53 protein-coding genes are annotated in these 57,009 nt (G+C 41.6%); 41 read left to right on the top strand and 12 right to left on the bottom strand.

The genetic code is table 11. The features are described from left to right. Positions 1-33: 33 nt before the first annotated feature. Positions 34-1,221 (bottom strand): 3-demethoxyubiquinol 3-hydroxylase, encoded by a 1,188-nt coding sequence (gene ubiF, locus PR809_RS18085; protein WP_102138310.1) that lies wholly within the window; start codon positions 1,219-1,221, stop codon positions 34-36. 478 nt (positions 1,222-1,699) lie between these two features. Between ubiF and miaB the strand changes: the two genes are divergently transcribed. The 5 genes from miaB to lnt all read left to right on the top strand — a co-directional run bounded on the left by miaB (position 1,700) and on the right by lnt (position 7,476). Further along, positions 1,700-3,130 (top strand): tRNA (N6-isopentenyl adenosine(37)-C2)-methylthiotransferase MiaB, encoded by a 1,431-nt coding sequence (gene miaB, locus PR809_RS18080; protein WP_094961811.1) that lies wholly within the window; start codon positions 1,700-1,702, stop codon positions 3,128-3,130. A gap of 39 nt (positions 3,131-3,169) precedes the next feature. Next, positions 3,170-4,222: a PhoH family protein gene (locus PR809_RS18075; RefSeq protein WP_166266537.1), complete on the top strand. Its 1,053-nt coding sequence runs from the start codon at positions 3,170-3,172 to the stop codon at positions 4,220-4,222. Beyond that, positions 4,223-4,696 (top strand): rRNA maturation RNase YbeY, encoded by a 474-nt coding sequence (gene ybeY, locus PR809_RS18070; protein ID WP_094961810.1) that lies wholly within the window; start codon positions 4,223-4,225, stop codon positions 4,694-4,696. Positions 4,697-5,062: 366 nt separating this feature from the next. Further along, positions 5,063-5,947, top strand: a complete 885-nt coding sequence (corC, locus tag PR809_RS18065; RefSeq protein ID WP_206276534.1) for a CNNM family magnesium/cobalt transport protein CorC — start codon at positions 5,063-5,065, stop codon at positions 5,945-5,947. Beyond that, positions 5,947-7,476 (top strand): apolipoprotein N-acyltransferase, encoded by a 1,530-nt coding sequence (lnt, locus tag PR809_RS18060; protein WP_206276531.1) that lies wholly within the window; start codon positions 5,947-5,949, stop codon positions 7,474-7,476. The genes corC and lnt overlap by 1 nt, the downstream gene beginning before the upstream one ends. Positions 7,477-7,523: 47 nt before the next feature. On the opposite strand, the gene PR809_RS18055 is transcribed toward lnt, so the two are convergent. Next, positions 7,524-8,447, bottom strand: a complete 924-nt coding sequence (locus tag PR809_RS18055) for a sugar kinase (RefSeq protein WP_102138307.1) — start codon at positions 8,445-8,447, stop codon at positions 7,524-7,526. After that, on the bottom strand, positions 8,447-9,466 hold the full coding sequence (locus tag PR809_RS18050) for an SPFH domain-containing protein (RefSeq protein WP_166266301.1): 1,020 nt from the start codon (positions 9,464-9,466) through the stop codon (positions 8,447-8,449). The genes PR809_RS18055 and PR809_RS18050 overlap by 1 nt, the downstream gene beginning before the upstream one ends. Before the next feature lie 150 nt (positions 9,467-9,616). Here PR809_RS18050 and PR809_RS18045 point away from each other — a divergent pair, with 150 nt between their 5' ends. Next, positions 9,617-10,330 carry an NUDIX hydrolase gene (locus tag PR809_RS18045; RefSeq protein ID WP_166266298.1) on the top strand — a complete coding sequence of 238 codons (714 nt, stop codon included), beginning with the start codon at positions 9,617-9,619 and terminating at the stop codon, positions 10,328-10,330. A 48-nt stretch (positions 10,331-10,378) separates the two neighbouring features. Here the strand turns inward: PR809_RS18045 and PR809_RS18040 are convergent, their stop codons facing one another. The 5 genes from PR809_RS18040 to PR809_RS18020 form a co-directional block, all read right to left on the bottom strand. Continuing rightward, a complete protein-coding gene (locus PR809_RS18040; RefSeq protein ID WP_094961806.1) occupies positions 10,379-10,906 on the bottom strand; it encodes a hypothetical protein in 528 nt (175 codons plus the stop codon). A gap of 110 nt (positions 10,907-11,016) precedes the next feature. Further along, entirely contained in the window at positions 11,017-11,517 is a 501-nt protein-coding gene (locus tag PR809_RS18035; RefSeq protein WP_166266292.1) for a protein disulfide oxidoreductase, read from the bottom strand. A 416-nt stretch (positions 11,518-11,933) separates the two neighbouring features. Further along, positions 11,934-12,665: a DsbA family protein gene (locus tag PR809_RS18030; protein WP_272524599.1), complete on the bottom strand. Its 732-nt coding sequence runs from the start codon at positions 12,663-12,665 to the stop codon at positions 11,934-11,936. Continuing rightward, entirely contained in the window at positions 12,662-14,734 is a 2,073-nt protein-coding gene (locus tag PR809_RS18025) for a protein-disulfide reductase DsbD family protein (protein ID WP_181489884.1), read from the bottom strand. Before PR809_RS18025 ends, PR809_RS18030 begins: the two co-directional genes overlap by 4 nt. Before the next feature lie 48 nt (positions 14,735-14,782). Further along, positions 14,783-15,193 carry a metal resistance protein gene (locus PR809_RS18020; protein WP_195698756.1) on the bottom strand — a complete coding sequence of 137 codons (411 nt, stop codon included), beginning with the start codon at positions 15,191-15,193 and terminating at the stop codon, positions 14,783-14,785. A gap of 580 nt (positions 15,194-15,773) precedes the next feature. Here PR809_RS18020 and PR809_RS18015 point away from each other — a divergent pair. The 8 genes from PR809_RS18015 to nadD all read left to right on the top strand — a co-directional run bounded on the left by PR809_RS18015 (position 15,774) and on the right by nadD (position 24,084). Beyond that, positions 15,774-16,667 (top strand): amino acid ABC transporter substrate-binding protein, encoded by an 894-nt coding sequence (locus PR809_RS18015; RefSeq protein ID WP_102138301.1) that lies wholly within the window; start codon positions 15,774-15,776, stop codon positions 16,665-16,667. Between the two features lie 115 nt (positions 16,668-16,782). Next, complete coding sequence (locus tag PR809_RS18010) at positions 16,783-17,523, top strand: amino acid ABC transporter permease (RefSeq protein ID WP_102138300.1); 741 nt, start codon at positions 16,783-16,785, stop codon at positions 17,521-17,523. Between the two features lie 4 nt (positions 17,524-17,527). Further along, positions 17,528-18,205 (top strand): glutamate/aspartate ABC transporter permease GltK, encoded by a 678-nt coding sequence (gltK, locus tag PR809_RS18005; RefSeq protein WP_036958176.1) that lies wholly within the window; start codon positions 17,528-17,530, stop codon positions 18,203-18,205. After that, the gene (locus PR809_RS18000; RefSeq protein ID WP_004257041.1) at positions 18,202-18,927 is read left to right on the top strand and encodes an amino acid ABC transporter ATP-binding protein; all 726 of its coding nucleotides are present in this window, start codon (positions 18,202-18,204) and stop codon (positions 18,925-18,927) included. Before gltK ends, PR809_RS18000 begins: the two co-directional genes overlap by 4 nt. A gap of 315 nt (positions 18,928-19,242) precedes the next feature. Beyond that, complete coding sequence (leuS, locus tag PR809_RS17995) at positions 19,243-21,825, top strand: leucine--tRNA ligase (protein WP_206276535.1); 2,583 nt, start codon at positions 19,243-19,245, stop codon at positions 21,823-21,825. 30 nt (positions 21,826-21,855) lie between these two features. Beyond that, positions 21,856-22,395, top strand: a complete 540-nt coding sequence (lptE, locus tag PR809_RS17990) for an LPS assembly lipoprotein LptE (RefSeq protein ID WP_102138298.1) — start codon at positions 21,856-21,858, stop codon at positions 22,393-22,395. Then, positions 22,395-23,426: a DNA polymerase III subunit delta gene (holA, locus tag PR809_RS17985; RefSeq protein WP_102138297.1), complete on the top strand. Its 1,032-nt coding sequence runs from the start codon at positions 22,395-22,397 to the stop codon at positions 23,424-23,426. The genes lptE and holA overlap by 1 nt, the downstream gene beginning before the upstream one ends. Then, a complete protein-coding gene (gene nadD / locus PR809_RS17980) occupies positions 23,419-24,084 on the top strand; it encodes a nicotinate-nucleotide adenylyltransferase (protein ID WP_206276532.1) in 666 nt (221 codons plus the stop codon). The genes holA and nadD overlap by 8 nt, the downstream gene beginning before the upstream one ends. Here the strand turns inward: nadD and PR809_RS17975 are convergent. After that, complete coding sequence (locus PR809_RS17975; protein WP_241098712.1) at positions 24,072-24,716, bottom strand: YbgA family protein; 645 nt, start codon at positions 24,714-24,716, stop codon at positions 24,072-24,074. The two genes, nadD and PR809_RS17975, sit on opposite strands and share 13 nt — an antisense overlap. Before the next feature lie 344 nt (positions 24,717-25,060). Here PR809_RS17975 and rsfS point away from each other — a divergent pair, with 344 nt between their 5' ends. From rsfS to lipA, 9 genes are all read left to right on the top strand, one after another. Continuing rightward, complete coding sequence (rsfS, locus tag PR809_RS17970) at positions 25,061-25,387, top strand: ribosome silencing factor (RefSeq protein WP_080750930.1); 327 nt, start codon at positions 25,061-25,063, stop codon at positions 25,385-25,387. A 2-nt stretch (positions 25,388-25,389) separates the two neighbouring features. After that, positions 25,390-25,860, top strand: a complete 471-nt coding sequence (gene rlmH, locus PR809_RS17965; RefSeq protein ID WP_004908925.1) for a 23S rRNA (pseudouridine(1915)-N(3))-methyltransferase RlmH — start codon at positions 25,390-25,392, stop codon at positions 25,858-25,860. A 32-nt stretch (positions 25,861-25,892) separates the two neighbouring features. After that, positions 25,893-27,782 (top strand): peptidoglycan DD-transpeptidase MrdA, encoded by a 1,890-nt coding sequence (mrdA, locus tag PR809_RS17960; protein WP_102138294.1) that lies wholly within the window; start codon positions 25,893-25,895, stop codon positions 27,780-27,782. Between the two features lie 37 nt (positions 27,783-27,819). Further along, positions 27,820-28,932, top strand: coding sequence for a peptidoglycan glycosyltransferase MrdB (gene mrdB, locus PR809_RS17955; protein ID WP_102138293.1), 1,113 nt, complete (start codon positions 27,820-27,822; stop codon positions 28,930-28,932). Between the two features lie 13 nt (positions 28,933-28,945). After that, complete coding sequence (gene rlpA, locus PR809_RS17950) at positions 28,946-29,920, top strand: endolytic peptidoglycan transglycosylase RlpA (protein WP_102138292.1); 975 nt, start codon at positions 28,946-28,948, stop codon at positions 29,918-29,920. A gap of 172 nt (positions 29,921-30,092) precedes the next feature. Further along, positions 30,093-31,304, top strand: a complete 1,212-nt coding sequence (gene dacA, locus PR809_RS17945) for a D-alanyl-D-alanine carboxypeptidase DacA (RefSeq protein WP_102138291.1) — start codon at positions 30,093-30,095, stop codon at positions 31,302-31,304. A 166-nt stretch (positions 31,305-31,470) separates the two neighbouring features. After that, complete coding sequence (gene ybeD / locus PR809_RS17940; RefSeq protein WP_004257083.1) at positions 31,471-31,734, top strand: DUF493 family protein YbeD; 264 nt, start codon at positions 31,471-31,473, stop codon at positions 31,732-31,734. Between the two features lie 243 nt (positions 31,735-31,977). Beyond that, positions 31,978-32,592, top strand: a complete 615-nt coding sequence (lipB, locus tag PR809_RS17935) for a lipoyl(octanoyl) transferase LipB (RefSeq protein ID WP_375373116.1) — start codon at positions 31,978-31,980, stop codon at positions 32,590-32,592. Between the two features lie 122 nt (positions 32,593-32,714). Further along, on the top strand, positions 32,715-33,680 hold the full coding sequence (gene lipA / locus PR809_RS17930; protein WP_102138289.1) for a lipoyl synthase: 966 nt from the start codon (positions 32,715-32,717) through the stop codon (positions 33,678-33,680). A gap of 133 nt (positions 33,681-33,813) precedes the next feature. Here lipA and cspE read toward each other — a convergent pair whose 3' ends face one another. Together cspE and PR809_RS17920 are read right to left on the bottom strand one after the other, a co-directional pair. Next, positions 33,814-34,023 (bottom strand): transcription antiterminator/RNA stability regulator CspE, encoded by a 210-nt coding sequence (gene cspE / locus PR809_RS17925; RefSeq protein WP_004257099.1) that lies wholly within the window; start codon positions 34,021-34,023, stop codon positions 33,814-33,816. A gap of 216 nt (positions 34,024-34,239) precedes the next feature. After that, positions 34,240-34,698, bottom strand: a complete 459-nt coding sequence (locus PR809_RS17920) for a methylated-DNA--[protein]-cysteine S-methyltransferase (RefSeq protein ID WP_102138288.1) — start codon at positions 34,696-34,698, stop codon at positions 34,240-34,242. Positions 34,699-34,986: 288 nt separating this feature from the next. Here PR809_RS17920 and nrdH point away from each other — a divergent pair, with 288 nt between their 5' ends. The 11 genes from nrdH to emrB all read left to right on the top strand — a co-directional run bounded on the left by nrdH (position 34,987) and on the right by emrB (position 48,418). Beyond that, entirely contained in the window at positions 34,987-35,214 is a 228-nt protein-coding gene (nrdH, locus tag PR809_RS17915) for a glutaredoxin-like protein NrdH (protein WP_102138287.1), read from the top strand. An 8-nt stretch (positions 35,215-35,222) separates the two neighbouring features. Further along, positions 35,223-35,636: a class Ib ribonucleoside-diphosphate reductase assembly flavoprotein NrdI gene (gene nrdI / locus PR809_RS17910; RefSeq protein ID WP_166266274.1), complete on the top strand. Its 414-nt coding sequence runs from the start codon at positions 35,223-35,225 to the stop codon at positions 35,634-35,636. Between the two features lie 11 nt (positions 35,637-35,647). Then, on the top strand, positions 35,648-37,780 hold the full coding sequence (gene nrdE, locus PR809_RS17905) for a class 1b ribonucleoside-diphosphate reductase subunit alpha (RefSeq protein WP_102138285.1): 2,133 nt from the start codon (positions 35,648-35,650) through the stop codon (positions 37,778-37,780). 13 nt (positions 37,781-37,793) lie between these two features. Further along, a complete protein-coding gene (gene nrdF / locus PR809_RS17900) occupies positions 37,794-38,765 on the top strand; it encodes a class 1b ribonucleoside-diphosphate reductase subunit beta (RefSeq protein WP_102138284.1) in 972 nt (323 codons plus the stop codon). A gap of 741 nt (positions 38,766-39,506) precedes the next feature. After that, complete coding sequence (gene proV / locus PR809_RS17895) at positions 39,507-40,706, top strand: glycine betaine/L-proline ABC transporter ATP-binding protein ProV (RefSeq protein WP_004257111.1); 1,200 nt, start codon at positions 39,507-39,509, stop codon at positions 40,704-40,706. Beyond that, positions 40,699-41,874, top strand: coding sequence for a glycine betaine/L-proline ABC transporter permease ProW (proW, locus tag PR809_RS17890; protein WP_241098782.1), 1,176 nt, complete (start codon positions 40,699-40,701; stop codon positions 41,872-41,874). The genes proV and proW overlap by 8 nt, the downstream gene beginning before the upstream one ends. A 102-nt stretch (positions 41,875-41,976) precedes the next feature. Beyond that, the gene (gene proX, locus PR809_RS17885; RefSeq protein WP_102138282.1) at positions 41,977-42,972 is read left to right on the top strand and encodes a glycine betaine/L-proline ABC transporter substrate-binding protein ProX; all 996 of its coding nucleotides are present in this window, start codon (positions 41,977-41,979) and stop codon (positions 42,970-42,972) included. 129 nt (positions 42,973-43,101) lie between these two features. After that, positions 43,102-44,301 carry an MFS transporter gene (locus PR809_RS17880; RefSeq protein WP_195698316.1) on the top strand — a complete coding sequence of 400 codons (1,200 nt, stop codon included), beginning with the start codon at positions 43,102-43,104 and terminating at the stop codon, positions 44,299-44,301. A gap of 653 nt (positions 44,302-44,954) precedes the next feature. Then, positions 44,955-45,470 (top strand): transcriptional repressor MprA, encoded by a 516-nt coding sequence (mprA, locus tag PR809_RS17875; protein ID WP_272524596.1) that lies wholly within the window; start codon positions 44,955-44,957, stop codon positions 45,468-45,470. A gap of 216 nt (positions 45,471-45,686) precedes the next feature. Continuing rightward, positions 45,687-46,868 (top strand): multidrug efflux MFS transporter periplasmic adaptor subunit EmrA, encoded by a 1,182-nt coding sequence (gene emrA, locus PR809_RS17870; RefSeq protein ID WP_102138279.1) that lies wholly within the window; start codon positions 45,687-45,689, stop codon positions 46,866-46,868. 14 nt (positions 46,869-46,882) lie between these two features. Continuing rightward, complete coding sequence (gene emrB, locus PR809_RS17865; RefSeq protein ID WP_272524595.1) at positions 46,883-48,418, top strand: multidrug efflux MFS transporter permease subunit EmrB; 1,536 nt, start codon at positions 46,883-46,885, stop codon at positions 48,416-48,418. 107 nt (positions 48,419-48,525) lie between these two features. On the opposite strand, the gene PR809_RS17860 is transcribed toward emrB, so the two are convergent. Continuing rightward, positions 48,526-49,620, bottom strand: coding sequence for a tRNA/rRNA methyltransferase (locus PR809_RS17860; protein WP_102138277.1), 1,095 nt, complete (start codon positions 49,618-49,620; stop codon positions 48,526-48,528). 168 nt (positions 49,621-49,788) lie between these two features. Here PR809_RS17860 and PR809_RS17855 point away from each other — a divergent pair, with 168 nt between their 5' ends. From PR809_RS17855 to PR809_RS17825, 7 genes are all read left to right on the top strand, one after another. After that, positions 49,789-50,490, top strand: coding sequence for a tRNA-uridine aminocarboxypropyltransferase (locus tag PR809_RS17855; protein ID WP_206276880.1), 702 nt, complete (start codon positions 49,789-49,791; stop codon positions 50,488-50,490). A gap of 228 nt (positions 50,491-50,718) precedes the next feature. Further along, complete coding sequence (locus PR809_RS17850) at positions 50,719-53,364, top strand: bifunctional acetate--CoA ligase family protein/GNAT family N-acetyltransferase (RefSeq protein ID WP_206276881.1); 2,646 nt, start codon at positions 50,719-50,721, stop codon at positions 53,362-53,364. Between the two features lie 159 nt (positions 53,365-53,523). After that, positions 53,524-54,879 carry a CDP-diacylglycerol--serine O-phosphatidyltransferase gene (gene pssA / locus PR809_RS17845; RefSeq protein WP_102138274.1) on the top strand — a complete coding sequence of 452 codons (1,356 nt, stop codon included), beginning with the start codon at positions 53,524-53,526 and terminating at the stop codon, positions 54,877-54,879. 73 nt (positions 54,880-54,952) lie between these two features. After that, positions 54,953-55,285 (top strand): YfiM family lipoprotein, encoded by a 333-nt coding sequence (locus PR809_RS17840; RefSeq protein ID WP_195698313.1) that lies wholly within the window; start codon positions 54,953-54,955, stop codon positions 55,283-55,285. A gap of 112 nt (positions 55,286-55,397) precedes the next feature. After that, a complete protein-coding gene (locus tag PR809_RS17835; RefSeq protein WP_166266245.1) occupies positions 55,398-55,721 on the top strand; it encodes an antibiotic biosynthesis monooxygenase family protein in 324 nt (107 codons plus the stop codon). After that, complete coding sequence (locus tag PR809_RS17830) at positions 55,714-56,103, top strand: amino acid-binding protein (protein ID WP_102138271.1); 390 nt, start codon at positions 55,714-55,716, stop codon at positions 56,101-56,103. The genes PR809_RS17835 and PR809_RS17830 overlap by 8 nt, the downstream gene beginning before the upstream one ends. After that, on the top strand, positions 56,085-56,810 hold the full coding sequence (locus tag PR809_RS17825; RefSeq protein ID WP_229597548.1) for an ArsR/SmtB family transcription factor: 726 nt from the start codon (positions 56,085-56,087) through the stop codon (positions 56,808-56,810). The genes PR809_RS17830 and PR809_RS17825 overlap by 19 nt, the downstream gene beginning before the upstream one ends. Positions 56,811-57,009 lie beyond the last annotated feature (199 nt).

Raw genomic sequence — 57,009 nt, 5'->3', positions numbered from 1 at the left:
ATTTGCGGCCTATTTATATATCTAAGATAAGTTCTATAACCCTAACGCATACTTCAGCGCCAGTTTTTTTGCTTCTCCGGCGCGCTGTGCCGCCATCAACCCAAGATTCCTAACTATTTTCAATCCCGGTAACTTTTCACTAAATGCCATATAAAACACATCCATTCCAGCTTGCATAATTAAATTATCAGGCAAACGACGGCGTTGATAACGTTTTAATACATCAAGGGAATGCCAAGGCTGTATGTATTCACGCGCGTAAACCACTTCTTTCAGCAGAGCATCAACATCTCGGTAGCCTAAATTCACCCCCTGCCCCGCTAATGGGTTGATGGTATGGGCTGCATCGCCAATCAGTGCTAATCCGTCCATCACATATCGACTTGCATGGTGGCGGGTCAGTGGAAATGCCCCGGAAGCTATCGCCGTAATCGGCCCTAAACGTTCAGGAAAGGCTTCAGAAACCGCTCCAGTTAACTGTTCCATTGACATACCTTGTAAACGCCTAATCTTTGCGGGACTGTCATACCAGACTAATGAAGCCCAATTATCATACAGAGGTAAAAATGCCCTAGGCCCTGAAGGGAAAAACTGCTGCCATGTTTTATCTTGCTGAGGCTGCTGTGTTTGAATGCTAATTAACATGCATGATTGGCGATACTGCCAGCCTCGGCTGCCAATCCCTGCCATTTTGCGGACTTGCGAGTTCGCACCATCGGCGCCGACGACAAGCTTAGCCTGCAAAGTTCGGCCATCATCTAATGCTAACATCCACTCTTTTTGCTGCTTAGATTGATATAAATTGATAAGTCTCGCAGGACAGACAAGGTCTAGATTGCTGTATTTTTCACATTCTTGCCACAATGCAAGTTGTAACACACGGTTTTCTACCATAAAACCGAGTTCAGGCAACCCAAGGCTCTGAGCATCGAAAACCACATTGCTATCGGGCTCTTCCCATGTTTCTAACTGGCGATATGGCGCACTCCGCATTGCTTTCACATGTTGCCAAGCACCTAATTGTTCCAACAATTCAACAGAAGCGCGGCTAATCGCAGAAATACGAACATCAGGAGCACTTTGTGAGTCAAAGGCCGCAGGTTGTGCTTTTTCAAGCAAAGCGACTCGCATGCCTTCTTGAGCAAAGCCCAATGCTGCTGCCGCGCCAGTCATACCTGCGCCAACGACGACAACATCATAAGATTCGATTAATTTATTCATACGTTCGCTACTATTTACTGTTTAATAAAGGTCTCTGTTTAATAAAGATTATTATTTGATAACAGTGACCACGTTGATAAAGGTATTGTACCGAAAAATGATGATTCTCACAGGAAATATAGGCATTGAAGACTTAGAGGTCATTGGTTTCCCTCTTCTTTATAACCTTACAAATAGTGTATTTTACTGAAAACACTTTAATTTGCACAAAAAACAACCACAATTTTGCAACATCCTCTGGTCACTGATGCCGCAAATGAATACAATACGTGCTAATTTTAAAACAATAGGCAAATTGCCTGCCCTTAGATTTCGTGTAGTGATATTATTTTAAATATCTTTGCATTTATCCCATCATACAATGATGTCCTTAATCAAAATGCATGCGACTTCCCAAATATAAAGGGTAGGACTTTGGATTTACAACGCGTTTCGGAGTCCATTACACTAGCCGCTTCGAAAACACCGGATATACGACATGTCGACGAATAAAAAGCTATACATTAAAACTTGGGGTTGCCAGATGAATGAGTATGACTCATCCAAAATGGTTTCTTTATTAGAAAATACCCATGGTTATCAACTCACTGAAGTTGCAGAAGAAGCAGATTTATTACTGCTTAATACCTGTTCAATTCGTGAAAAAGCACAAGAAAAAGTCTTCCATCAACTTGGTCGTTGGAAATTCTTTAAAGACAAAAACCCTGACATTATTATTGGTGTAGGCGGCTGTGTCGCTTCACAAGAAGGGGATTTTATTCGCCAACGTGCGCCAAGCGTTGACATCGTTTTCGGCCCGCAAACGTTGCACCGTTTGCCTGAGATGATTAACCAAGTTCAAGGTACGCGCAGCCCAGTTATCGATATCAGCTTCCCTGAAATTGAAAAATTTGATCGGTTGCCAGAACCTCGTGCTGAAGGCCCAACCGCATTCGTTTCGATTATGGAAGGCTGTAACAAGTATTGTACTTTCTGCGTAGTGCCTTACACCCGTGGTGAAGAAGTTAGCCGCCCTTGTGATGATATTCTATTTGAAATCGCGCAGTTAGCTGCACAAGGTGTACGTGAAGTTAACTTGCTAGGTCAAAACGTGAATGCCTACCGCGGTGAAACCTTTGATGGTGAAATTTGCTCATTTGCAGAATTACTGCGTTTAGTCGCGGCTATCGATGGTATCGACCGTGTGCGCTTTACCACTAGCCACCCAATTGAATTTACTGACGATATCATCGAAGTCTACCGCGATACCCCTGAATTAGTCAGCTTCTTGCACCTCCCAGTGCAAAGTGGCTCAGACCGCGTCCTGACCATGATGAAACGTGCACACACCGCACTCGAATATAAAGCCATTATTCGCAAACTGCGTGAAGCACGCCCTGGTATTCTAATCAGTTCAGACTTTATCGTGGGCTTCCCCGGTGAAACAACCGATGACTTCGAAAAAACCATGAAACTGATTGCAGACGTGAATTTTGATATGAGCTACAGCTTTGTCTATTCCGCACGTCCTGGCACGCCAGCAGCAGATTTACCTGACGATGTAACTGAAGATGAGAAAAAACAGCGTCTATACTTACTGCAACAGCGTATTAATCAGCAGGCGTTAAGCTTCAGCCGACAAATGGTGGGAACCGTTCAACGTATCTTAGTTGAAGGAACATCACGTAAAAACGTCATGGAGCTGTCTGGACGTACTGAAAATAACCGTGTGGTAAACTTTGAAGGCACACCGGATATGATCGGTAAATTTGTGGATGTCGAAATTGTGGATGTCTATACCAACTCATTACGCGGTAAAGTCATTCGTACAGAAGACCAAATGGGTCTTCGCGTTCATGAATCGCCAGAGTCTGTTATTGCACGTACCCGTAAAGAAGATGAGCTAGGTGTTGGTAGCTTTCAACCCTAAGCCGCAACCATAGGATATTCAGTGACCGAGACAAAAAATTTGCAAATCGCAACACAAGAGATCTTTCTAGAACCCGCAGATAACCAGCGTTTAATGAGCCTCTGCGGGCCATTTGACGATAATATCAAGCAGCTAGAACGCCGTCTTGCTATCGAAATTAATCGCCGTGATAACCGTTTTAAGTTATCGGGTAAGCCACTGAATGTTCAAGCGGCAAGCAAAATTTTGCGTCAACTGTATGTCGATACCGCGCCCGTGCGCGGTGTGATCCCTGATATCGACCCTGAAAACATTCACTTAGCCATTATGGATAGCCGCGTTTTAGAGCAATCTGCCGATAGCGTTCCTGACTACGGTAAAGCGGTGAATATTAAAACTAAACGTGGTGTGATCAAACCACGCACCCCAAATCAAGCGCAATATATCGCCAATATTTTAGACCATGATATAACGTTTGGCATTGGCCCTGCGGGTACAGGGAAAACCTACTTAGCGGTCGCAGCGGCTGTAGATGCGTTAGAGCGCCAAGAGGTTCGTCGTATTTTGCTCACCCGTCCAGCGGTTGAAGCAGGCGAGAAACTGGGTTTTTTACCGGGAGATCTCAGCCAAAAAGTCGACCCTTACCTACGTCCACTTTATGATGCGCTATTTGAAATGTTAGGCTTTGAAAAAGTTGAAAAACTGATTGAGCGTAATGTTATTGAAGTCGCGCCGCTGGCCTATATGCGTGGCCGTACGTTGAATGATGCTTTTATTATTTTAGATGAGAGCCAAAACACCACCATCGAACAGATGAAAATGTTTTTAACACGTATTGGCTTTAATTCCAAAGCGGTTGTGACGGGTGATATTACTCAGGTTGACTTACCTCGCGGTAGTAAATCAGGGTTACGTCATGCCATTGAAGTGCTTTCTGAAGTGGATGATTTAAGCTTTAATTTCTTCCACAGCGAAGACGTGGTTCGCCATCCCGTCGTTGCAAAAGTCGTCATGGCTTATGAAGCATGGGAAGAACAAGACAATAAACGTCGCCAACAATTACGTGAAGAAAAAGAACAACAAAAGCAATTTGAAAAGCAGGAAAACCTATAAATGAGTGGCATTGACATCATTCTCGATTTACAAATTGCGTGTGAAAACCCTGATGGTTTACCTTCGGAAGCCGAGTTTCAGCGTTGGTTAACCGCTGTTTTACCTAAATTCCAAGCGCAAAGTGAAGTCACTATTCGGGTAGTTGATGAGCCTGAAAGCCATCACTTGAACTTAACCTATCGTGGCAAAGACAAACCGACTAACGTGTTGTCATTCCCCTTTGAAGCTCCGCCAGAAATTGAGCTGCCTTTGCTCGGTGATTTAATTATTTGTCGCCAAGTCGTTGAACAAGAAGCTATTGAGCAACAAAAAACGGCAGAAGAACACTGGGCGCACATGGTTGTTCATGGTTGCCTTCATCTTTTAGGCTATGATCATATTGAAGATGATGAAGCTGAAGAAATGGAAGGTTTAGAAACCGAAATTCTCGCTGAATTGGGCTATGAAGACCCATACCTTGCAGAAAAAGAGTGACCTAACTATAATTTTTTGAGATGTCTTTCTTATAGAAAGCATTACTTTACAAAAAATTGACGGTTATTTTGCAGATAAACCGTCAATTTTATGCTAAAAAAGAATCCAGTAAGCTGTTTTTATTAACTAACCTAAGCTCCAAATACTTTAACTTGGGCTACTTTTGCACCAAGTGCAGCCAACAACGCTGCAGTTCGAGATACGACGAGTGAATACTCTAAATAATTCGAATTGCAGCTAGGCGGCCAGCGAGGCTTATCCCTAGAAGCATACACAAGTATGTGACTAGGGTAAGTGGGTGCAGCCAACAACGCTGCGGTTCGAAGTATGACGAGTATTTTTTTGAGGAATATTAAATTAACCGCCATGAGCGACGATAACTCTTCGAGTAGCGATAACCCTGGTCCTAAGAAAGGGTTCTTTGCACTGTTAAATCACCTATTCCATGGTGAACCTAAAAATCGTGATGATTTAGTCGAATTAATCCGCGACTCTGAACAGAACGATTTGATCGATCCTGATACCCGCGAAATGCTTGAAGGGGTAATGGATATCGCGGATCAGCGCGTACGCGACATTATGATCCCGCGTTCCCAAATTGTTACCTTAAAACGTAATCAAACGCTTGATGAGTGCCTTGATGTCATTATTGACTCTGCTCACTCACGCTTCCCTGTTATTAGTGAAGACAAAGACCATATCGAAGGGTTATTGATGGCAAAAGATTTACTGCCATTTATGCGTACCGACGCAGAGCCTTTTAGCATCGATAAGGTATTACGCCAAGCGGTTGTTGTCCCTGAAAGTAAGCGAGTAGACAGACTACTCAAAGAATTCCGCTCTCAACGCTATCATATGGCTATCGTGATCGATGAGTTTGGTGGCGTTTCTGGTCTAGTGACCATTGAAGATATTTTAGAGCTCATCGTAGGCGAAATTGAAGACGAATATGACGACCAAGACGATGTTGATATTCGTCAACTCAGCCGTCATTCATATTCTGTCCGAGCCCTTACACAGATTGAAGATTTCAATGAAGCCTTTGGGACTCATTTTAGTGACGATGAAGTCGATACCGTCGGTGGCCTCGTTATGCAAGCCTTTGGACACCTGCCTTCCCGTGGTGAAGTCATCACGATAGATAACTACCAATTTAAAGTTGCTATGGCTGACAGCCGCAGGATCCTTCTGCTTCACGTAAAAATCCCAGACGACGCGCCAGTTCCAACTTTGGAAGAAGAAAAGACTTAATGAACTCAACGTCTATTTATCAAAGTCAGCGGTTGCGGTTACTACTGGCTTTAATTTTCGGAGCCAGTGGAACACTGGCTTTTTCGCCTTTCGACATCTGGCCTGCCGCACTGCTTTCTATCCTTTTCCTCCAACTACTGACCTTGCAGCGTACAGCCAAACAATCTTTTGCTATTGGCTTCGCTTGGGGATTTGGCTTATTCGGTAGTGGTGTTAACTGGGTTTACGTAAGTATTGCCGATTTTGGTGGCATGCCGGGCCCTGTAAACGTATTTATTGTTATTTTATTAGCCGCTTACCTTGCGCTTTATACTGGCCTATTTGGTGGTTTACTGGCTAAGCTTGCTCCTAAAGCCAATATTTGGCGTTTCGTTTTTATGGCGCCAGCTCTCTGGCAAGTCACTGAATTTCTGCGTGGTTGGGTATTAACTGGCTTCCCATGGCTACAATTTGGTTATAGCCAGATTGATGGGCCGATGAAAGCACTCGCCCCTATATTTGGGGTAGAAATGATCACATTGCTTTTATTTAGCATTAGTGGTCTGTTAGTACTCGCTATCCTACGTCGCAGCTTTATCTCGCTCGCTGTTGCTGCTGCCTTAATTTTTGCCCCATTAATCGCCAAAAATGTACAGTGGTTTACCCCCCTTGAAGGCAAGAAAATGGAAGTGGCATTGGTTCAAGGCAACATTCCCCAATCAATGAAGTGGGAAGCCAGCTTCTTACAAAAAACCAAAGACACCTATATGGAGCTCTCTCGCCCTTATATCGGAAAAGCGTCTTTGATTATTTGGCCTGAATCAGCGGTGCCTTCTGTTGAGCTCGATAACCAAACGTGGCTTAAATCTCTCGACCAATTATTGGCAGAGTCAAACACCCAGTTAATTACTGGAATTGTGGATGCACGCCCGATAGACGGTGAATATACTTTTTATAATACAATCATTGTATTAGGAGATAAAAACCCGTATTTATATCCATCTAAAAACCGCTATAACAAACACCATTTAGTGCCATTTGGTGAATATGTACCTTTAGAAGATTTGCTGCGCCCTATCGCACCATTCTTTAATTTGCCGATGTCAGGTTTTAGCCGTGGCGATTATGAGCAAGCGCAATTAGCGGTTGGTAATATTCATCTAACTGCCGCTATTTGCTATGAAATTATTTTAGGTACACAGGTCAGGGATAACTTTAAACCTGATAGCGATTACTTACTTACCGTCTCCAATGATGCATGGTTTGGTCAGTCTATCGGCCCATGGCAGCATTTCCAAATGGCGCGCATGCGTTCATTAGAATTGGGACGCCCATTATTACGTTCTACCAATAACGGGATAACTGCGGTGATCAGTGCAGATGGCTCAATACAAGATATGCTACCTCAATTTAAAACAGCGGCGCTTGCCACTGAAGTCACACCAACAACTGGACTAACACCTTACGCACGTTGGAGTCATTATCCGATGTGGGGAGTGGTCGTTATATTTGGTATTCTCGGTTTTGCTATGAATAGGCGCCAAAAATAACGATATTGGCCCCACCTCAGTACCTATCAATGAGGTGGGGTAATTGACTATGCAACCAGTAACCCTTGTAGATCCGCAATTTTCACTGTCACAATACAACCTGAATTGAATTGTAAGAAATCATCTTCAATGCCATCGGAAAAAATAACACCGTTATGGGGCATTAATGATTCAACGGCTAACGGGCTCCCTGGCTCAATCGTACCAAATACCCATCTCGTTCCTGTTGTTTTACTTAAAAATGGCTCCCTAACACTAAACTGTAATTTACTTTCTCCCCAGCCAAATCCTTTTGCCAACGGATGATTATTTCCCCCCATAATTGCCTGCGCACCCGCTAAAATAGATTGAAACCAACCTGTTGACCCAAGTCCTGTCGATATAATAATGCCAGAGGATGATTGAAACTCTTGCTCCCCATTCCAATTTAATAAATAACGTGCCGATGTGTGGCTTTTCGGACCAATAAATAAATCGTTCACCGCGAGTAGCGATTGCCCGTCATTGGTCGTTGCCTGGGCGAAAGTCACCATTTTTTGCTCTATTTTTCCTTTTAAGGTATTCATCACCACTTCCTGCAATTGGCCTATTTCAAAAGGAAGCAACTGACCATCCCACCGTTCAGGATCTGGATTAATAGCGATAACGGGTTGTCCGTTTAAGTACTTCAAGGTGTTCGCCACTAAACCATCTTGGCCAATCACGATAACAATATCGTGTTTAGAAAATTGGTAACTAGGTAATAATTTTCGTTCCAATAATTGAAATCTACCTAATGATTTCAATATCGATTCGGCTTGTATTAATTGGCGTTGATATAAGTCATGTTCATTTAAGTAGTCACTCACCTCAACATGGTTGTGTTCCAAGTAAAATTTAGCTTGAGGCCAAGTATTAAAGCGCTCAATCAATTCCTGCAAACGTGTTTTACGCATCACTAATACAAAACGTACGTCATTATTCCTTTGCATTATTTACCCCCTTTCTTCATTAGCTGGCCAAATAAATCAGGCGATATATTGAGCTCACCAATCTTACCGGCATTTTGTGCTAATGATTCGAATGCCATCGCCATCAATTGTTCTGGTCCCATTTTTGCTAACGCTAATGCTTTTAAGTTTTCCACCGGTAATTGGCTATAGGCTTTCATTTTAGATTCAATAGAGTAAGCATCTGCATCCGACTGTATGCGTTGGTTTTCAACACTAAGCGCAACCAATTCATTGCGTTTTGCTTCTGCATTCACTTGTGCGATTAACTCCTCTTGCTCGATTTCTGCTCGCTCTCGCAATATTTTCCGCTCATTATCAAGGCGCGCCTCTTCAATTTGTTGTTCTTTGGCTTGAACAGATAAGTCGGTTTCTAATTCCGCTTCTTTGATTGTGCGCTCTTGTTCGACAGAAAATTTGCGTCTTGCATAAATGGCATCATCAGCCTCTTTCAGTATGGATTCTCTCGCTTGTGCTTCTAATGCTTTAAGCGTTTCAGGTAACGGTGCAATGGCTGAGATAGAAACATCCAAGATTTCAATACCTAGAGACTCTATGACCGCCTGCACAGCGAGTTGCTGGCTCACCAAAACAACTAATGATTGGCTAATTAATAATGCGTCCCGCAGTGAAGTGGTTTGTATTTTGGCTTGGATCACGGTTTGAGCCGCTCGCACGACTCGATCATTTAATTTAAGGGGGTCTTCTGAAGCGTAACTTTTCCCGTCCTTAGATAAGTTAAAATTTAAGACATCCGCTGTTTTTTCGGGCTGTTTTACCTGAAAAGAAATTTGCCCTTGAATACGTAAACTTTGGAAATCAGCTGTTTGTAAATTAAAAATAAATGGGGCTTCTTGTGCATTCAATGGAAGCGCCGCAATGGACGTTTTATCGGAGTTATACCAAAAACTGAGCCCCTTACCTTGCTTACGCACTTTCCCATTCACTGATTGAATAACAAAAGTCGATGAGTCTGCTTTGAAATATTTAAAGTTAATCATAGTGGATCCCTCATTATTGTCTTTATGACCTTAATTAATTATTGTCCTATAGACATTAATTAGTCAAGCAATAATTGTCTTAATGACATTAATTATTTTTTAGCGTATAGTTTATTCATCAATGCCAATCAGACTTTGAGTGATAACCAAATGAATGAAAAAGAATTTTTAGCTCACTACGATAGAAAAAAATTTCTATCACCGCTTATCACTGTCGACGCTGTAGTATTTACCTATCATGAAAACACGCTGAAAGTATTACTTGTCGAGCGCGCTAATTTTCCTGAAAAAGGAAAGTGGGGGCTGCCGGGTGGTTTTATTGATGAAACAAATGATAAAAATTTAGAAGAGACTGTTTTACGTAAGCTGAAAGAAAAAACGGGGGTTATTCCCCCCTATGTTGAGCAACTTTGTACAGAAGGAAACCACCAACGAGACCCTCGAGGCTGGTCTGTCACTGTTTGCTATACTGCTCTAATTGCTTACCAAGCCTGCGAAGCGCATATTGATACAGTGGATTCTGTAAAATGGGTCTCTATTGATGAAATTGATCAACTTTCTCTTGCATTCGACCACTTCAAACTCTATCAACAAGCGAGAGAACGTCTGAAGCAAAAATCACTCTACTCAATCGTTCCAGGTTTCGCACTCCCTGACGTTTTTACCTTAGCTGAGCTACAACATGTCCATGAAGTTTTGATTGGTAAGCCTTTGCAAAATAAATCGTTTAGGCGCCGACTCGAACAAGCGGATTTGTTGATTGATACCGGAGAAAAACGCCACGAGCGCGGCCGTCCCGCTAATTTGTATCGTTTAAAACCACAATCCGCGGATTACCGTTTTATTCGTAATTTAGAATTTTAGTAATTGATATGCCTGATAAATAAATATTATCAGGCGCTCTAATGAATGCTATTGGCAAATCGCAGGGGTCACAATATAGGTAAAAATGAGTTTGTTAGACTTATGATAATTATGCGTAATACCTTCGGGGAACATTTCATGCAATATATCCATGCCTGCATTTTTATCACAGTAGTTGCGGTTTAAAATCTCACGCATATTTTGCTGCCAGCTATCACCTTCCAATATGTTGTCAGGGATCCCTTTGATAGTATATTGGTAAAATAACATGCCATTTTTAGCAGTCACTTCCGTCAATAGTGTTACATCGTCGATTAACATAGGTAAGGATTTAGCCATATCAGACAGAAAAATGCCCCGTAACATCGTTGGGTCATCATCCCCTTTTGCATTAAATGCATTGATTTTATCTTCTGTCGAATTGGCTTTTATTTCATCATAACGCTGTTCTATTTTTGAATTTTTTATCGTTTCTGACGGCTGTTTCGTTGTTGTTTTTTCTTCCACCTCAGGGGAGCATCCCGTAATTAATACCGCACCTAGAAATAATCCAACCACTTTTTTAAACATAACCATCCCATTCACCTATTTTATTATTTATATAGCCGAATGAGTTTACCATAATGATAAATTAAACTTATAGGCAGAAAAGTCCCCTTTTTTAGGTCAAAGGGGATGGTAGAAAGTTAGAAGGATGCCAACCACATACGCATTTTTAGACCATAAGAGCTAGTCCAACCCGATGTAAAGCTAACTAATTCACCGTTATCAATCACCATAAATGTGGGAGTTGCGCTGACCCCAACCGCATTGGAAAGCTGACCGCTGGTATCGTTAATCACAGGAAACGTTAATTCCTTGTTTTCCATTCCCTTGATTAAGCGAGATGTTTCACCTGAGCGTATCGCTACTGAAATAATTGGCATACCTGATTGGCTTAATTCTGATACCGTTGGCGAAGTCAAATTACATACCCCACACCACGTCGCCCAGAAATAAACCAGTATTGGTTTTTCTTTGCTTAACTCAGCTAGAGAAACGCTCTCACCATTCACTAGAGTGTGCTGTTCCAATAATACGGGCGCAAGGGTTTGTGGCTTGCGCCATAAATCCATCACTGTAAAGGCAATAAATAAAATAATTGCCAAAACAATAATTTCTTTAGACCACTTTTTTAGTCTAGACATACGTTTTTAACCACTTAGTTTTCAAATAGCCCAAATTTAACGTATAGGAAAACAAAGCATTTAATCGAAATTAATGCTTTGTTATTAAGTTAAAATGCATTCTTTCCTAATTCGCTAATACTTTTCTAAGTAAATCTTAAGCTTAACTTTATCCTCTAAATAATTCGTGTTGTGGCTAGGCGGCAAGTGAAACTAAGCCCTAGTCACATACATCAGTATGTGACTAGGGTTAGTTAACGAAGCCAACAACGCCACAGCGCGAAGTATGACGAGGCGCAATCTATCCTCTAAATAATTCGCGTTGTGGCTAGGCGGCAAGTGAAACTAAGCCCTAGGAGCATACATCAGTATGTGACTAGGGTTAGTAAACGAAGCCAACAACGCCACAGCGCGAAGTATGACGAGGATAACGAGGATTATTTGAGCTTAGCGAGCTGCTCCTTCACTACCGCCTCAAACTGCTGTGCATCAATAGCACCTGGGATCAGCTCATCACCCACCAATGTTGCTGGTGTTCCATTCACGCCCAATTTTTCTGCCAATATCATATTAGTGCGAATACCATCACGGCTCTTATCACTCGCTTTCAATTTATCGTTGCCAGTAGCTTTGAGAGCATCTTTGATATTTGCATCTGATAGCATGCCCTGTTTTTGCATAAATTTGTGATGTAAAGCTTCAAATGCTTTCGGATCTTCTTGCCACAGTGTCATTGTTAACTGTGCTGAATCCATTGATGTTTGGCCTTTAAATGGTAAATATTTGATTACCACTACCACATCATTTGGATATTTTTTCACAATATCCATCAGTTGAGGGTCGAAACGCTTACAGAATGGGCAGTTAAAATCAGTAAAGTTAACCAAAACTAACTTGGCATCTTTTTTACCGATACGTGGACTGGTTGGGTCATTAAACAGAGCGTCCTGCTCTGCTTTTAAGGTTTCTTTCATTTGAGCTTGCTGTTTTTCCCCTTGTTTTGCTTGCAGGGCAACAATCGCTTCTTCCAAAATTTCTGGGTTTTCAACCAAAGTATCACGCACTAATTTACGCACTTGTGCTTCTTGGTCCGCACTCAAAGGTGCTGCTTGTGCTACTGACCCAATCATTAGTGACGAAAATAAAACAGCTAAAATTGTTTTTTTCATTTTGTGGCTCCTTTGGCCTGATTCATAACGGATATTAGCGATTCACGGTCAAGTATTGTTGACAGTACTTCGCCTTCGGCCAAGTTAGGGCCATAAATTTGATTAAATGGAACAGCAACCTGCCCACGTTTTTGTAAAAATGCCGTAATTTCAGGTGAAGGTTTGGTCCAATCACCACGTAAAGCAACAACATCGGGTTCACTAAGCAGCTGTTGGATATCATCCCTTAGCAGTACATTGTATTTATTTGCCTTACAGGTTACGCACCATTCCGCGGTGACATCAATAAATACACGTTTGTTATCCGCCAGTGCAGCCGTAATCGCTTGTTCAGTCAAAGGTTGCCAATTTACGGTATCTTTAACAAGAGAACGGCTACCGGAATGCTGTTCTTGTGTCATCCAAACAAACCCACCAGCAAAAGCGGCAAATAATATAAATGGTAAGATAGCCGCCCTTACACCGCGTTTTATCGCGATAAAGACCACTAATAGCACTAAGAAAACGACAGCAATCACGGTCGAGGTAGTGACACCAAAATGTGGTATTAATAAGCTAATTAACCATAAACTGGATACCAGCATCATTAACCCAAGAACGGCACGCAGCTTCAGCATCCACATACCAGGCTTTGGTAGTAAGCGAGAAATAACTGGGAAAGCCGCTATAAGTAGCCATGGCAAACTCATACCGACACCTAATGCCGTGAAGATCAGCCACAACTCTTCCATTGGCGCTGCCAGTGCAAAGGCCACTGCGGTGCCCAAAAATGGTGCAGAACAAGGCGTTGCCAGTAATGTCGCAAATACCCCTTGCCAAAAATGGCCACTGTTACCATGACCACCCGCTGTCGCCAAGCGTGTATTGGCCTTACTACCGAGGTTGATTTCAAATAAGCCAAATAAATTCGCAGTAAATAACGCCGTTACCAGCACCATAAAGCCGATAAACCATGGGTTTTGGAACTGAATTCCCCAACCGACAGCTTGTTGACCGACTCGTAATAACGTCATCAAGAGCGCCAGTAACCAAAAGGAAACTAGAATACCGAGAGAGGACAATAAAAACTGACGGCGAATGGTCTTTTGCTCACCATTAGGTACCATCAATACAGAGCCAAGTTTCATTGCTAACACCGGAAGTACGCACGGCATTAGATTAAGGATCAGCCCCCCTAAAAGGGCAAATAGCATCACCTGCCATAAAGAAGCACTGCTCACTTTAGACGCTATCGTGCCAGTAAATGGGCTAACTTGATGGCTAACTTGCTGTGAAATATCACCATCTGCAACAACAAAAGAGAGGGTTTTTCCGGTTAAATCGGGAGAATCGCCCCCCCAATCATCACCGACATCTATTGTTGCTGTTAAATGGTCACCTGATGTTTCTATAACAGGAACGCCTAGTGCCGCCCCTTCAACCACATCAGTGAAAATATTCGGTTGTTCCCACGCGTTGCCTGTGCTTTTCTGCAATTCAATGATTAGCTTATCATTCGCAAAACCAACTTTGGTTTGCTCAACTAAACCACTTGATGGTGGAACTGCACCTTTGGCTTGATTAAATGCCCAAGTAAAGTCAGCAGGAACAGGCTCTGTTAAATCGAGCTCAAACGGATAATCGGTTAAAATACAAACATTACTACACGTTGATAATGTTAACGTACCTTCAAGTTTATCCAACTTTTCATGACTTGTTACTGTAATGGGGAAGGCAATATCCCCCATGTAACCTTGAGTTGAAACACCTGCGACATCAAAGCGCCCTGGTGTTGGCCATTGCCAATCCGTTGCTTCAACAGGTGATGACCACACAATTTCAGGCGCAACGCCCCCTTCACCAGGTGAACGCCAATAGGTTTTCCAGCCCTCATCAAGCTTTACATCGAGCAAAATGTCGACTTTGCCATTTTCCTGCGCCGAACTTAATAACCTAACCTGCGCATGTCGTGGAGTGTTGTCATTCATCCACCCCGTATTCGCAGGTTGCAACCACCCCGTATCCGCAGCATATAAACTGCTCGAAAATAGTGCAAAAAATATAAAAAATGAATTAATTAAAAAACGCATTGTTTCCTCCAGAATAAATTACACAAACCAGTCCCTATTCGTTGTGTGTTAATTCCGAAGATTACAAAACTGTAAGTGTCTTCTGACTCGTGGAGGGGCATGCTTCTCTTCATTATTTGCTCTAGATATAAATAGATTAGTACAAAATAAAGTTAGCGCAGCCAAAGTAAGGAACATAAAGAAGAATGGTTCAAGCACAGCAGGTAACAAAGTCATTAATGACTTGGCGCTCAGTTCACAACTAGAAAGATGCGAACTACTGCTATCAGCTTGTTTTACTTGTGATTGTTCGATATAGGAAAGGTTAGCCCCAGTATTAATTTGCACTTGAGCTAAGACATCTGGCACAAAAAAATTGGCGAGCAGGCGCTCTCCGACGGCACGTTGATTCATACAAATCAATACCATCAGACAGGCGAATATCACTAATCCTTTACCTAATTTTAAATGCCTGTTCATGCGCATCTTGGTATAACTTCCTGAAATAACACTAATTATGCGACTTTGATAACCATAACGATAAAAACCAGTCTTTGACTAATACCGTTACCCCATCTATAAGTTAAATAGAGGTTACATCTTACACAGCAAAACATTCCGTACAAGTACCATCAGCTAACTTTACAAATATTATTTCCTTTCCCACAAACAAACATGCAGTTCCATCAAAACTCGGCACGTAAATTGCTTTATCCAATATATGGCATGATACGAAGATAGTTTGCACCTTAACAGTGCGTGATTATCAATTTAAGACAATATTAAGTGGCTAATCACCATGTTAGTGCGGTAATTCAAAAATTACCCAAATAATATGCGAGACAGCTCCCGAAATTGAAACAATTCGTTTTCATTAATTAACAAATTTAATTACTTTTTAACAACAATAAAACATATAGCGAATAATCGCGGGATTATCTAAATCTGCGAAATATTTGCAAACACAACACTACAAAACCACAGTAATTTAGGCGTTATCTCACGATACCTCCTTAAAATTACAACGGGTTTACACCGATGTTCTAAAGGAGTTGTAACTATGCGTATAAGTAAACTTGTATTATCGATGATGATTTTAGGTGCAACCTGTGCAGTCCAAGCAGAAGAGTTAAACGGCACTCTGAAAAAAATCAAAGACAACGGTGTAATAGTTGTTGGTCATCGTGAATCTTCCGTCCCTTTCTCTTACTATGATAATAGCCAGAAAGTGGTGGGTTACTCGCAGGATTATTCAAATGCTATTGTTGATGCAGTGAAGAAAAAATTAAACATGCCTGATCTGCAAGTCAAACTCATTCCAATTACATCACAAAACCGTATTCCACTACTGCAAAATGGCACATTTGATTTTGAGTGTGGCTCAACAACCAATAACGTAGAAAGACAAAAACAAGCCGCTTTCTCTAACACGATCTTTGTGGTCGGGACACGCTTGCTCACCAAAGGTGACTCTGGTGTAAAAGACTTTGCTGACTTAGCAGGTAAAAATGTCGTTGTGACCTCAGGTACAACTTCTGAAATTCTGTTGAATCAGTTAAATGATGAAAAAAACATGAAAATGCGCATTATCAGCGCGAAAGACCATGGTGACTCGTTCCGTACCTTAGAGTCTGGCCGTGCTGTCGCCTTTATGATGGATGACGCATTGTTAGCAGGTGAGCGAGCAAAAGCGAAAAAACCAGAGATCTGGGAAATCGTCGGCAAACCACAAACTGAAGAAGCTTACGGCTGTATGTTACGTAAAGACGACCCTCAATTTAAAGTGCTTATCGATGAAACCATTGCGAATGCACAAACCTCGGGTGTCGCTGAGAAATCCTTTGACCGCTGGTTCAATCAACCTATTCCACCAAAAAATCTGAACCTGAAATTTACGTTATCCGATGAAATGAAAGCCTTATTTAAAGAACCGAATGACAAAGCATTAAACTAATAAAAAGACAAACAGGGTATTACTGAAGTAAGAATTGCAAGGCGGCCGTTCCCCGCCTTGCATCCTCTTTTACGACAGTATTCGGGAATTTCATTGCCCACAGGAAGTCAACATCATGTCTATTAACTGGAATTGGGGGATTTTCCTTCAGGAAGCCCCGTTTGGGAATACCACCTATTTAGGGTGGTTAATATCTGGCCTCGAAGTCACCGTAACACTTTCTATTTGTGCCTGGATCATCGCATTCTTAGTCGGCTCATTTTTCGGTATTTTACGTACCGTACCTAACCGTTTTTTAGCCTTTTTAGGAACTGCTTACGTAGAGTTATTCCGCAACGTACCACTTATTGTGCAATTTTTTACTTGGTATTTGGTTATTCCAGAACTTCTCCCTCGCTCAATCGGGGATTGGTTTAAAATGGACTTAGATCCTAACTATCAATTCTTTATTTCCTCAATGCTTTGCCTTGGGTTATTCACCGCAGCACGAATGACCGAGCAAGTACGTGCAGCCATTCAGTCACTACCTAGAGGGCAAAAAAGCGCTGCTCTCGCAATGGGGCTCACTTTGCCACAAACCTATCGCTACGTTTTATTACCCAACGCCTATCGGGTAATTTTGCCACCAATGACGTCTGAAATGCTGAACTTGGTCAAAAACTCAGCCATTGCATCAACCATTGGTTTAGTCGATATGGCGGCACAAGCAGGAAAGCTATTGGACTATTCTGCTCACGCATGGGAATCCTTTACCGCAATTACGTTAGCTTATGTCGGAATTAACGTCATTATTATGATTTTGATGACGTTATTAGAGCGCAAAGTTCGCTTACCTGGCACCATTGGAGGGCGGTAAAATGATGTATGAATTTGATTGGAGCTCAATTGCTCCGAGTATGCCCTTCTTAATCGATGGCTTTATTGTCACCGCGAAAATTACACTGACCGCGATAGTGGTGGGGATTTTGTGGGGTACTGTCCTTGCTGTGATGCGGTTATCCACATTCAAACCCATTAGCTGGTTTGCTGCCTTGTATGTGAATACATTTCGCTCCATTCCACTAGTCATGGTTTTGCTGTGGTTCTACTTAATTGTGCCTAGCTTATTACAAAATGTTCTAGGCTTATCACCAAAAAATGATATTCGTTTAATTTCGGCAATGATAGCCTTCTCTCTTTTTGAAGCGGCCTATTACTCTGAAATCATTCGTGCTGGTATTCAAAGTATTTCTCGAGGGCAAGCCTCTGCTGCGTTAGCATTGGGAATGACAAATATGCAAACCATGCGGCTCGTCGTATTACCGCAAGCCTTCAAAGCCATGGTGCCGTTGTTGTTAACTCAAGGGATTGTACTGTTTCAGGACTCATCCCTCGTGTATGTGCTCAGTTTGACAGACTTTTTCCGTACCGCCACCAATATAGGTGAGCGTGATGGGACACAAGTAGAGATGGTACTGTTTGCGGGTCTGGTGTACTTTATTGTTAGTTTTGGCGCTTCTATGTTAGTGAATTATCTTAAGAAAAGGACTGTTTCATGATAACCCTGAAAAATGTATCCAAATGGTATGGCCAATTTCAGGTGCTTACAGACTGCACAACTGAAGTTAAAAAAGGTGAGGTTGTGGTTGTGTGCGGGCCATCTGGTTCTGGTAAATCCACATTAATAAAAACAGTGAATGGTTTAGAACCTATTCAGCAGGGTGAGATTTTTGTGAATGATATTCAAGTAAATAACAAAAAAACTGACCTTGCCAAATTACGCTCTAAAGTAGGAATGGTGTTCCAGCACTTCGAGCTATTTCCTCATTTATCAATCATTGAAAATCTGACATTAGCGCAAGTTAAGGTATTAAACCGCGATAAAAAAGAAGCGGAAGCAAAAGGTTTGAAATTATTGGAGCGCGTAGGTTTATCCAGCCATGCCAATAAATTTCCAGCTCAGCTTTCAGGCGGACAACAACAACGTGTCGCTATCGCTCGAGCACTGTGTATGGACCCAATAGCAATGCTATTTGATGAACCTACTTCAGCGCTAGACCCAGAAATGATCAACGAAGTTCTTGATGTTATGGTTGAATTAGCTAATGAAGGTATGACCATGATGGTGGTTACCCATGAAATGGGCTTCGCCAAAAAAGTGGCTAATCGCGTGATTTTTATGGATGAAGGGAAGATTGTTGAAGACAGTAAAAAAGAAGACTTTTTTGCTAACCCACAATCTGATCGTGCAAAAGATTTCCTCGCAAAAATTCTTCATTAATATTAGAGAGGGAGCTTATTAGCTCCCTCCTCTTATCACTATATTATTAACAAATAAATCAACAACAACGCCCCAGATCCGAAATAGTTCAACAAACCACTACCATTTCACTGGTTTTTTAGTTAAGTTGTTTGGTTATCAGCGTAAAATATCCTGATCCGTTCCCCGAAAAGCAATATCCAGCTTCCCCCGTAGGTTCAGCTAATCAACTATTGTTGTTTTCGGTGTAGATCCGCTATGCTATGCGGATCTAATTTAAGAAAGACATTAATGCTACTTAATGTAGCCTTTACTCACCATAGGATTATCGGTGCCATGCAAGAACAATATCGTCCAGAAGATATAGAGCCTAAAGTACAGCGTCACTGGGATGAAAAAGCAACTTTCAAAGTGACTGAAGACAACAGCAAAGAAAAATACTACTGCCTGTCCATGCTACCTTACCCTTCTGGTCGACTACACATGGGCCACGTACGTAACTACACCATGGGTGACGTTATCTCTCGTTACCAACGCTTGTTGGGGAAAAACGTTCTCCAACCAATTGGCTGGGATGCGTTTGGTCTGCCTGCTGAAGGTGCTGCAGTTAAAAATAATACGGCTCCTGCGCCATGGACTTACGCCAATATCGACTACATGAAAAACCAGTTGAAAATGCTCGGTTTCGGTTATGATTGGGATCGTGAAGTCACCACTTGTACTCCTGAATATTACCGTTGGGAACAATGGTTCTTCACTAAATTGTATGAAAAAGGTTTAGTGTACAAAAAAACCTCTGCGGTTAACTGGTGCCCACATGATTTAACCGTTTTGGCGAATGAACAAGTGGTTGATGGCTGCTGCTGGCGTTGTGACACCCCTGTTGAGCGCAAAGAAATCCCACAGTGGTTTATTAAAATTACCGACTACGCGGAAGAACTGCTCAACGACCTCGACAAATTAGATGACTGGCCAGAGCAAGTCAAAACCATGCAGCGCAACTGGATCGGCCGTTCCGAAGGAACTGAGATCACATTCAATGTTGCAGACCGTGATGAAACCTTAACAGTTTATACCACTCGCCCTGATACTTTTATGGGGGCAACTTATGTGGCTGTTGCAGCAGGACACCCTCTGGCGAAAGAAGCTGCGACAAATAACCCAGAATTAGCCCAATTTATTGATGAGTGCCGTAACACCAAAACTGCAGAAGCAGATATGGCAACCATGGATAAAAAAGGTATGGCTACCGGCTTATTCGTTATTCATCCATTAACCCAAGAAAAGCTGCCAATTTGGGTCGCTAACTTTGTCTTAATGGAATACGGTACTGGTGCGGTTATGGCCGTTCCTGCCCATGACCAACGTGACTGGGAATTCGCTCACAAATATAACTTACCCATCAAGGCCGTTATTGCTGATGCTGATGGCAATGAGCCTGATTTATCCCAAGAAGCGATGACTGAGAAGAATTCCCTGATTAACTCAGGTGAGTTCAATGGATTAGACCACCAAGCTGGTTTTAATGCGATTTCAGATAAACTCGTTTCTCTGGGCGCAGGCCAACGCAAAGTAAACTACCGCTTACGCGACTGGGGCGTTTCACGTCAACGTTACTGGGGCGCACCAATCCCAATGGCAACATTGGAAGATGGTACTGTCGTGCCTGTTCCTGAAGACCAATTACCTGTCATTCTGCCGGAAGATGTCGTGATGAACGGCATTACTAGCCCAATTAAAGCTGATCCTGAGTGGGCAAAAATGACCATTAATGGTCAACCTGCGTTACGTGAAACAGATACCTTCGATACCTTTATGGAATCTTCTTGGTACTATGCACGTTATACCTGCCCACAATATGACGAAGGCATGTTAAACCCAGAGGCAGCAAACTACTGGTTACCGGTTGACCAATATATTGGTGGTATCGAACACGCCATCATGCACTTAATGTATTTCCGCTTCTTCCATAAGTTGATGCGTGATGCAGGGTTAGTTAACTCTGATGAACCAGCAAAACGTCTACTGTGCCAAGGCATGGTGCTTGCTGATGCATTCTATTACACCGGCAGCGATGGCCAACGTGTTTGGGTATCCCCAGCAGATGCCATTGTTGAACGTGACGACAAAAACCGTATTACTAAAGCCGTAGACAGTGAAGGCCATGAACTGGTGTATACCGGTATGAGCAAAATGTCTAAGTCGAAAAACAACGGTATTGACCCACAATTGATGGTCGAAAAATACGGTGCCGATACTGTTCGTCTGTTTATGATGTTTGCGGCTCCACCTGAGTTAACCCTTGAGTGGCAAGAGTCTAGCGTTGAAGGCGCTAACCGCTTCGTTCGTCGTGTTTGGCGTTTAGTGCATGAACATTCCCAAAAAGGCACCACTTCGCCTTTAGATATCAGCGCACTGACACCAGAACAGAAAGACTTACGTCGTGATCTGCACAAAACAATTGCTAAAGTCTCTGATGATTTCAGTCGTCGTTATGCATTTAATACCGCGATTGCAGCCGTCATGGAATTCTTAAACAAATTAGTTCGTGCACCACAAGAAACTGAGCAAGACCGTGCATTAGTCCAAGAGTCTCTCGAGGCTATCACGCTGATGTTATCACCAATCATTCCACACGCTTGCTTTGAGATGTGGAAAGCACTCGGTCACCAAACAGACATCGACTTTGCACAGTGGCCTGTTGCTGATGAAAAAGCCATGATTGACGATACCAAACTGGTTGTCGTTCAAGTTAATGGTAAGGTGCGTGGCCGTATCACCGTTCCGGCTGATGCAACCCAAGAGTTTGTCCTAGACATGGCAAAAAATGAGCCAAGCGTAGCGAAATACCTTGAAGGTGTTAGCATCCGCAAAGTAATCTATGTCCCAGGCAAATTGCTAAACCTTGTTGTAGGTTAATATTAGGTTGTTGGCTGATAAGGAGGCCAGGTGCGTTATCTGATAACTTTATTTTTGAGCCTGGCGGTGCTAGTCACCGCAGGTTGCGGTTTTCGTCTTCAAGGAACAACTCAAATTCCTGAGGAACTGAGAACTTTGCAGCTAAGTTCAAGTGACCCATATGGCTACCTCACAAGAGCGCTCAGGGAGCAACTACGGCTCAGTAACGTGAAGGTTCTCGAAACTGGAAGTCCGAACATTCCTATTTTGAAAGTCATTGGTTCGACTGAAAACACAGAAACTGTATCCGTTTATCAAGATGGTAAAGCCGCGGAGAAACAGTTAACACTGGTGATGAATGCGCAGGTTTTAATGCCTGATGGTGCAATATATCCATTACAAAGCCGTGTTGAACGCACTTTCTTCGACAACCCTTTAGAAGCACTTGCAAAAGATGCAGAGAAAGAAATTGTTAGACAAGAAATGCAAGAACAAGCTGCACGTAATATCGTGCGTAAATTATTGCTTGTTCATTCAGCAGAGCTTGAAAAAGCAAAAAACCAAGCGGCTGATACGAATACTCAACCATAATGACGCGTATTTACCCTGAACAGCTGGCCTCTTCGTTACAAGAGTCTCTAAGAGGCCGCTATTTAATTTGGGGCAATGAGCCCCTTCTTCTTCAAGAAAGCCAAGATGCCATCCGAAAAGCCGCACAAGAGCAAGGCTTTGAAGAGCATTTTTCGTTTTCTCTTGAGCAAAATACCGATTGGGATGAGATTTTTAGCCTCTGCCAAGCTCTCAGCCTATTTGCAAGCCGCCAAACTCTGACTCTGTTATTGCCCGAAAATGGCCCTAACGCTGCCATGGCTGAAAAGCTGAACCAACTGGCACAACTACTGCATTCAGATCTCCTTCTTGTGTTACGCGGTCATAAGCTTACTAAAGCACAAGAAAACAGTGCTTGGTTTAAAGCAATTAGCCAAGATGCTATTTATATCAGCTGCCTAACTCCTGAATATCAGCGGTTACCACAATGGGTTTCTAAACGCGCCTACAGTATGCGGCTTTCGTTAGAAACCGAAGCTAACCAGCTACTTTGTTACTGCTATGAAGGGAATTTACTTGGTTTGGCACAAGCACTTGAGCGGCTGTCTCTTCTTTATCCAGATGGTAAACTCACCTACCCTCGGGTCGAAAGTGCCGTTAATGATTCTGCGCATTTTACCCCCTACCATTGGGTTGATGCCCTATTGGCTGGTAAGTCCCGCCGTTCATGGCATATTTTAGAGCAACTGCAACAAGAAGATGTCGAGCCTGTTATTTTATTGCGTTCAATCCAACGTGATCTCATGTTGCTTATTACATTGAAACGCCAATCTGCAACAACCCCATTAAAGACATTATTTGATCAACACAAAGTGTGGCAAAACCGCCGAGGTGTGCTCACGGAAGCTTTACAACGTTTAACATTGCATCAATTACAATCTGCATTAATGTTATTAACGCAAGCAGAAATCAATATTAAACAAGATTTTAGCCATTCTCCATGGCCTGACCTGCAGTCACTGTCTATGCTATTATGTGGTAAAGCATTTGCAGAGAATTTTATTCATGAGTAATTCCTTTTCAAAACAACATAACTTGCTAGCATTATTCGGTGGGACGTTCGACCCCATTCACTTTGGTCATTTACGTCCGGTGCAAGCCCTTGCCCAACAAGTTGGTCTCGAAAAAGTTATCTTGTTACCTAACCACGTTCCCCCCCATCGCCCACAGCCAGAAGCGACTCCATCACAACGTTTAGAAATGGTGAAACTCGCGATTCAAAATGCACCTTTATTTGCTATCGATAGGCGTGAACTAGAAAAAAATAGCCCTTCTTACACGATAGAAACACTGGTTGAATTACGCCAAGAAATTGGGCCAGAAAAACCCCTGGCGTTTATTATTGGTCAAGATTCCTTATTGTCGATTAATAAATGGCACGGCTGGGATCACATACTTGATAACTGCCATTTATTGGTTTGTTCCCGACCGGGGTATGCCACACAGTTTACCGACCCTAAAATGCAAAATTGGCTGTTAGAACATCAAACAACAGACCCTATTGCCTTAAACCAAGTAGCGAATGGGTATATTTTTATTGGGGATACCCCACTGGTAAATATCTCTGCAACCGAAATCCGCGAAAAATTAAGCTCCGGTGACTCGTGTCAGGATTTAATTCCAGATGCGGTTCTGCAATATATTCATCAACAACACCTTTACCAGCAATAAGGGATCTCTCTTATTGAATTACAATTAGGGTATGGTTCAAAAATAACTTGCTCTATTAAATAGTTGTCTGGGTATTGAACAAGCAACTGTCGCATCATCGCTAATGGCCGGTTTAACGGTAAATTCCCCGCTAAATAGTCATTAATCAGCCACAATAAGCGTTTTTTCTCATCCTTCGTAGCTTTGTGTTTAAAATAGCCTTGCATATGACTCAGCGCATTAACTTCAATGTTTCTTGCAGGCACCGTTGCCAATATTTCCATTAAACAGGCTTTATATTGATTAAAAAAACACTCAAGATCGGTGCTGCTTTTAATACTCGCCACTAAACGCCCAGTATACTGATAGCCAACTGGAGAATACGCCATAATGAGATATTTATGGCAGCTATGAAATTGAATAATATTGTGATGTGTTAACGCGTGATGTAAGTCATTTAATCGTTGTATCGTATACAATTTCGTCAAAAAGCAGTCCCAGAACACGACATTTTGTAGCTTGTCATCTGTTAATATCGGAATGCTCGCAGGGAATAGTCCCTGTAATTCAGAGAATTGCTGTTTAGAGCTGATAATACCATTAACCTTGTCTTGCATGTCCTCATGGGAGAAATTCGTTACAAATTCAATCATAGAACTCACTTGCTGATGAATACTAGCAGGCAGGTGATTAATCCCTTCAAATATAAAAACTTTTGGTTTAATTATTTGCACAATACGTATCTCATCCTAAAATATTTATCAGGGGAACAGTTTTTAGCGTTATTTTGTAAAGTTAGCACAAACTTCTTGCTCAAATGTACGGATATCCCTATAAATTTCACTCCACAATGAATAAAAAAGAATTTAGCCGATTTTTCTTAAAATCTAGGGTAAAATAGCAAGGCTGTTAATGTGTTTGATTCATTATCAGCGATTATTTTATCTACAAACTACAAACAGTGTTTAACGTGATATTCTGTTTATTTGAATAAAAGGTGAACCTTTTGCAAGGAACTGAACTCCAACAATTTATTATCGATCAGCTTGATGATGCTAAAGCAGAAGATATCATTACTATCGATGTTCAAGGGAAATCAAGTATTACCGATCAGATGATCATCTGTACAGGGACATCAAGCCGCCATTTGATGTCTGTTGCTGACAGGTTAATCGACGCTTGCCGCAAAAATGGTTTAATGCCATTAGGTGTTGAAGGGCAAGGTATTTCTGATTGGATTGTCGTCGACCTTGGCGATGCCATTGTTCATATTATGCAAGATGAAAGTCGTCGTATGTATGAATTAGAAAAGCTCTGGAGCTGAGTTTGAAATTACAGCTCATCGCCGTTGGAACAAAAATGCCGGACTGGGTCCAGACCGGCTTTATGGATTACCTCCACCGTTTTCCTAAAGATATGCCCTTTGAATTAACGGAAATTCCAGCCGGAAAACGTGGGAAAAATGCAGATATAAAACGCATTCTAGAAAAAGAAGGCGAATTAATGCTCGCAGCTGTAGGTAAAGGAAATCGCATCGTCACTTTGGATATTCCAGGCGATCGTTGGGACACCCCGAAACTTGCCGTACAACTCGATAAATGGAAGCAAGATGGCCGTAATGTCAGTTTATTAATCGGTGGCCCCGAAGGCCTTGCGCCTGCGTGTAAAGCAGCGGCAGAGCAAAGCTGGTCACTTTCACCACTTACGCTCCCCCATCCACTGGTTCGTGTCCTTGTTGCCGAAAGTCTGTATCGCGCATGGAGTATTACGACTAATCACCCTTACCACAGGGAATAGTCAGGTTTAAATATGTTCAAAATGGCAATGGGATGAAAACACAACGCACCCCTTTTCGCGACCATACCGCTGAGTCAGTTTTGTTTATCCGCCGAGCGCTCATTGCCTTCGGTGTGATTGTCATTTTAACGTCTATTCTTGTGACGAATTTGTATCACTTGCAAATTGTTCGTCATGAAGATTACCAAACGCGGTCAAATGATAACAGAATCAAATTAGTGCCTATTGCACCAAGCCGTGGGATTATTTATGACCGCCGAGGAACTCAACTCGCACTTAATAGCACGTTTTATCAGTTAGAAATCGTGCCTGAAAAAGTCAGCAACCTACAAGAAACCTTAGATAACCTTCGCAATGTGGTCGATTTAACTGACGAAGACATCGCTAATTTTGAAAAAGAGCGTAAACGTTCACGCCGCTTTACCTCAATTGCACTAAAAACGCAGCTCAATGAAGTCCAAGTCGCTCGTTTTGCCGTTAATCAATACCGTTTTTCCGGTTTAGAAGTCAAAAGCTATCAACGACGCTCTTACCCATACGGCTCTGCATTAACCCATGTGATTGGCTATGTGGCGAAAATCAATGACAAAGATGTCGAACGTCTTGATAAAGAAGGCTTATTACCCAACTATGCCGCTAGTCATGATATCGGGAAATTAGGTATTGAACGCTATTATGAAGACATTTTACACGGTAAAACAGGCTATGAAGAAGTTGAAGTGAATAGTCGTGGTCGCGTTATTCGCCAGCTTCATGAGCAACCACCGCAAGCGGGTCGAGATATCTACCTCACCATTGACCTCGAATTGCAAATTTATATCGAAAAGCTGCTAACCACCAGCCGTGCAGCCGTCGTCGTCACTGATCCGCGTAATGGGGAAATTTTGGCTCTGGTATCGAATCCAAGTTATGACTCTAACTTGTTTGTTAACGGTATCTCCAATAAAGATTATCAAGCACTATTAAATAACCCTGACAGGCCATTGATTAACCGAACAACTCAAGGGCTATATCCCCCTGCATCGACAGTAAAACCGTTTATTTCTGTCGCTGCGTTAAGTGAAAAAGTGATCACCCCCAATACCACCATTTTTGACCCTGGTTGGTGGCAATTACCCGGTTCAGAAAAACGTTATCGTGACTGGAAGCGCTGGGGACATGGCAAACTCAACGTATCAAAATCTATTATTGAATCGGCTGATACATTCTTCTATCAAGTCGCCTATGACATGGGGATTGACCGTATTTCTGAGTGGATGAGCCGGTTTGGCTTTGGCGATTATACGGGTATTGACCTTGCTGAAGAACGCTCAGGGATCATGCCGACCCGTGAATGGAAACAAAAACGCTATAAAAAACCTTGGTATCAAGGTGATACCATTCCTGTTGGTATTGGACAAGGCTATTGGACCGCAACGCCAATTCAAATGTCAAAAGCATTGATGACACTAATTAATGATGGCCAAGTTAAAACACCTCATTTGCTCTACGGTACAAAATTGGGTAATGCCATGGTGCCTTATGAAGACAAAGAGACCAAACAAATTGGCGATGTGAATTCAGGTTTTTGGGAGCTCGCTAAGCATGGAATGTACGGTGTTGCCAACGCACCAAATGGTACAGGGCGCCGCAGTTTCATTGGTACACCATATAAAGCGGCTGCCAAGTCGGGTACCGCGCAAGTCTTCAGTTATGAAACCTATAATGCCAGTAAACTCGCTGAACACTTACGCGACCATAAATTGATGATTGCTTACGCTCCGTATGATAAACCCACTATCGCTGTTGCGATTATTTTAGAAAATGGGGGCGTGGGCCCTGCAGTCGGTGACATTGTGCGGCAAATATTTGACCACGTTCTTCTTGGTGATAACCGTACCGAAGTCGCGGTGTCAGCAACCAATGCAGGAGAAGATCGCTGATGCACAATCCAACGAATAACAATGGGCTATAAAGAATATGACAGACGATAAGAAAAAAAATTCGTTATCCATGCGTCTGCATATAGATGTGCCTATGCTACTGATTATCATCGCGTTGCTTGCATACAGCGCATTTATAATGTGGAGCGCTAGCGGCCAAGATCCTGAAATGATGGAACGCAAATTGGGGCAGATTGCGTCAGGTTTCGTTGTCATGATAGTGATGGCGCAGATCCCCCCTAGAATGTATGAAAACTGGGCTCCTCACCTGTTTATTTTTTGCGTTATCTTACTGGTTTTTGTTGATGTGTTTGGGCAAATAAGTAAAGGGGCTCAGCGCTGGTTAGACTTGGGTTTCATTCGGTTTCAGCCTTCTGAAATTGCAAAAATTGCCGTTCCTTTAATGGTCGCTCGCTTCATGAATAGAGACCTGTGCCCTCCTTCATTCAAAAACACCTTAATCGCGCTCGTCTTGATTTTTGTACCGACATTATTAGTGGCAGCGCAGCCAGACCTTGGTACCTCAATTTTAGTTGCCGCTTCCGGCTTGTTTGTTTTGTTCCTTGCCGGGATGAGCTGGCGGCTCATTGCTGTCGCAGCCATTGCTCTCGCAGCCTTTATTCCATTGCTGTGGTTCTTTTTAATGCATGGCTACCAAAGAGCCCGCGTTATGATGTTATTAGACCCAGAAACAGACCCATTAGGGGCTGGTTACCATATTATCCAATCAAAAATTGCGATTGGTTCTGGTGGGTTAATGGGGAAAGGTTGGCTACATGGCACACAATCACAGCTTGAGTTTTTGCCAGAAAGACATACCGACTTTATTTTTGCCGTGTTAGCAGAGGAACTTGGCTTAGTCGGGGTGCTTATTTTACTTGGCTTATACCTTTTATTGATTATTCGCGGGCTTTATATTGCTGCTAGCGCACAGAATACATTTGGTCGGGTTATGGTTGGTGGTTTGATCTTAATCCTTTTTGTCTATGTATTTGTGAACATCGGTATGGTCAGTGGTATATTACCTGTCGTTGGTGTCCCTCTCCCTTTAGTGAGCTACGGGGGCTCCGCTTTGATTGTTTTAATGGCTGGATTCGGTATTATCATGTCGATACATACACACCGAAAATTCCTTTCTAAAAGTTTATAAAATGAGGCTTAGTATGCGTTTACAATGGATAATGCTTGGCGTCACAGCCGCGCTACTCAGTGGCTGTGTGACAGATGAAGTTAAACAACCTGCCCAAGTGCCAGCCAATGTACCCACTCAAGATGTATTAGGTGCAGAGCCTCATTATGAGCCGTATCATCCAACTGCAAATAATGATTACTCACGTAATGGCCAACAATACCAAATCGTACGTGACCCATCACAATTTAGCCAAGTAGGCTATGCATCCATTTATGGTGCGGAGTCTGCAGGCAATATGACAGCGATTGGTGAACGTATTAACCCAGTGGAATTAACTGCCGCTCACCCTACTTTGCCAATTCCAAGTTATGTTCGTATCACTAACATGATGAATGGCCGCATGATGGTCGTCCGTGTTAATGACCGTGGGCCTTATGTCCCGGGCAAAAGTATTGCGGTATCAAGAGCAACCGCTGACCGCCTGAATTTAATGCCTACGACAAAAATTAAAATTGATGCCATTCAAGTTGCTCAAGATGGTAGCTTGTCAGGAACAGGGACCGTGGGTTCTAATTTTGTGAAACAAAGTTATGCATTACCGGGACGCCCACAATTAGGTTCTGGCCCAATGGGTACCCCTGTAATGGAGAACTTGCCTACGCCAGAAAATACATTGCCCGTTCAGCAGCCAAAAGAACCGATGCAGCCTACTATGCCAGATATGAACCTGCAAACACCAACACCGCCACCAGCAGCAACTACAGCTGAAGAATCGGTGCCAGAACGCGGTTTTCTCGTTCAAGCTGGTGCAATTAGTAGCCAAACCAATGCTCAAAACATGCTGAATGAATTGAAAACGCAGTTTAATGTCCCTGGGCGCCTACAACCCTACAATGGTATTTACCGAGTACAGTTAGGGCCATTTAGTACAAGACAGCAAGCTGTTGAGGTTCAAGGCCGTTTACAGTCTGAAAAAAATCAATCGTCAATGGTCGTTGCGCCATAAAGCGATGCCAACTTAGGTTGCTCACGTCTATTTGGAGCAACCTAAATTCAGGCAATATTGAACTGACAAAAAAATCATTGGTACAGCGCAAAAGTCACTTTTTTCTTACCCCTTTCTTTTGCTAAACTGCGCCTCCTTGTGTTAACCGAATTTCGGATGTAATGGTAAAACCATGAATAATGTCGCTCCATCACGCATCGTGCGTCATACAGTGCTGGGCTCCGCACTCCTTCTTATGACTGCTAATATTGCAAATGCTAATGAAACCTTCCCGAATACATCAATTCCTGCTGCACCCGCGATTGATGCAGAAGCTTATATATTAATTGATTATAATTCAGGCAAAGTTCTTGCTGAAAGTAATGCTGACCAGCGCCGCGACCCCGCGAGTTTGACCAAAATGATGACTAGCTATGTTATTGGTCAAGCAATTAAGTCAGGTAAAATTGGTGAAAATGATATTGTCACGGTCGGAAATGATGCATGGGCGACGGGTAATCCAATATTTAAAGGCTCATCATTGATGTTCTTAAAACCTGGCGATCGCGTTAGCGTATCCCAGTTAACTCGGGGTATTAATTTGCAATCAGGTAACGATGCTTGTGTTGCAATGGCCGACTATATCGCAGGTGACCAAACCAACTTTGTTCAATTAATGAATGGCTACGTGAACAAATTAGGGCTAAAAAACACACATTTTGAAACCGTTCATGGTTTAGATGCGGATGGTCAGTACAGCTCAGCCCGTGATATGGCCCTTATTGGCCAAGCGCTAGTGCGTGATGTCCCTGAAGAATACGCTATCTATAAAGAAAAAGAATTTACCTTTAACAATATCCGCCAAACAAACCGTAATGGCCTATTGTGGGATAAAAGCCTTGCGGTTGACGGTATCAAAACAGGCCATACTAATGCCGCGGGCTACAACCTTGTCGCATCAGCAACCGAAGGCGACATGCGCCTGATCTCGGTTGTTATGGGCGGTAAAAGCAGCAAAGGCCGTGATGCAGAGAGCAAAAAATTACTCACTTATGGCTTCCGCTTTTATGAAACCGTTAAGCCATTACAAGCCAATGTTGACTTTGCCAGTGTGCCAGTCTGGTTTGGTGATGAAAATGAAGTAAAATTAGGTGTCACAGAAGATTTGTACCTCACAATCCCACGTGGTCGCTTAAAAGATTTAAAAGCGAGCTATGAGTTATCAACCACTGAGCTCGAAGCCCCGTTAACCAAAGGCCAACAAGTCGGGACAATTAGTTTTCAGCTTGATGGCAAAATCATCGAACAACACCCTCTAGCGGTGTTAAAAGATGTTGAAGAAGGTGGTTTCTTCAGCCGGTTAATTGACTACATCAAATTACTCTTTCATCGCTGGTTTGGTTAAGACTTGAAACTAAAACAAGTCGTCCCCATATAGTAAGCATTGAAATAGATAAGTATTGAAATAGATAAGTATCGAAATGTTTGTTGGATGAATACTTCTCATTGGCTGGTTTAATACCAGCCAATCTTTTTCAGCCAGCAGCCCAATTTAAAAATTAGGAGTGCCCATGAAAACGAAATTAGGTGAACTGCTTGAGTTCCCATGTCCATTAACCTACAAAGTAATGGGCTTGGCACAGCCTGAACTGGTTGATCAAGTGATTGAAGTGGTACAGCGCCATGCGCCAGGTGACTATAGCCCAGACGTAAAACCAAGTAGCAAAGGCAATTATCACTCAGTTTCTATTACTATTAATGCAACTCATATTGAACAAGTTGAAACCTTGTATACTGAGTTAGGTGCATTAGAGTTAGTGAAAGTAGTGCTTTAATCAAAACTGTATTAAAGACCCACATCAAAGGCCGAATAGTCTGTTGCTATTCGGCCTTTTTCGTTTTGTTCCTCTACTTTAGCGTGGATTACATTTACACCTAAATAACATTTGATTCCATTTTGAATCACATGTTATGCAAGTACCAGATACGATGTTAGCTTGAAGTATGGCAAACATAGGCGTTATACTGCCCGCAACGATAAAGACAACGTGGACACCTAAATTTTGTCAGATAGATGTATAACCATACGCCAACTCGGCCTTGCTCCTTATCAAACTGTTTCTGATGCGATGCATCAATTCACTGAAGAGCGTACCCAAAATACGTGTGATGAAATATGGCTGGTTGAACATCCTCGCGTATTTACCCAAGGCCAAGCCGGAAAAGCAGAACACGTTCTTGCCCCTGGTGATATTCCTGTCGTTCAAAGTGATAGAGGTGGCCAAGTCACCTACCATGGCCCTGGGCAGCAAGTGATGTACGTGATGCTCGACTTAAAACGTAATAAAATTGGTGTCAGAGAACTCGTCAGCGCACTAGAAAATACCGTCGTTAATACCCTTGCCCATTTTAATATTGCAGCGTATCCTCGCCCTGATGCTCCTGGTGTCTATGTTAATGGCGATAAAATTTGCTCCCTCGGATTACGCATACGGCAAGGCTGTTCTTTTCATGGTCTCGCATTAAATATTGATATGGATCTTGAACCCTTTAACCGCATTAACCCTTGTGGTTACAGCGAATTAAAAATGACCCAAGTGAGTGACCTTGCTCCCAAAGTGTCAGTTTCTGATGTTCAGCCTGTGCTAATTCGCCAATTCTGTGACACACTGGGATTTCATATCGCTCAATAATAATGCTATAATTTTTAACAATTTTAAAAAATATTTTAATGAATGGATAACAGCCTCCATTTAGTTTTATTTAGAATTATCACTTATCCATCAGCATAAAAGATAACTGGAACCGTCATATTATGAGTAAACCAATTCAGATAGAACGCGGAATTAAATATCGTGACGCCGACAAAATGGCGCTGATCCCTGTCAAAAACGTTGTGACTGAACGAGAAGAAATTCTACGTAAACCTGACTGGATGAAAATTAGGCTTCCTGCTGACTCCACTCGTATTCAAGGCATTAAAGCCGCCATGCGTAAAAATGGCTTACACTCTGTATGTGAAGAGGCTTCGTGCCCTAACCTTTCTGAGTGTTTTAACCACGGTACTGCGACCTTTATGATTTTGGGCGCTATTTGTACCCGCCGCTGTCCTTTCTGCGATGTTGCTCATGGTCGACCTAATGCACCGGATGCAAACGAACCTGAAAAATTAGCACAAACTATTAAAGATATGGCGCTACGCTATGTCGTCATCACGTCAGTTGACCGTGATGACCTACGTGATGGCGGAGCACAACATTTTGCTGATTGTATTCGTGCTATTCGTGAAAAAAGCCCATCAATTAAAATTGAAACACTGGTTCCTGATTTCCGCGGCCGTATGGATCGCGCATTAGAGATTTTAACCGCAACACCACCAGATGTGTTCAACCATAACCTTGAAAACGTGCCACGTGTTTACCGCCAAGTTCGCCCAGGTGCTAACTATGAGTGGTCTTTAAAATTACTCGAAAAATTTAAAGAAGCGCACCCCGATATCCCAACTAAATCTGGGTTAATGGTCGGTCTTGGTGAAACCAATGAAGAGATTATCGAAGTTATGCGCGATTTACGTCGCCATGGTGTCACGATGCTCACACTTGGCCAATACTTGCAGCCAAGCCGTCATCACTTACCCGTCAAACGCTATGTTAGCCCTGCTGAGTTTGATGAAATGAAAGATGAAGCCATGGCAATGGGCTTCACTCACGCAGCCTGTGGCCCATTCGTTCGCTCTTCTTACCATGCCGATTTACAAGCTAAAGGCGAAGAAGTTAAATAGTCTCAACTGTTTAATTTATAGATGAAAAGGTCTGGTTTATATCAGGCCTTTTTTATTTTTTATAGATAAAAAAACTCGCCCTAGATAGCTAGGGCGAGTTTTCAGCTGTTCGTTTTAATCTTAATTATAAAAATTACAGAGGAATAACGTTAGCAGCAGATGGGCCTTTAGCACCTTCAGTAATTTCAAATTCCACTTTTTGGCCTTCAGCTAAGGTTTTGAAACCATCGCCCATAATCGCAGAAAAGTGAACAAATACATCTTTGCTACCATCTTCTGGAGTGATAAAACCAAAACCTTTAGATTCGTTGAACCACTTAACGTTACCTTTAACTTTAGACATCAAATATTACCTTTAAAATAAAATAGACACACCATCTGTATCAAGCTCAGTACATCAGATTTCTCAGTTACTTGTCTACAACCTAGATCACGAAAATGGACTAAAAAGATAAAAAAATATTATTTATCGATAGAATGGGCTCTGATTTCGACAATAATTCTTAACAATAGTAATTATTACAACTAATAGTATTACTTATAGCTAATTATTTAGCTTTTACTTCTCATGCAAAAGTAACCAATCTTTAATATCTAAGCCCCCTGTATATCCCACTAGTTTTCCATCGTGTCCAAGAACGCGATGACAAGGAACAATTAATGAGATTGGATTACGTGAGTTTGCCATACCGACTGCGCGGCAATAATTGACGGATCCTAGCTTTAATGCCAAATCTTTATAACTCCATCGCTCCCCATAAGGGATCCCACAAAGGTGTTTCCATACTTTTTTCTGAAATTCTGTTCCTTGTGGGTTTAATTCAACCGTAAACGCGGTTCTTTTGTGATTAAAATATTCCTTTAATTCTTTTACGCAAAGCTTGGAATGTTCATTCTTCGTTTCTTTTTCTGTTTTTTCATCAACAAAATAGAGGCTAGTTACTCCGTCATCATCAGCCGTAATATGGATCCACGGTTTAGGAAATTTATCCGGGGTTGCTAAATATTGATGGTACATAGTATCTCCTCAAAAGGACTCAATTACCTGATTGTATATACAGTTATAGAGTAAATTATTTCCACTTTGCAATGATCTTTTTTCTTAGAGTGTCTCTTTGAATCATCTAATACGATATTTTTTTATTTTCAATGTTAATAACCACCTAGCCAACAATTAGAATAATTATCATTCAACATTTCATATTCACTACATATTGTGTGGTTGATAAAACAAAAATCTATATATAGTATTTGGGTATCACGTACCTTATTTCTAATGCTATTAAACATTCAAAAGGTAAATAACATGACTGAGATTACCATTTATAGTAAACCTAACTGCGTTCAGTGTAATGCTACTTATCAAGCCTTAGATCGCAAAGCGATTTCTTACCAAATTATTGACCTCACTGAAGATAGCCAAGCTCTTGAACTTGTAAAAAAATTAGGCTACCAACAAGTTCCTGTCGTTATTGCGGGCGACAAACATTGGGCGGGTTTTCGGCCAGACATGATTAGTCTATTAGCCGCTTAGGTGATGTCATGGAAACGGAATCACTCATCTATTTTTCAAGTCGCTCAGAAAATTGCCATCGCTTTATTGAAAAACTAGATATCCCTGCAACACGGTTACCTATTGGCAATCACAAAAGTAGCCTAATTGCGACAAAACCTTATGTTTTACTACTGCCGACTTACGGTGGCGGTGGAACAAAAGGTGCGGTTCCAAAAGAAGTGATCCAATTTCTTAATATTGAAGTCAATCGCGCACTTATCCGTGGTGTTATTGCTGCGGGTAATACCAATTTTGGCGATGCCTATGCGATAGCTGGGAATATCATCGCGCAAAAATGCCATGTCCCCTACCTATATCGTTTTGAACTTCTTGGTACTGATAAAGATGTTCAGTCCGTTCAACGAGGCCTAAAAACGTTTTGGCAACGTACAAACAACTAGAGTTATTTCAAATGGATAAAATGCAAAATACATCAGATGTCGATTATCATGCACTCAATGCGATGTTGAATTTATATGATAACGAAGGCCGTATTCAATTTGATAAAGACAAAGAAGCGGCTCACCACTATTTTCGACAGCATGTGAACCAGAACACCGTATTTTTCCATGATTTAAAAGAAAAGTTAGACTTTTTAGTACAAGAGAATTATTACGAAAATAGTGTATTAGAACAATATAACTTTGAATTTATAAAAACATTATTTAAACAGGCATACGCTCACAAATTCCGTTTTCAAACTTTCCTAGGTGCCTTTAAATATTACACTAGCTATACACTGAAAACTTTTGATGGCAAACGCTATCTCGAACGCTATGAAGATCGCGTCTGTATGGTTGCCTTAACACTTGCACAAGGGAATGAGTCCCTCGCTAGATTATATGTTGATGAAATCATTACAGGGCGTTTTCAACCCGCCACTCCCACTTTTCTTAACTGCGGTAAAAAACAACGCGGTGAGCTAATTTCTTGTTTTCTTTTAAGAATCGAAGACAACATGGAATCCATTGGCCGCTCAGTAAATTCAGCTTTGCAGTTATCCAAACGAGGGGGTGGTGTCGCCTTTCTGATGACTAACTTACGGGAGCAAGGCGCCCCAATAAAATTGATTGAAAACCAATCCTCTGGGGTTGTTCCTGTCATGAAAATGTTGGAAGATGCATTTTCTTATGCCAACCAACTCGGTGCTAGGCAAGGCGCTGGCGCAGTCTATTTGAACGCTCATCACCCTGATATTATGCGTTTTCTTGACACTAAGCGTGAAAATGCAGATGAAAAAATACGGATTAAAACACTTTCTTTAGGGGTCGTGATCCCTGATATCACTTTCCAACTAGCGAAAGATAACCAGGACATGTATTTGTTCTCTCCTTATGATATTGAGCGCATCTATGGTGTCCCTATGTCTGAGATTAGTGTTACAGACAAATACCATGAAATGGTCAATAACAAAGCGATAAAAAAATACAAAATTAATGCTCGGGAATTTTTCCAAACTTTAGCTGAGATCCAGTTTGAATCTGGATATCCGTATATTTTATTTGAAGATACGGCCAACCGAGCTAATCCTATCGCAGGGCGTATTAATATGAGCAATCTGTGCTCAGAAATACTGCAAGTTAATCGCCCTAGTCTTTATGAAGACGATTTAAGCTATCAACAAATTGGTAAAGATATTAGCTGTAATTTAGGCTCCATGAATATCGCTAAAACGATGGACTCACCGAATTTCGCTCAATCAATAGCTGCTGCCGTTAGAGCACTGAGCGCGGTTTCAGATATGAGTGATATTCGTTCTGTCCCTTCCATTGCTGAAGGTAACCGGCAATCACATGCGATTGGATTAGGGCAAATGAATTTACATGGCTACCTAGCAAGAGAGCATATCTATTACGGCTCAGAAGAAGCGCTCGATTTCACCAATATCTATTTTTATACGGTCACCTATTACGCATTAAAAACGTCAAACCAATTAGCCATTGAAAGAAAAACTGCATTTGTTGGTTTTGAACATTCAACTTATGCCTCTGGTGATTATTTTGATAAATATATCAACAATATTTGGCTACCAAAAACACAAACCGTTCAGGAATTATTCCGACGTTCGGGTATCGAAATTCCAACTCGTGAAGATTGGCAAGCCTTAAAGCAGTCTGTCATTACCTATGGGATTTATAACCAGAACTTGCAAGCGATCCCGCCTACAGGGTCTATCTCTTACATCAATAATTCAACATCAAGCATCCACCCCATTGTCTCACGAATTGAAATTCGTAAAGAAGGTAAAATTGGCCGTGTTTACTATCCAGCTCCTTTTATGACGAATGAAAACTTAGAATATTACCAAGATGCTTACCAAATCGGTCCTGAAAAAATTATTGATACTTATGCCATGGCAACTCAGCACGTTGACCAAGGTTTATCTTTGACTCTCTTTTTTAAAGATGATGCCACCACACGAGATATTAACCGAGCGCAAATATATGCCTGGCGAAAAGGAATCAAGACATTGTATTACATCCGATTACGCCAAACTGCCCTCGAAGGAACAGAGGTCGAAGGCTGCGTATCTTGCACTTTGTAATAGGAAAATATTTATGACCACCAGCACATCTAACACACCAATAAAAGCCATTAACTGGAACCGCATTCAGGATGATAAAGACTTAGAAGTATGGAACCGATTAACCAGTAATTTTTGGCTTCCAGAAAAAGTGCCATTATCTAATGATATTCCTTCTTGGAATACCCTAACTGCTGCAGAAAAACAGCTAACGATACGCGTATTTACTGGCCTCACGCTACTAGATACCATTCAAAATACGGTTGGTGCACCTTGTTTAATGCCAGATGCTCAAACACCTCATGAAGAAGCGGTTTTATCAAATATTAGCTTTATGGAAGCCGTACATGCACGCTCTTATAGCTCAATATTTTCAACACTTTGCTCCACGACTGATGTCGATGATGCATACCGCTGGAGTGAAGAAAACATTGCATTACAAAATAAAGCGAAGATCATCCTATCTTACTATTGTGATTCACACCCTTTAAAGAAAAAGGTCGCTAGCGTCTTTTTAGAATCATTTCTATTTTATTCAGGTTTCTATTTACCAATGTATTGGTCAAGTAGAGGGAAGTTAACTAATACCGCCGACCTTATACGTTTAATTATTCGTGATGAAGCTATACATGGCTATTATATTGGTTATAAATTCCAAAAATCATTAACACAATACGATGAAAATGCTCAAAAAGAAATTAAGGATTTCACATTTTCATTATTATTCGATTTATATGAAAATGAAGTGAAATATACCCAAGAACTTTATGACACAGTTGGTTGGTCAGAAGATGTCAAAAAGTTCCTTCATTACAATGCAAATAAAGCATTAATGAACTTAGGTTATGAAGCCTTATTTCCAGATACTGTCACCGATGTGAGTGCCGCGATATTATCGGCATTATCTCCTGATGCAAATGAAAATCATGATTTCTTTTCAGGCTCAGGTTCATCTTATATTATTGGTAAAGCAGTCAGTACCGAAGATGATGACTGGGACTTTTAACTAAATCGTTAATTTAGTTTATCAATAAAAACAGCTCACAATAAAAATCATACCATGATGAATTATAACAAAATTATTTGTCATGGTATTTTTTGGCTCAATAAACGAACAATTAGGTTCGTTTTTTATATGTATATCTGTTCAATTATTCATTTTTAATGAGTTAATCTGGCCTTATTTCTCAATTCAATCAAGTTTCACTTTATTTTAGATAAATTTAATTAATACATTTACTGTTAATTTCTTTTTTTTCACCCATCAATCCAGCATCTGTTTCACCTAAAAATAGAACAGAGCATGTAATCCCCACATTGATAAATTAAAAGTAAATTATTTTTAAATAAATTCAATCTCACCAGCGAGTTAACACTAACATGAATATTATAGAGGTTATTAGTATATAGCTTAGATATCGATTTTATTTACACTAATAAAATCATTATTCCTCTCTAATTTTTTGATTAATTATACTTAACCTAGGGTTGTCAGCTGATTTTATTATGCTAGGGTTTATTGCTTGCAAATTTTACTAATAACTCAAACGGAGGAATTTAAATTTAATCCATAATTAACTAGCCCATTAAACTAAATATAGGAATCTCTGCCCTAATAATTTTCAAAGGATAATCATAGTTAGGAAGCATAGTTAGGAAACATAGTGTTAACTATCACTATAGAATTCATCACATTCAATATAGGTAATTTATCTTCCATGTTGATTGAAAATTGGGTAAATAATATATGGCAATAAAATTACAAGTTAAAAATTTATATAAAATATTTGGGGATAATCCTGATCAAGCATTTAAGCTATTAGAATCAGGTATGAATAAAGATGATATCTTTGAAAAAACAGGCCTTACCGTAGGTGTTCAAGATGTTAATCTGACGATTGAAGAAGGCGAAATCTTTGTTGTCATGGGACTTTCTGGCTCAGGGAAATCGACCTTGGTGCGCCTCCTCAATCGCCTGATAGAACCAACTAGCGGGCAAGTCATGATAGACGGAGAAGATATTTCCAATATCTCTGACAAAGCACTGCGCGAAGTTAGGCGAACAAAAATTAGTATGGTGTTTCAATCCTTTGCGTTGATGCCACATATGAACGTCATCGATAACACCGCTTTTGGCATGGAACTTTCTGGTATCCCAAAAGAAGAGCGCCATAAGAAAGCCATGAATGCGCTTGAGCAAGTTAACCTTGAAAAATGGGCAAATTCATATCCAGATGAGCTATCTGGCGGGATGCGCCAACGTATCGGGTTAGCCAGAGCACTCGCCAATGACCCAGATATTCTGTTAATGGATGAAGCATTCTCAGCCCTCGACCCACTAATTCGTACAGAAATGCAAGATGAACTGCTCTCCTTGCAAGGGGACAAACAACGCACGATTGTCTTTATTTCCCATGATCTTGATGAAGCCATGAGAATTGGTGACCGCATTGCCATTATGCAAGGAGGCGTTGTCGTTCAAGTCGGCACACCTGATGAGATACTCAATAACCCTGCGAATGACTACGTTAAGACCTTTTTCCGCGGTGTGGATATCAGCCAAGTTTTCAGTGCTAAGGACATCGCACGCAGACGACCAAATGCCCTATTGCACATCGCACCGGGTTTTGGTCCTCGCTCCGCGCTAAAAGTCCTTAACGATGAAGATCGCTATCACGGTTATTTAATTTCTCGAGGACATACTTTTGCCGGTGTGGTTTCTGTTGAATCCTTAGAAAAAGCGCTTCATGAAAAAGCAGGTATTGAAGCCGCAATTTTAACTGATATCGAACCAATTCAAGGTGATACATCCTTAAATGAAGTTATTTCTACAGTAGCACAGGCCCCTTGCGCCGTTCCGGTTATTAACGAAAAAAACCGGTATTTGGGCGTGATTTCAAAAGGAATGCTGTTACAAGCGCTGGATAAGGAGACACCAAATGAGTAAGCAAAATCAAGAAACAACCACTAACCAGCAAGATCCATGGGCTGACACTGAAGTCACTGATACACCAACACAAGGTACTGAAAATATACCAGCTGATGACCCATGGGCAGCGACAAGCTCTAGCGAGACAAATACGTCTGCGGATGATCCTTGGGGCAATGCATCAGACACAACAACACCTGCTGATACCAGTTCGAGTGATTGGCTTGATGCCGCCCCAACAGATAGCATCATACCCGACCAGTTTAATATTATGGATCCCTTCCAGCACACGCTGATCCCCCTTGATTCATGGGTTGCACATGCAATTGACTGGGTTGTCCTCAACTTTCGTCCTGTATTCCAAGGAATACGTGCTCCTATTGATTTCATTTTGAGTGGGTTTGAACAATTTCTTACCTCACTCCCGTCCCCCGTTGCCATTATCATTTTCGCGTTACTCGCTTGGCAATTAGCGGGACGTGCAATGGGTGTGGCCACATTTATTTCGATGATAGCCATCGGAGCAATTGGGGCTTGGTCGGAAGCCATGGTGACACTCTCTCTGGTCCTCACGTCTTTACTATTTTGTATTGTGATAGGACTACCGCTAGGTATTTGGCTAGCGCGTAGTGATAGAGCGGCTAAAGTTATTCGCCCATTACTTGATGCGATGCAAACCACACCCGCATTCGTCTATTTAGTCCCGATTGTTATGTTATTTGGTATCGGTAATGTGCCTGGTGTCGTCGTCACCATAATATTTGCTCTACCGCCAATCATTCGTTTGACCATTTTAGGGATCAAACAAGTCCCAGCTGACTTAATTGAAGCCGCTGAATCATTCGGTGCAAGTCCCCGCCAAATGCTATTTAAAGTGCAATTGCCATTGGCGATGCCAACTATTATGGCCGGGGTAAACCAAACCTTGATGTTAGCGCTGTCGATGGTTGTTATCGCATCAATGATCGCCGTCGGGGGCTTAGGCCAAATGGTCTTACGCGGTATTGGTCGCCTTGATATGGGTCTCGCGTCTGTCGGAGGGGTCGGTATTGTTATTCTAGCTATCATTTTAGACCGTTTTACCCAATCTTTGGGGCAAGATACGCGCGGCAAAACATCATGTCGTTGGTATCAAAAAGGCCCTATTGGGTTAGTTATGCGCCCATTTTGTAAAAAAAACCATTAATCAAAATATCCTCCATTCACCTGAGTGCCATTCACGTGGCACCTAACTTGGCTCTTAACTTTAAAGCCAAGCTCGCTGCGAAAAAACAGAGGGAACAATATAATGAAACATAAAATCATTCTTGCATCTGCACTAACAGCCATATTTACCGTCCCATTAGCAAGTGCGGACGACCTTCCGGGCAAAGGGATAAAAATTAACCCTGTACAAAGTACGATCAGTGAGGAAACGTTCCAAACACTGATTGTGGCGAAAGCCCTTGAAGAGCTCGGCTATGATGTTCAGCCTATCAAAGAGGTCGACTATAACGTGGCTTACGCATCTATTGCGAACGGTGATGCGACTTACTTAGCCACCAGCTGGGTTCCTTTACATAATGCGCAATATGACGCCGCTGGCGGTGATAATGTGTTCTATCGTCAAGGCAACTATGTTGTCAATGCGGCTCAAGGCTACCTTATCGACAAAAAAACGGCTGAGAAATACAACATTACCAATGTTGAACAACTCAAAGACCCTAAAATTGCTAAACTCTTCGATTCAAATGGTAATGGTAAAGCGGATTTAACGGGATGTAACCCAGGTTGGGGCTGTGAAGCTGCTATTAATAACCATTTAAAAGCTTATGACCTAGAAAAAACCGTCGACCATAACCAAGGTAACTACGCCGCGATGATGGCGGATACCATTACCCGATATAAAGAAGGTAAGCCTATTTTATATTATACGTGGACGCCTTACTGGATAAGTGATGTCCTCAAGCCGGGTCGTGACGTGGTCTGGTTAGAAGTGCCATTCTCATCAATGCCAAATGGTGAAAAAACAGATACAGCATTACCTAACGGAAAAAACTATGGTTTCCCACCAAATACCATGCATATTGTCGCCAATAAAAAATGGGCAGCGGATAACCCTGCTGCAGCAAAATTATTTGAAGTAATGAAGCTGCCTATTGCCGATATTAATGCGCAGAATTTAAGAATGCATAATGGTGAAGCATCACAATCAGACATTCAGCGCCACACAAATGCTTGGATCAAAGCTCACCAATCCACTTTTGACGGTTGGGTAAAGGAAGCGCAAGCAGCCGCTAAGTAAGAACAAACAACCCGATTATAACCTTAGCCACCCTAACCGGTGGCTTTTTTGCATCAATGACAAAAAGAAATAAACCAAGGTAATAAATTTTGTTTATAGTAGTCGCCTAGCTAATAATAGGTAATCCTCATGAAACAGACCCAAACTGCAGAGCTAACAACAGGCCTCACTATTTTAATGGCCATTGCCACAGGTCTCGTCGTTGCCAGTAATTACTATGCTCAACCGCTTTTAGACACCATTGCGGGGCAGTTTAATTTAACCACGAATATGGCTGGGTTTATTGTCACCGCGGCCCAACTGGGCTATGCGGCAGGTTTACTTTTTTTAGTCCCGCTGGGAGATTTGTTTGAACGCAAGCGTTTAATTTTAACCATGACCTTTCTTTCGGCATTAGGGTTATTAATTACAGCGCTTTCAAATAATATTTGGCAAATCCTTTTAGGCACTGCCCTGACAGGGCTATTTTCGGTTGTTGCACAAGTCCTGATCCCACTCGCTGCGTCTATTGCTAAACCACATAAACGCGGTAAAGCGGTGGGGATGATCATGAGTGGGCTATTACTGGGAATTCTACTTGCAAGAACGGTTTCAGGCGCTGTTGCTATGGTCGGTGGCTGGCGCGCTATCTATTGGGTGGCTTTTGCATTATTAATGCTGTTAATGATTGTTCTAGCAATTAAACTCCCTCGTTACCATCAAAAAACCAACTTAAACTATTTTCAGCTTATTTGCTCTATTGGCCGACTATTTTTTGGGACCCCAGTGCTTGCGGTACGTGCTTCCCTAGGTGCATTATCATTTGCCAACTTTGGTTTATTATGGACCGCAATGGCTTTTTTGTTAGCCAGCCCGCCATTCAATTACTCCGAAGGGACTATTGGCTTATTTGGCTTAGTCGGTGCCGCAGGCGCACTGATGGCCTCCCAAGCAGGGCATCTTGTCGATAAAGGTAAAGGAAAAATCATCACAACAATCGGATTGGTTTTATTACTATTGTCCTGGATCCCCATCGGTTTAGCTAAATATTCTCTCGTCGCGTTTATCATCGGGGTTTTGGTGCTAGACCTTGCGGTGCAAGCCGTTCATGTCACGAGCCAGAGTACGTTATATCGTATATTACCTGAAGCGCGTAATCGCCTAACGGCCGGCTATATGACGAGTTATTTCATAGGTGGAGCACTCGGTTCCCTGCTTTCAGGTTATGCCTATGAACATGCAGGTTGGGAAGGCGTAGCAGTTGCAGGAGCAATTTTGACGACCCTAAGTTTAATCATTTGGGCTATTGGCATTCGTTTTGATCCCATCATCACCATAACTGATGACTAGTTATTACTCATACTGGCATCAATGCATTTTGAGAGAACGATTTTTGAGGTCTCATAAATAGATAAAAAATCATAATACATTGAAGTTATGTGCCTCAATCTTATCTACCAATATGTTGAAGTAGTAGACCGTTTATCATAGAACCAATAGTTATCAACTGTAATAATAAACAAAGTAAATATTAGTGAATGACACAGTTAAACAAATACAATGACTCTTTAAGAAGGTAGTATAACTGTTAAAATCTCAAATTACTGTTACGTCAAATAATGTTTTAATTATACAAAAATAGGTAGTTATACTTATGATATAAGTGTATCTATCTAAGTTGTAATTATTGGGTAACAAAAAAAATGGTATTGAGTTAATGTCATGTGATTATATATTGTTTCATATGATTGAAATTAGCCTTTAATTAAGTGTTGAATTGGTTATTTCGCAACCAAAAGTGACACTATCAGTATAAAATAGTTAGTACGCTATACTAAAATAGGTAAATTACATTCATAAAATTTATGAATCATGTATCATTATCAAAATAAAATCGGCGATATTAATTAAGTACAATTGCTAATTCTATCTTTTAATATACCATTTAGATGGTTGATGACAGTTGTAATCTTACCAACTGAAACTAATAAGGTATCCCAATAATGGAAAGTTCATTTACACCTACTGAAGAGTTACTCAATACTCGTGTAGAACAGCAAGATTCACGTGAAAGCCCTATTCCGTATCAAGAAATTCTCCTAACACGCCTATGCATGCATGTTCATGGGAAATTACTTGAAGCGCGAAATAATATGTTAAGGTCCCAAGGTATTAATGAAACACTATTTATGTTGCTCATGATCCTTGATACAAAAGACTCCCGCAGTATTCAGCCATCTGAACTCAGTGCTGCCCTTGGTTCCTCACGAACCAATGCGACACGCATTGCAGATGAACTGGAAAAAAATGGTTGGATTGAACGCAAAGAGAGTCACAATGATAGACGTTGCCTTCATCTACACCTCACAGAAAAAGGGACTGAATTTTTAAATGGTCTATTACCACCTCAGCACAGCGCATTAATTGATATTTGGTCTGTTTTAGATATTGATGAAAAACAACAACTTAATACGCTAATGCGTAAATTACTGACAAAACTGGATACTATAAAAGATTGACCATAACTTTTGTAAGGTTAATGTATTTGAGCCATTCTTAAGCTCAACGGTGAAAAAAAACTTTTCAGCCAATAATATATCATTATCCTTTCACCCTTATGCTTTACGATATCCCATCAAACAGCAAAATCATTTGTAGTCTCAGTTTCCAGTGGTTAACACCTAACTACTGGAAACAACCGTGATCCTTATCCATAGAAATGGAGAAATACGAGTATGAGTTCCCCTGAGGAAATGCAACAAACGCAAACTCCCCAACGAAATAAAAAAAGACAACGCAAAAGTGCGCTTATCTTTTTGACACTATTATTTATTATTATAGGCGTTGGCTGGGCGGTCTACTGGTATCTCGTTCTTCGCCACTATGAGTCAACAGACAACGCTTATGTCGCAGGAAATCAAGTACAAATACAATCCCAAGTTTCCGGGAGCGTCATGACGGTCAATGTGGATAATACCGATTTTGTGACAAGTGGCACCGTTTTGGTTGAACTCGACCCACGTGATGCAGAGCTAACTCTAGATAAAGCAAAAACAGAATTAGCAAACAGCGTCCGTCAGACCCGCCAGCACATGGTTAATAGCCGCCAGCTCCAAGCCAATATTCAGGTAAAACGTTCTGAATTAAACCGCTTACAGAATGATTTAAAACGTCGAGAAGTGTTAGGCAGCAGCCATGTTATTGGTAAAGAAGAACTGCAGCACGCTAGAGAAGCCGTTGTCAGTGCTAAAGCGGCATTAGACGTGGCAATAGAACAATATAATGCGAATCAAGCCATCGTTCTAAATACCTCAATTGAAAAACAGCCAGCTGTAGAGCAAGCAGCGACCCAAGTTAGAAATGCTTGGCTGACTTTACAACGAACGAAAATTGTCAGCCCTGTTGATGGCTATGTTTCTCGTCGCAGTGTACAAGTAGGCTCACAAATCACCCCTTCAACACCGTTAATGGCTATTGTCCCTTCCGAGGGGATGTGGATTGATGCGAACTTTAAAGAAACACAACTTGCAGATATGCGTATCGGCCAGCCAGCGAAGGTCACGACTGACTTTTACGGTAAAGATATCGTATTCAGCGGCACTGTTGTGGGACTTGATATGGGAACAGGTAGCGCATTCTCTTTATTACCTGCACAAAATGCCAGTGGTAACTGGATCAAAGTAGTCCAGCGCCTTCCTGTGCGCATTTCCTTAGATAAAACTCAGCTTGAAGAGCATCCACTACGTATCGGTTTATCCACCGAAGTAACAGTTGATACGTTAGATAAAAACGGCAAAGTGCTTTCTAAAGGGATGCGTGATACACCAGCTTACCATACCGCTGCATTAGCTGTGGATATGTCTCCTGCAGACAAAATAGTTACTGAGATAATTAATAATAACCTAGGAAATCAATAGGTGGAGGTGCAATCGTGACGACAGCACCTTTAACGGGATCAAAACTCGCCTGGATGACGATTGCCCTTTCGTTGGCAACATTTATGCAAGTTCTTGATTCCACAATTGCTAACGTAGCTATTCCGACCATTGCTGGAAACTTAGGGGCATCCAACTCACAAGGGACATGGGTAATAACCTCTTTCGGTGTTGCCAATGCCATCTCCATCCCTGTCACTGGTTGGCTAGCGCGTAGGATTGGTGAAGTCAGGCTATTTTTATGGTCTACAGGCTTATTCGCTTTAACTTCATGGCTGTGCGGTATTTCTGGCAGCTTAGAAATGCTGATCTTATTCCGTGTTTTACAAGGTTTAGTTGCAGGGCCGCTCATTCCTTTGTCTCAAAGCTTGCTGCTTAATAATTATCCTCCCGCCAAACGCAACATGGCCCTCGCCCTTTGGTCAATGACTATCGTTATTGCTCCTATTTGCGGACCGATTCTTGGTGGTTATATTAGTGATAACTACCATTGGGGCTGGATATTCTTTATCAATGTGCCATTTAGTATTGCGATTATTTTTGCCATCATGCGTACCTTAAAAGGCCGTGAAACTAAAATATCCATTCAGCGTATTGATACTATTGGTTTGGTACTATTGGTTGTCGGTATTGGTGCTTTACAAATCATGCTTGACCAAGGCAAAGAGTTGGATTGGTTTAACTCGACTGAAATTATCGTCCTAACCGTTATTGCCGTTGTCGCAATTGCCTTTTTAATTGTTTGGGAGCTCACCGACGACCATCCTGTCATCGACTTGTCCCTGTTTAAAGAACGCAACTTTACGATTGGCTGTTTGTCCTTAAGTCTCGCTTACATGCTCTATTTTGGGTCGATTGTACTACTGCCGCAATTGCTGCAAGAGGTTTATGGCTATACGGCGACCTGGGCTGGGCTAGCCTCTGCTCCTGTAGGGTTATTACCGCTACTGATTACGCCAATTATAGGGCGCTTTGGTAACCGAATTGATATGCGTTACTTAGTTACATTCAGCTTTATTATCTATGCCGTTTGTTACTATTGGCGTGCTTATACTTTCGAACCTGGAATGAGTTTTGCCGAAGCCGCATGGCCGCAATTTGTGCAGGGCTTAGCTATCGCTTGTTTCTTTATGCCTTTGACAACCATTACATTATCTGGCCTACCACCAGAAAAAATGGCCTCTGCATCTAGTTTGTCCAACTTTACTCGAACCTTAGCTGGAGCAATTGGGACATCGATTACCACAACTATGTGGACCCAAAGAGAGTCAATGCACCATGAAAACCTTGCTGAGTTTGTTAACCCATACAACCCAAATGCCCAACAGATGTACAGTGAGCTGGCGAAAATTGGCATGAATGAGCAGCAAAGTGCAGCCTACCTTGCTAAAACCATTACTGACCAAGGGCTGATTATGTCAGCCAATGAGATATTTTGGCTCTCAGCTGGAATTTTTATCCTACTGATGGTGATTGTCTGGTTCGCTAAGCCACCATTTGGGGCGGGGTCAAAAGACGGTGGCGCTCATTAATGAGCCCATCCCACTAAGTCGTCTTGATGACAGATATCAAAAAGCCATACATAGCAGGAAACACATCCTTTTATGTATGGCTTTAGATATCTTATAACGGAAAAGTATTATTTAACTTGGTTTTGTTGCCACCACTGCGCCAACATAATTCCCGTTGCAACAGACACGTTCAAGCTTTCCACTTTACCTGTTCCACCGATATACAGGCTCATATCACCTTGGTCCCACGTGCTATCACTTAAACCATCACTTTCTTGGCCTAAAACTAATACCATTTTGGCAGGTAACTTCGCTTTTGCGAGATCTTGGCTGCCTTTATGGCTGGAAGTCGTCACAATGGTATAACCCGCTTTGCGGAATTTATCCAAAGTATCCGTTAACCCATCGGCATCAATCGCTTTAATGTGCTCAGCACCACCTTCTGCGGTACGAATTGCCGCACCAGACTCCAGCATGCCAGCATCCTGCAAAATCACACCTTTGATACCAAAGTGCGCACAACTACGCATAATACCGCCCAGATTATGTGGATTTCCCACATCTTCCAGAGCTAAGACGCAGTCATTACCTGTCGCTTGCTGCAAGTAAGCATCTGCACTCATACCACCGCGTTTTTTGATGATAAAACAGACGCCACCATGATGTTCAGTTCCCGATGCTTTCGATAACTCTTCGTCATCGACAACATGGTAAGCCTTGCGATTTGCAGCCATCCATTTTAGCGCATCACGAAAACGCGGCGTGACAGATTGCAAGAACCACGCGCGAACAATCGCATCAGGGCGGTTTTTAAACATGGCTTGGCATGCATTCTCACCATAGATACGGGTTTCTTCTTGGCGCTGCTTACGCAACTGTTCCGGGTCAATTTGACTCTTACCAACAATTCCGCCATGGTCATTCGCTAACTCTTCGCTATCTGGCTTAGAAACAGTGCGCCAAGGTGAACGCTCACGAGGTGCATCATTACGGTTATCGGAGCGACGACCTTCACGACCGCCTTCAGGGCGACTTGAGCGACCACCACGATCTTGGCGAGCACCATCTCGTCTATCGCCACCACGTTTGTCATTACCACGCCTATCGTCACGGCCACCGCCTCGGCGTTTATCATTACCTGTATTGTTGTCCTGCTCTTCACTGCGGACATACATCACTTTTACTTTGCCGTTTTTACCACTAAAATCATTCGAGTCGTTCATCACTATCCCCTACTAAGCTATGGCGCGAAGATTACATGATGTTGCATGGCTACGCTACCGATTCACTCTATTATCTCATCTAAAAGTTATTGAATATACTTCTATCGTATAGAAATCGTTTTGCGTACAATATGCGCCTTCATTTTAGGCCTAAAAATATAACTCAACATGACTCCGAATGCCGTTTATCACCTGCGTCAACAGCGCCTCGCATTATCGACTAAACCGTTTAAAGCGCGGGGCTGCCGAGTAAAACGTTGCCAATATTGCTTGTTACCTATTCCACAGTGCCTGTGCCAAGACACCGTATCGTCACAAGCAAAAAGCCAATTCTGCTTAATTATGTTTGATGGCGAAGTATTCAAGCCAAGTAATACGGGAAAATTGATTGCGGATGTTTTATCCGACACTTTGGCCTTTCAATGGTCAAGAACAGAGCCTGATGCGCAACTACTGGCGGCATTGCAAGACACTACAAGGCAACCTTACCTTATTTTTCCAGAAAGCTACGCTCAAAATGAACGTGTCGTGGTCAATGAACCTACTTTGTCGGATAAACCCGCTTTATTTATTTTACTCGATGGGACCTGGCCAGAAGCACGTAAAATGTTTCGTAAAAGTCCTTATCTTAATGATATTCCAATGCTTTCAATTAATACCAAAGCAAGAACGGATTATTTACTACGTACGCCATCAAGGGAAGAACAACATTGTACCGCTGAGGTAGCTGCTACCGTTTTAGAACTAGCGGGAGATTTAAACGCGTCAAAACAACTATTTAGCCACTTCAATCTTTTCCGCCAAAAATATCTTGAAGGAAAACCACATCACCCTATTGCACAGAAGCTACTTACCGAATCCCACCTCTAACTATTTATTGGTACTGTTTTCCGCTTTCTTTTCGAGCCCAGTACCATTAAATGACAACTTTTAGATCGTCGTGCTAATAAAACGTGAACGTGCTTGTATAAATTAATTAAACTCACTAGATAAACTAGCGCAATCGCAAAGATAAGGCATAGTATTCATAAGTATTACTCAGCCAATTTTTATCTATTGGACGCCTATCTCGTTCAGCAAAGCAAAGGGTTATCAACCATGGGTTTAGTCAGTCAGTTAGAATCTTTATTCAGACCAAAGTCTATCGTTGTCATTGGAGCATCTGAAAATCCGGGCCGTGCAGGTTCGGTTATGATGAAAAACCTGCTTACCAGTGGCTTTAAAGGCCCTATTCTGCCTGTTAACCCAAACCGAGACTCTGTCCTTGGCGTGCTTGCCTATCCGTCTATAGATAAATTACCGCTCAAACCTGACCTTGCCGTTATCTGCACTCATTACTCACGTAATATCACCTGTTTACAGCAATTAGGGGAAGCAGGCTGTAAGGTGGTAATTATTTTATCGTCCCCTTCAATTCAGTTTAATGAATTAAAAAAAGTCGCACAGCAATATCAAATTCGCTTATTAGGCCCGAATAGCCTAGGTTTTTTAGCCCCTTGGCAGGGCCTGAATGCGAGTTTTTCACCAATTCCAATCTTAAAAGGAAAGCTCGCTTTTATCTCTCAATCTGCTGCGGTATCAAATACCGTTCTGGATTGGGCAAGGCACCGAGACATCGGCTTTTCTTATTTTATTGCCTTGGGTGATAGCATCGATATTGATATTGACGATTTACTCGATTATTTAGCGCGTGACAGCAAAACCAGTGCCATTTTGTTGTACCTCGAAAGCATTAGTGATGCACGACGCTTCTTATCGTCATCTCGCAGCGCCTCACGCAATAAACCTATATTGGTGATAAAAAGCGGTCGAACCCGTAAAGCACAAGAGCTTCTGGGCGATAAACCGAGCCTAGATGCCGCTTATGACGCCGCTATCCAGCGTGCAGGGCTACTTCGCGTGCAGGATACTCACGAAATGTTTTCTGCGGTTGAAACATTAAGCTATATGACGCCATTACGTGGTGAGCGTCTTTCAATCATGAGCAATGGCTCTGCCCCTGCCGCGATGGCGCTAGACGAACTTCTCTTGCGTAGTGGCAAACTTGCAACGTTAAGTATTGAAACAGAAAATGAATTAAGTTCACTGCTACCACTTGATTTATCGACGAAAAACCCGATTGACCTAGGGGATGACTCCACCGTTGAGCGCTATATCAATGTATTGAACAAAATGCTCGACAGCCACGACCATGACGCTTTATTGCTTATCCACACACCCAGTGCGATAACTGAAAGCAAAACCATGGCAGAAAAAATCATTAAAACCATAAAGCAACATCCACGCGGAAAATGGCTAACTATCTTAACCAACTGGTGTGGAGAATATTCATCTCAAGAATCTCGTCGCCTATTTAGTGAAGCGGGGATCCCAACCTACCGTACTCCAGAAGGGGCAATAACCGCTTACATGCATATGGTGGAATATCGCCGTAACCAAAAACAATTAAAAGAAACGCCAGCCCTTCCAGTAGGTATCACCGCTAATACACAACAGGCTCATGAATATATTCAGCAAGCATTGGAAAATAATAAGTTGCACCTGGATACGCATGAAGTTCAACCTATTTTAAAAGCCTACGGGTTAAATAGTTTACCCACATGGATAGCGCACTCTAGCAATGAAGCCATTGAAATTGCAGAAAAAATTGGTTACCCAGTTGCTTTAAAACTGCGTTCTCCTGATATTGTACACAAGTCAGAAGTACAAGGGGTCATGCTCTATTTGCGCAATGCTAAAGAAGTAGAAGATGCCGCCAAAGCGATTATGGAGCGTGTTTCAACAAATTTCCCTAATGCACGAATTGAAGGGCTATTAGTCCAAAGTATGGCTAATCGAGCAGGTGCCCAAGAACTTAGAATTGCTGTTGAGCTAGACCCTGTTTTTGGTCCTCTCATCATGCTAGGAGAAGGTGGTATTGAGTGGCAACAAGAGAGCCAAGCTGCCGTCGCTCTTCCACCACTGAATATGGCTTTAGCTCGCTACCTCGTTATTAATGCTATCAAAAGTTATAAAATCAAATCTCGAAGCGCTTTAGAACCCTTAAATATTATAGGGCTATCAGCTTTATTAGTGCGAGTTTCAAATTTAATTATAGATTGCCCAAATATTACAAGGTTAGACATCCACCCATTGCTCGCTTCAGGAGATGAATTTACTTTACTTGATGTCTCAATGACATTAAGCCCAACAGATGATGCGACCACATCAAGGCTAGCGATCCGCCCTTACCCTAGTGAACTAGAAGAAACAATCCATTTAAAAGAAGATCTTACGTGCTTGCTACGTCCGATCCTTCCTGAAGATGAACCGTTGCTAAAATCCTTTATAGAACAAGTGACAAAAGAGGATCTTTATTATCGCTATTTTAGCGAGATCAGCGAATTCACCCACGATGACCTCGCCAATATGACACAAATTGATTATGACCGAGAAATGGCTTTCGTTGCGGTAAAAAACCCAAATACTACGCCTGAAATTATTGGCGTCACGCGAGCAATGGCTGATCCTGATAACCAAGAAGCCGAATTTGCAGTACTGGTTCGCTCCGATATGAAGGGGCAAACGCTCGGTTATCAACTCATGCAAAAGCTACTTAACTATACTCGGAGCCACGGCATTAAAAAACTAACAGCAATAACCATGCCTGAAAACCGTAATATGATAAGCCTAGCGAAAAAACTGGGCTTTGAGATTGACGTTCAATTTGAAGACGGAGTCGTTAATCTGACACTTCACTTATAGAAATATCTAAGGACACGGCTTAACTTGTATAGTAATTAAACAAGTCGTCAATTTATACTAAATGGTTTAGCTAAATATGCTATCATCCATAGATCATTCGCTTAAAAATGTGCGCAAAGCGAGTTGCTATTAGACTAATAAGAGAAAATTTACACTGTGATGTTGTCAAAATTAAAACAAGCAAAACATCAACAATATTTGTTAAGTTTACCAAAACTCTCTCAAGAAGTTGCTGATGTAAAAACGCTATATAAGACAGAAGATTTTCGTGATGAACTGCTTAAGCAAATCTCTCAAGCTCAAAATACTATCTACATAACGGCTTTGTATTTAGAGAAAGACGATGCAGGCAAAGACGTACTTCATGCTCTATATGCTGCAAAACAAGCTAATACATCATTGGATATCAAAATTCTCGTAGACTGGCACCGTGCTCAACGAGGGCGTATAGGAGTTGCTGCAAATGCAACTAATGCCGATTGGTATTATGATGTTGCTCAGCATTACCCTGATATCGAAATTCCTATCTATGGTATTCCTGTCAATACACGGGAAGCCCTTGGTGTACTACACCTCAAAGGCTTTTTATTTGATGATACCTTGCTATATAGCGGAGCGAGTATTAATGACGTGTATTTACAACGTCATGATAGATACCGTTATGATAGATACCACCTGATTAAAAATGGGCAACTCACTGCATCAATGAAAAAATTTATTGATGCATCATTATTGCCTGCCGAAGCGGTTCATTTGCTCAATACTGAAACTCGTCCTAAAACAGCAGAGTTTAAGCATTTAATCAAACAATTTCGCTTAAGCTTAAGGGGCGCTTCTTACCAATTTACAGGAAATGCGTCAAATGATGCATTATCGGTTACCCCTTTTGTCGGGCTTGGTAAGAAAAATGATTTAAACCGAGTCATCACCCACTTAATGGGGTCGACCAGTAATAAATTAACTATCTGTACACCTTATTTTAATCTGCCCGCAGTTTTAGTCCGAATCATCAACAGGTTACTGCGTGATGGTAAAGAGGTCGAAATTATCATTGGTGACAAAACCGCCAATGATTTTTATATCCCCCCCGAAGAACCATTTAAAATTATAGGTGCATTGCCCTATCTTTACGAAATCAATCTGCGTCGCTTTGTCAGCCGCTTACAACGCTTTATTGACAGCCAACAATTAACAGTTAGGCTCTGGAAAGATGGCGATAATACCTATCACTTAAAAGGTATGTGGGTTGATAATCAGTGGCAGTTGATCACCGGTAATAACTTAAACCCTCGCGCATGGGGCTTAGATCTTGAAAATGCAGTATTAATTCACGATCCAAAACAACAATTGCAAGAGCAACGTAGCCACGAACTAGCGTGTATCCGAACGCATACAAAAGTTGTTAGCCATTATCGTGAACTAGACAGCATTCAAACCTATCCAGTTAAAGTGAAGAAATTAATCCGAAGACTACGTCGAATACGAGTCGACCGCTTAATTAGCCGCATTCTTTAGATTTTAAACAACAAGCGTCACACCAGTGGCGCTTTTATTTTGCTACTTTAATTTTCTAGGTATCCCAGCAAATATGTTCAAGTCACTAATCATTAGCTTATTTATGCTCGTTTTGACAGGATGTCAGGGTTTCCATTGGGCTAATGATAATTGGCAAGGCAAAGATAAAGCTCAGCATTTTGCATTTTCAGCGGCTATGGCTGCAGCTGGCAATGCTTATGCAGATAAACAAAACATACAACACCGTGATGCGGCCATATTCGGTATTCTGTTTTCAGTATCTCTTGGCGCAGCAAAAGAGCTTTATGATAGCAGGCCTGCGGGCACCGGTTGGAGTTGGCATGATTTTGTCTATGATGTAGCAGGGTCAATAGCGGGTTACAGTTTATATCAGTCCTTAAAATGACCCGCCTTCTTTTCCCTATCTTTTAAATTCCTATTTTCAATATTTCGCTCACCATCGAAGTATCTATAAATTAAATCCTTATAGTTGAGCTTTATACACTAAGGAGTATTTTATGATTGCCGTCATTTTTGAAGCCACCCCAATACCTGCGCAAAAAGACCGTTATTTCGAATTGGCAGCCAAACTTAAATCTGAACTTATGAATATTGAAGGGTTCATTGCTGTCGAGCGTTTTCAATCTGTCACAACGGAAGGAAAAATCCTCTCACTTTCATGGTGGGAAACAGAGGAAGCTATAAAAAAATGGAAAAACCATTTCATGCATATCAATGCGCAAGTTGAAGGGCAACAAGCCATTTTTTCCCATTATCGAATTCGAATTGCTCATACACTAAAGGATTACTCATTCAATAAAGAGGATAGCTCTGATGTATGACATTCATGTTATTCTTGAAAATCAAGTAGGTGCTCTAGCTCTGTTAGCAACAACATTAGGGAAACATGGTGTTGGTCTTGAAGGCGGTGGCGTTTTTTCTATCGGAGGAAAAAGCCACGCTCACTTTCTTGTTACCCAGCCAGAAAAAGCGCGTAGTGCCTTAGCAACTGTGGGTTTACAGATTGAAAGTACTATACAACCGGTTATCCGCAAATTGAAACAAGAGCGTCCAGGTGAACTCGGCGAAATTGTTTCTCAACTCGCACTTCACCAAATTAATATCTTAGTTCAATATAGCGACCATAATAATAGGCTAATATTAATAACAGACAATGATATGTTAGCCGCTGAAGTGACGAAACAATGGGAAAGCCAACCATGATACCCAGCAAAAATAGCATTCTCATTGAAGAAAAAGAACCATTAGAACAATCCATCGCAAAAGTTGCTTCTGCAATTGCTGATCCTTCAAGGGTCAGCATTTTGTGTGCATTAATGGATGGCAGAGCATGGACAGCAACAGAATTAAGCGCAGTTGCAGACATAGCGCCATCAACAACAAGTGCACATCTAGCTAAGCTTTTAAATAGCCACTTAATTAGTTGTCTATCTCAAGGAAGGCACCGCTATTATCGACTTGCAGGCTCAGACATTGCCGAATTATTAGAAACATTAATGGGGGTATCTATGAAATTGGAGTATACCCTCCCAATAACAACGCCTATACATCTACGAAAAGCACGCACCTGCTATGACCACTTGGCAGGAGAAATTGCTGTTAAAATATATGAATTTATGGATAAAAATGGCTGGTTTATGGCTAAAGAGAATAAATTATCCATGATTGGTGCCGAGCAATTCAAAAAATTGGGGATAGATATTGTTCCTCATACAAAACGGAAAATAGCATGTGCTTGTTTAGATTGGAGTGAAAGACGTATGCACTTAGGAGGGCTCGCAGGATCATTACTGCTACAATTCTTTGAAGAAAACAAATGGATAGATAAAACAAAAGGCTATAGAGACGTTACTTTTACTTCCAATGGCAAGAAAGCCTTAAAGCGTATATTTGATATTAATATAGCTTAAATTCTCCCCCCAAATAGTGAACAGTTACTTTCTATCCTAAAACGATTTAATAATATACTTGTAGAACCAATTAAAGCAGACGTAAGACTGTGTTTTCCTCAAATAACGCTTCAAGCCACCTATTATGGCTCATTATCTATAAAACCCAATAATATTAATGATATAAAAAAGCCCCGTGATTTTCATCACGGGGCTTTGA

The organism is Providencia sp. PROV201 (assembly GCF_028479545.1).
GTDB lineage: Bacteria > Pseudomonadota > Gammaproteobacteria > Enterobacterales > Enterobacteriaceae > Providencia > Providencia huaxiensis.
The sequence above is the reverse complement of the archived record's forward strand: the minus strand, read 5'-3'. Positions and strand labels throughout refer to the sequence as shown.

Coding starts and splice junctions, on each gene's coding strand:
- ubiF (WP_102138310.1), bottom strand. CDS start 1,221: ATGAATAAATTAATCGAATCTTATGATGTTGTCGTCGTTGGCGCAGGT.
- miaB (WP_094961811.1), top strand. CDS start 1,700: ATGTCGACGAATAAAAAGCTATACATTAAAACTTGGGGTTGCCAGATG.
- ybeY (WP_094961810.1), top strand. CDS start 4,223: ATGAGTGGCATTGACATCATTCTCGATTTACAAATTGCGTGTGAAAAC.
- corC (WP_206276534.1), top strand. CDS start 5,063: ATGAGCGACGATAACTCTTCGAGTAGCGATAACCCTGGTCCTAAGAAA.
- lnt (WP_206276531.1), top strand. CDS start 5,947: ATGAACTCAACGTCTATTTATCAAAGTCAGCGGTTGCGGTTACTACTG.
- PR809_RS18055 (WP_102138307.1), bottom strand. CDS start 8,447: ATGCAAAGGAATAATGACGTACGTTTTGTATTAGTGATGCGTAAAACA.
- PR809_RS18050 (WP_166266301.1), bottom strand. CDS start 9,466: ATGATTAACTTTAAATATTTCAAAGCAGACTCATCGACTTTTGTTATT.
- PR809_RS18045 (WP_166266298.1), top strand. CDS start 9,617: ATGAATGAAAAAGAATTTTTAGCTCACTACGATAGAAAAAAATTTCTA.
- PR809_RS18040 (WP_094961806.1), bottom strand. CDS start 10,906: ATGGTTATGTTTAAAAAAGTGGTTGGATTATTTCTAGGTGCGGTATTA.
- PR809_RS18035 (WP_166266292.1), bottom strand. CDS start 11,517: ATGTCTAGACTAAAAAAGTGGTCTAAAGAAATTATTGTTTTGGCAATT.
- PR809_RS18030 (WP_272524599.1), bottom strand. CDS start 12,665: ATGAAAAAAACAATTTTAGCTGTTTTATTTTCGTCACTAATGATTGGG.
- PR809_RS18025 (WP_181489884.1), bottom strand. CDS start 14,734: ATGCGTTTTTTAATTAATTCATTTTTTATATTTTTTGCACTATTTTCG.
- PR809_RS18020 (WP_195698756.1), bottom strand. CDS start 15,193: ATGAACAGGCATTTAAAATTAGGTAAAGGATTAGTGATATTCGCCTGT.
- PR809_RS18015 (WP_102138301.1), top strand. CDS start 15,774: ATGCGTATAAGTAAACTTGTATTATCGATGATGATTTTAGGTGCAACC.
- PR809_RS18010 (WP_102138300.1), top strand. CDS start 16,783: ATGTCTATTAACTGGAATTGGGGGATTTTCCTTCAGGAAGCCCCGTTT.
- gltK (WP_036958176.1), top strand. CDS start 17,528: ATGTATGAATTTGATTGGAGCTCAATTGCTCCGAGTATGCCCTTCTTA.
- PR809_RS18000 (WP_004257041.1), top strand. CDS start 18,202: ATGATAACCCTGAAAAATGTATCCAAATGGTATGGCCAATTTCAGGTG.
- leuS (WP_206276535.1), top strand. CDS start 19,243: ATGCAAGAACAATATCGTCCAGAAGATATAGAGCCTAAAGTACAGCGT.
- holA (WP_102138297.1), top strand. CDS start 22,395: ATGACGCGTATTTACCCTGAACAGCTGGCCTCTTCGTTACAAGAGTCT.
- nadD (WP_206276532.1), top strand. CDS start 23,419: ATGAGTAATTCCTTTTCAAAACAACATAACTTGCTAGCATTATTCGGT.
- PR809_RS17975 (WP_241098712.1), bottom strand. CDS start 24,716: ATGATTGAATTTGTAACGAATTTCTCCCATGAGGACATGCAAGACAAG.
- mrdA (WP_102138294.1), top strand. CDS start 25,893: ATGAAAACACAACGCACCCCTTTTCGCGACCATACCGCTGAGTCAGTT.
- mrdB (WP_102138293.1), top strand. CDS start 27,820: ATGACAGACGATAAGAAAAAAAATTCGTTATCCATGCGTCTGCATATA.
- rlpA (WP_102138292.1), top strand. CDS start 28,946: ATGCGTTTACAATGGATAATGCTTGGCGTCACAGCCGCGCTACTCAGT.
- dacA (WP_102138291.1), top strand. CDS start 30,093: ATGAATAATGTCGCTCCATCACGCATCGTGCGTCATACAGTGCTGGGC.
- ybeD (WP_004257083.1), top strand. CDS start 31,471: ATGAAAACGAAATTAGGTGAACTGCTTGAGTTCCCATGTCCATTAACC.
- lipA (WP_102138289.1), top strand. CDS start 32,715: ATGAGTAAACCAATTCAGATAGAACGCGGAATTAAATATCGTGACGCC.
- cspE (WP_004257099.1), bottom strand. CDS start 34,023: ATGTCTAAAGTTAAAGGTAACGTTAAGTGGTTCAACGAATCTAAAGGT.
- PR809_RS17920 (WP_102138288.1), bottom strand. CDS start 34,698: ATGTACCATCAATATTTAGCAACCCCGGATAAATTTCCTAAACCGTGG.
- nrdH (WP_102138287.1), top strand. CDS start 34,987: ATGACTGAGATTACCATTTATAGTAAACCTAACTGCGTTCAGTGTAAT.
- nrdI (WP_166266274.1), top strand. CDS start 35,223: ATGGAAACGGAATCACTCATCTATTTTTCAAGTCGCTCAGAAAATTGC.
- nrdE (WP_102138285.1), top strand. CDS start 35,648: ATGGATAAAATGCAAAATACATCAGATGTCGATTATCATGCACTCAAT.
- nrdF (WP_102138284.1), top strand. CDS start 37,794: ATGACCACCAGCACATCTAACACACCAATAAAAGCCATTAACTGGAAC.
- proV (WP_004257111.1), top strand. CDS start 39,507: ATGGCAATAAAATTACAAGTTAAAAATTTATATAAAATATTTGGGGAT.
- proW (WP_241098782.1), top strand. CDS start 40,699: ATGAGTAAGCAAAATCAAGAAACAACCACTAACCAGCAAGATCCATGG.
- proX (WP_102138282.1), top strand. CDS start 41,977: ATGAAACATAAAATCATTCTTGCATCTGCACTAACAGCCATATTTACC.
- PR809_RS17880 (WP_195698316.1), top strand. CDS start 43,102: ATGAAACAGACCCAAACTGCAGAGCTAACAACAGGCCTCACTATTTTA.
- mprA (WP_272524596.1), top strand. CDS start 44,955: ATGGAAAGTTCATTTACACCTACTGAAGAGTTACTCAATACTCGTGTA.
- emrA (WP_102138279.1), top strand. CDS start 45,687: ATGAGTTCCCCTGAGGAAATGCAACAAACGCAAACTCCCCAACGAAAT.
- PR809_RS17860 (WP_102138277.1), bottom strand. CDS start 49,620: ATGAACGACTCGAATGATTTTAGTGGTAAAAACGGCAAAGTAAAAGTG.
- PR809_RS17855 (WP_206276880.1), top strand. CDS start 49,789: ATGACTCCGAATGCCGTTTATCACCTGCGTCAACAGCGCCTCGCATTA.
- PR809_RS17850 (WP_206276881.1), top strand. CDS start 50,719: ATGGGTTTAGTCAGTCAGTTAGAATCTTTATTCAGACCAAAGTCTATC.
- pssA (WP_102138274.1), top strand. CDS start 53,524: ATGTTGTCAAAATTAAAACAAGCAAAACATCAACAATATTTGTTAAGT.
- PR809_RS17840 (WP_195698313.1), top strand. CDS start 54,953: ATGTTCAAGTCACTAATCATTAGCTTATTTATGCTCGTTTTGACAGGA.
- PR809_RS17835 (WP_166266245.1), top strand. CDS start 55,398: ATGATTGCCGTCATTTTTGAAGCCACCCCAATACCTGCGCAAAAAGAC.
- PR809_RS17830 (WP_102138271.1), top strand. CDS start 55,714: ATGTATGACATTCATGTTATTCTTGAAAATCAAGTAGGTGCTCTAGCT.
- PR809_RS17825 (WP_229597548.1), top strand. CDS start 56,085: ATGGGAAAGCCAACCATGATACCCAGCAAAAATAGCATTCTCATTGAA.